General features: G+C 71.2%; 44 protein-coding genes and 1 riboswitch (2 of these 45 only partly in view). Of the genes, 20 read left to right on the top strand and 24 right to left on the bottom strand.

Annotated elements, in window-relative coordinates; translation table 11 throughout:
- The 3 genes in view from ACQPZF_RS14940 to ACQPZF_RS14950 are tightly spaced (each overlapping or abutting the next) and all read left to right on the top strand, a layout consistent with a single transcriptional unit that may run on beyond the window.
- Window positions 1-466 carry the 3' portion of a substrate-binding domain-containing protein gene (locus ACQPZF_RS14940; RefSeq protein WP_433272016.1) on the top strand. Its footprint begins 1,181 nt before the window's first position, so only the last 466 of its 1,647 coding nucleotides appear in the window; its start codon lies off the left edge, out of view; its stop codon occupies window positions 464-466.
- Window positions 466-2,958: a hypothetical protein gene (locus tag ACQPZF_RS14945; RefSeq protein ID WP_433272017.1), complete on the top strand. Its 2,493-nt coding sequence runs from the start codon at window positions 466-468 to the stop codon at window positions 2,956-2,958. Before ACQPZF_RS14940 ends, ACQPZF_RS14945 begins: the two co-directional genes overlap by 1 nt.
- A complete protein-coding gene (locus tag ACQPZF_RS14950) occupies window positions 2,955-3,800 on the top strand; it encodes a sortase domain-containing protein (RefSeq protein WP_433272018.1) in 846 nt (281 codons plus the stop codon). The genes ACQPZF_RS14945 and ACQPZF_RS14950 overlap by 4 nt, the downstream gene beginning before the upstream one ends.
- An 84-nt stretch (window positions 3,801-3,884) precedes the next feature.
- On the opposite strand, the gene ACQPZF_RS14955 is transcribed toward ACQPZF_RS14950, so the two are convergent.
- Entirely contained in the window at window positions 3,885-4,910 is a 1,026-nt protein-coding gene (locus ACQPZF_RS14955) for an esterase-like activity of phytase family protein (protein ID WP_433272019.1), read from the bottom strand.
- 88 nt (window positions 4,911-4,998) lie between these two features.
- Window positions 4,999-5,991, bottom strand: a complete 993-nt coding sequence (locus ACQPZF_RS14960; RefSeq protein ID WP_433272020.1) for a hypothetical protein — start codon at window positions 5,989-5,991, stop codon at window positions 4,999-5,001.
- Between the two features lie 230 nt (window positions 5,992-6,221).
- Here ACQPZF_RS14960 and ACQPZF_RS14965 point away from each other — a divergent pair, with 230 nt between their 5' ends.
- The gene (locus ACQPZF_RS14965; RefSeq protein ID WP_433274565.1) at window positions 6,222-7,019 is read left to right on the top strand and encodes a phosphate ABC transporter ATP-binding protein; all 798 of its coding nucleotides are present in this window, start codon (window positions 6,222-6,224) and stop codon (window positions 7,017-7,019) included.
- Window positions 7,020-7,028: 9 nt separating this feature from the next.
- Here ACQPZF_RS14965 and ACQPZF_RS14970 read toward each other — a convergent pair whose 3' ends face one another.
- From ACQPZF_RS14970 to ACQPZF_RS14990, 5 genes are all read right to left on the bottom strand, one after another.
- The gene (locus ACQPZF_RS14970; protein ID WP_433272021.1) at window positions 7,029-8,102 is read right to left on the bottom strand and encodes an epoxide hydrolase family protein; all 1,074 of its coding nucleotides are present in this window, start codon (window positions 8,100-8,102) and stop codon (window positions 7,029-7,031) included.
- A gap of 160 nt (window positions 8,103-8,262) precedes the next feature.
- Complete coding sequence (locus ACQPZF_RS14975; protein WP_433272022.1) at window positions 8,263-9,300, bottom strand: LuxR C-terminal-related transcriptional regulator; 1,038 nt, start codon at window positions 9,298-9,300, stop codon at window positions 8,263-8,265.
- Between the two features lie 96 nt (window positions 9,301-9,396).
- Entirely contained in the window at window positions 9,397-9,591 is a 195-nt protein-coding gene (locus ACQPZF_RS14980) for a hypothetical protein (protein ID WP_433272023.1), read from the bottom strand.
- Entirely contained in the window at window positions 9,570-10,760 is a 1,191-nt protein-coding gene (locus ACQPZF_RS14985; protein ID WP_433272024.1) for a hypothetical protein, read from the bottom strand. The genes ACQPZF_RS14980 and ACQPZF_RS14985 overlap by 22 nt, the downstream gene beginning before the upstream one ends.
- Window positions 10,757-12,268 carry an alkaline phosphatase D family protein gene (locus tag ACQPZF_RS14990; protein WP_433272025.1) on the bottom strand — a complete coding sequence of 504 codons (1,512 nt, stop codon included), beginning with the start codon at window positions 12,266-12,268 and terminating at the stop codon, window positions 10,757-10,759. The genes ACQPZF_RS14985 and ACQPZF_RS14990 overlap by 4 nt, the downstream gene beginning before the upstream one ends.
- A 247-nt stretch (window positions 12,269-12,515) precedes the next feature.
- Between ACQPZF_RS14990 and ACQPZF_RS14995 the strand changes: the two genes are divergently transcribed.
- Window positions 12,516-12,977, top strand: a complete 462-nt coding sequence (locus tag ACQPZF_RS14995) for a YybH family protein (protein WP_433272026.1) — start codon at window positions 12,516-12,518, stop codon at window positions 12,975-12,977.
- On the opposite strand, the gene ACQPZF_RS15000 is transcribed toward ACQPZF_RS14995, so the two are convergent.
- Window positions 12,896-13,522, bottom strand: a complete 627-nt coding sequence (locus tag ACQPZF_RS15000; RefSeq protein ID WP_433272027.1) for a hypothetical protein — start codon at window positions 13,520-13,522, stop codon at window positions 12,896-12,898. The genes ACQPZF_RS14995 and ACQPZF_RS15000 overlap by 82 nt on opposite strands.
- A gap of 124 nt (window positions 13,523-13,646) precedes the next feature.
- Here ACQPZF_RS15000 and ACQPZF_RS15005 point away from each other — a divergent pair, with 124 nt between their 5' ends.
- The 3 genes from ACQPZF_RS15005 (at window position 13,647) to ACQPZF_RS15015 (ending at window position 17,375) form a co-directional block, all read left to right on the top strand.
- Window positions 13,647-14,720 (top strand): sensor histidine kinase, encoded by a 1,074-nt coding sequence (locus ACQPZF_RS15005; protein ID WP_433272028.1) that lies wholly within the window; start codon window positions 13,647-13,649, stop codon window positions 14,718-14,720.
- Entirely contained in the window at window positions 14,717-15,355 is a 639-nt protein-coding gene (locus ACQPZF_RS15010) for a response regulator (RefSeq protein ID WP_433272029.1), read from the top strand. The genes ACQPZF_RS15005 and ACQPZF_RS15010 overlap by 4 nt, the downstream gene beginning before the upstream one ends.
- 190 nt (window positions 15,356-15,545) lie before the next feature.
- Entirely contained in the window at window positions 15,546-17,375 is a 1,830-nt protein-coding gene (locus ACQPZF_RS15015) for a DNA/RNA non-specific endonuclease (RefSeq protein ID WP_433272031.1), read from the top strand.
- 76 nt (window positions 17,376-17,451) lie between these two features.
- On the opposite strand, the gene metE is transcribed toward ACQPZF_RS15015, so the two are convergent.
- Complete coding sequence (gene metE, locus ACQPZF_RS15020; protein ID WP_433272032.1) at window positions 17,452-19,662, bottom strand: 5-methyltetrahydropteroyltriglutamate--homocysteine S-methyltransferase; 2,211 nt, start codon at window positions 19,660-19,662, stop codon at window positions 17,452-17,454.
- Window positions 19,663-19,781: 119 nt separating this feature from the next.
- Window positions 19,782-19,983, bottom strand: a riboswitch (cobalamin riboswitch).
- 34 nt (window positions 19,984-20,017) lie between these two features.
- The gene (locus ACQPZF_RS15025) at window positions 20,018-21,232 is read right to left on the bottom strand and encodes an FAD-dependent monooxygenase (RefSeq protein WP_433272033.1); all 1,215 of its coding nucleotides are present in this window, start codon (window positions 21,230-21,232) and stop codon (window positions 20,018-20,020) included.
- 87 nt (window positions 21,233-21,319) lie between these two features.
- Here ACQPZF_RS15025 and ACQPZF_RS15030 point away from each other — a divergent pair, with 87 nt between their 5' ends.
- Complete coding sequence (locus ACQPZF_RS15030) at window positions 21,320-21,859, top strand: TetR/AcrR family transcriptional regulator (RefSeq protein ID WP_433272034.1); 540 nt, start codon at window positions 21,320-21,322, stop codon at window positions 21,857-21,859.
- A 783-nt stretch (window positions 21,860-22,642) separates the two neighbouring features.
- On the opposite strand, the gene ACQPZF_RS15035 is transcribed toward ACQPZF_RS15030, so the two are convergent.
- Window positions 22,643-23,416, bottom strand: a complete 774-nt coding sequence (locus ACQPZF_RS15035; RefSeq protein WP_433272035.1) for a helix-turn-helix domain-containing protein — start codon at window positions 23,414-23,416, stop codon at window positions 22,643-22,645.
- A 250-nt stretch (window positions 23,417-23,666) separates the two neighbouring features.
- Between ACQPZF_RS15035 and ACQPZF_RS15040 the strand changes: the two genes are divergently transcribed.
- Window positions 23,667-24,842 carry a DUF418 domain-containing protein gene (locus tag ACQPZF_RS15040; protein ID WP_433272036.1) on the top strand — a complete coding sequence of 392 codons (1,176 nt, stop codon included), beginning with the start codon at window positions 23,667-23,669 and terminating at the stop codon, window positions 24,840-24,842.
- 517 nt (window positions 24,843-25,359) lie between these two features.
- On the opposite strand, the gene ACQPZF_RS15045 is transcribed toward ACQPZF_RS15040, so the two are convergent.
- From ACQPZF_RS15045 to ACQPZF_RS15060, 4 genes are read right to left on the bottom strand one after another with little or no spacing between them, the layout of a single operon-like run.
- On the bottom strand, window positions 25,360-26,247 hold the full coding sequence (locus ACQPZF_RS15045) for a carbohydrate ABC transporter permease (protein WP_433272037.1): 888 nt from the start codon (window positions 26,245-26,247) through the stop codon (window positions 25,360-25,362).
- Complete coding sequence (locus ACQPZF_RS15050) at window positions 26,244-27,587, bottom strand: ABC transporter permease subunit (protein WP_433272038.1); 1,344 nt, start codon at window positions 27,585-27,587, stop codon at window positions 26,244-26,246. The genes ACQPZF_RS15045 and ACQPZF_RS15050 overlap by 4 nt, the downstream gene beginning before the upstream one ends.
- Entirely contained in the window at window positions 27,584-28,885 is a 1,302-nt protein-coding gene (locus ACQPZF_RS15055; protein WP_433272039.1) for an ABC transporter substrate-binding protein, read from the bottom strand. The genes ACQPZF_RS15050 and ACQPZF_RS15055 overlap by 4 nt, the downstream gene beginning before the upstream one ends.
- Complete coding sequence (locus tag ACQPZF_RS15060) at window positions 28,882-30,090, bottom strand: ABC transporter ATP-binding protein (RefSeq protein WP_433272040.1); 1,209 nt, start codon at window positions 30,088-30,090, stop codon at window positions 28,882-28,884. Before ACQPZF_RS15060 ends, ACQPZF_RS15055 begins: the two co-directional genes overlap by 4 nt.
- Window positions 30,091-30,296: 206 nt before the next feature.
- On the opposite strand from ACQPZF_RS15060, the gene ACQPZF_RS15065 reads away from it, so the two are divergent.
- The 4 genes from ACQPZF_RS15065 to ACQPZF_RS15080 all read left to right on the top strand — a co-directional run bounded on the left by ACQPZF_RS15065 (window position 30,297) and on the right by ACQPZF_RS15080 (window position 35,163).
- Entirely contained in the window at window positions 30,297-30,986 is a 690-nt protein-coding gene (locus ACQPZF_RS15065; RefSeq protein WP_433272041.1) for a response regulator transcription factor, read from the top strand.
- Window positions 30,983-32,251 (top strand): sensor histidine kinase, encoded by a 1,269-nt coding sequence (locus tag ACQPZF_RS15070; protein ID WP_433272042.1) that lies wholly within the window; start codon window positions 30,983-30,985, stop codon window positions 32,249-32,251. Before ACQPZF_RS15065 ends, ACQPZF_RS15070 begins: the two co-directional genes overlap by 4 nt.
- 255 nt (window positions 32,252-32,506) lie before the next feature.
- Window positions 32,507-34,507, top strand: a complete 2,001-nt coding sequence (locus tag ACQPZF_RS15075; protein ID WP_433272043.1) for an MDR family MFS transporter — start codon at window positions 32,507-32,509, stop codon at window positions 34,505-34,507.
- A gap of 209 nt (window positions 34,508-34,716) precedes the next feature.
- Window positions 34,717-35,163 (top strand): GNAT family N-acetyltransferase, encoded by a 447-nt coding sequence (locus tag ACQPZF_RS15080; protein WP_433272044.1) that lies wholly within the window; start codon window positions 34,717-34,719, stop codon window positions 35,161-35,163.
- A gap of 86 nt (window positions 35,164-35,249) precedes the next feature.
- Here ACQPZF_RS15080 and ACQPZF_RS15085 read toward each other — a convergent pair whose 3' ends face one another.
- The 5 genes from ACQPZF_RS15085 to ACQPZF_RS15105 all read right to left on the bottom strand — a co-directional run bounded on the left by ACQPZF_RS15085 (window position 35,250) and on the right by ACQPZF_RS15105 (window position 41,466).
- Window positions 35,250-35,726, bottom strand: coding sequence for a DoxX family protein (locus tag ACQPZF_RS15085; RefSeq protein WP_433272045.1), 477 nt, complete (start codon window positions 35,724-35,726; stop codon window positions 35,250-35,252).
- A 1-nt stretch (window position 35,727) separates the two neighbouring features.
- Complete coding sequence (locus tag ACQPZF_RS15090; protein WP_433272046.1) at window positions 35,728-37,341, bottom strand: peroxidase family protein; 1,614 nt, start codon at window positions 37,339-37,341, stop codon at window positions 35,728-35,730.
- A gap of 222 nt (window positions 37,342-37,563) precedes the next feature.
- On the bottom strand, window positions 37,564-38,262 hold the full coding sequence (locus ACQPZF_RS15095; RefSeq protein WP_433272047.1) for a hypothetical protein: 699 nt from the start codon (window positions 38,260-38,262) through the stop codon (window positions 37,564-37,566).
- 82 nt (window positions 38,263-38,344) lie between these two features.
- Window positions 38,345-40,123, bottom strand: a complete 1,779-nt coding sequence (locus ACQPZF_RS15100; protein WP_433272048.1) for a prolyl oligopeptidase family serine peptidase — start codon at window positions 40,121-40,123, stop codon at window positions 38,345-38,347.
- Window positions 40,120-41,466 carry a M20/M25/M40 family metallo-hydrolase gene (locus tag ACQPZF_RS15105; protein WP_433272049.1) on the bottom strand — a complete coding sequence of 449 codons (1,347 nt, stop codon included), beginning with the start codon at window positions 41,464-41,466 and terminating at the stop codon, window positions 40,120-40,122. Before ACQPZF_RS15105 ends, ACQPZF_RS15100 begins: the two co-directional genes overlap by 4 nt.
- A gap of 105 nt (window positions 41,467-41,571) precedes the next feature.
- Here ACQPZF_RS15105 and ACQPZF_RS15110 point away from each other — a divergent pair, with 105 nt between their 5' ends.
- Together ACQPZF_RS15110 and ACQPZF_RS15115 are read left to right on the top strand one after the other, a co-directional pair.
- On the top strand, window positions 41,572-42,102 hold the full coding sequence (locus tag ACQPZF_RS15110; RefSeq protein WP_433272050.1) for an ArsR/SmtB family transcription factor: 531 nt from the start codon (window positions 41,572-41,574) through the stop codon (window positions 42,100-42,102).
- Window positions 42,103-42,208: 106 nt separating this feature from the next.
- Window positions 42,209-47,836 carry an NACHT domain-containing protein gene (locus ACQPZF_RS15115; RefSeq protein WP_433272051.1) on the top strand — a complete coding sequence of 1,876 codons (5,628 nt, stop codon included), beginning with the start codon at window positions 42,209-42,211 and terminating at the stop codon, window positions 47,834-47,836.
- Window positions 47,837-47,840: 4 nt separating this feature from the next.
- On the opposite strand, the gene ACQPZF_RS15120 is transcribed toward ACQPZF_RS15115, so the two are convergent.
- Window positions 47,841-48,389: a TetR/AcrR family transcriptional regulator gene (locus tag ACQPZF_RS15120; RefSeq protein WP_433272052.1), complete on the bottom strand. Its 549-nt coding sequence runs from the start codon at window positions 48,387-48,389 to the stop codon at window positions 47,841-47,843.
- Between the two features lie 110 nt (window positions 48,390-48,499).
- On the opposite strand from ACQPZF_RS15120, the gene ACQPZF_RS15125 reads away from it, so the two are divergent.
- The 4 genes from ACQPZF_RS15125 (at window position 48,500) to ACQPZF_RS15140 (ending at window position 53,599) form a co-directional block, all read left to right on the top strand.
- Window positions 48,500-49,426 (top strand): SDR family NAD(P)-dependent oxidoreductase, encoded by a 927-nt coding sequence (locus tag ACQPZF_RS15125; RefSeq protein ID WP_433272053.1) that lies wholly within the window; start codon window positions 48,500-48,502, stop codon window positions 49,424-49,426.
- 147 nt (window positions 49,427-49,573) lie between these two features.
- Window positions 49,574-50,596, top strand: coding sequence for a GDSL-type esterase/lipase family protein (locus tag ACQPZF_RS15130; protein WP_433272054.1), 1,023 nt, complete (start codon window positions 49,574-49,576; stop codon window positions 50,594-50,596).
- A gap of 131 nt (window positions 50,597-50,727) precedes the next feature.
- Window positions 50,728-50,886, top strand: coding sequence for a hypothetical protein (locus tag ACQPZF_RS15135; protein ID WP_433272055.1), 159 nt, complete (start codon window positions 50,728-50,730; stop codon window positions 50,884-50,886).
- Window positions 50,887-51,049: 163 nt separating this feature from the next.
- Window positions 51,050-53,599, top strand: coding sequence for a phosphocholine-specific phospholipase C (locus tag ACQPZF_RS15140; protein ID WP_433272056.1), 2,550 nt, complete (start codon window positions 51,050-51,052; stop codon window positions 53,597-53,599).
- A 662-nt stretch (window positions 53,600-54,261) separates the two neighbouring features.
- Here the strand turns inward: ACQPZF_RS15140 and ACQPZF_RS15145 are convergent.
- The 3 genes from ACQPZF_RS15145 to ACQPZF_RS15155 form a co-directional block, all read right to left on the bottom strand.
- On the bottom strand, window positions 54,262-54,840 hold the full coding sequence (locus ACQPZF_RS15145; protein WP_433272057.1) for a hypothetical protein: 579 nt from the start codon (window positions 54,838-54,840) through the stop codon (window positions 54,262-54,264).
- Between the two features lie 81 nt (window positions 54,841-54,921).
- Complete coding sequence (locus ACQPZF_RS15150; RefSeq protein ID WP_433272058.1) at window positions 54,922-57,273, bottom strand: immune inhibitor A domain-containing protein; 2,352 nt, start codon at window positions 57,271-57,273, stop codon at window positions 54,922-54,924.
- 126 nt (window positions 57,274-57,399) lie between these two features.
- Window positions 57,400-57,671, bottom strand: the final stretch of a protein-coding gene (locus ACQPZF_RS15155; protein WP_433272060.1) for a septum formation family protein. 346 nt of this gene lie beyond the right edge of the window; only the last 272 of its 618 coding nucleotides appear in the window; its start codon lies beyond the right edge, outside the window — the gene reads right to left on this strand; the stop codon is at window positions 57,400-57,402.

A 57,671-nucleotide genomic window follows, 5' to 3' on the forward strand; every position in this document is an offset into this window, starting at 1 on the left:
CACGCTGACCCCGAACCAGTGCCACAACCCCACGTTCGACCCGAACGACCCGGACAGCAACCTGCTGGCCAAGAACGCGCCGATGCCCGAGGACTGCGACAAGGTCGGCCAGGGTCCGTGCGGCGTCGGCGGCGGGTCGGACCAGTCCGGGCGGCAGGGGCAGAACGGCGACCAGAGCCGCGACGGCCAGAACGGTCAGCCGGGCTCGGTGGACAACGACGGCGACGGCATCCCGGACGTCATCGCGGGGGTCGACCCGGTGACCGGGCAGCCGTTGGGCGAAGGCCTGGCCGACAACGGCACGACGCCGGGCAGCGCGACCGAGCTGGCGGCCGTCCGGTCCGAGGGCATGGACACCGCGTTGGCCGTGCTCGCCGCGGTGGAACTGGTGCTGGTGCTGGTGGTGCCGACATTCGTGGCCCGTGCCGTGCGGCGCAGGCGGGCCCGTCAGGGGAGTGAGCTGTGATGCGCAGGACTGTCCTTTTGGGACTCGTGCTGACCCTGGTGTGGCTGTCCGCACCCTTCAGCGGGGCGGTCGTGGTCGCGCCCGGAGCGGACGCGCAGCCCGTGACGCTCACCCAGGACTTCGACGAGCACTACAACCCGGGCGGCTCCGCCCGCGGCAAAGTGACCGTGTCGCAGACTGCGGACCTGGTGCGGCAGCGGGTCAATGTGTCCTGGTCCGGGCTGCGTCCGACGCGCGGGTCCGGCGGCGACGCGAGCTACCCGGTGGCCATCATGCAGTGCTGGGGCGAGGCGGACCAGGTGACCCAGCAGCGCTGCTGGTCGGCCGGGCGCGCCATGGACCGCGCGTCGTTCAACGACGCGACGCCGTGGGATCCCGTCGTGTTCGGCGACTACGGCGACCCCGGCGCGAACCTCGACACCGTGATGTCGTTCACCGCGCGCGACGGAAAGCGGTACTCGTGGGAGCCCGTGCCGGTGGACGACGTGACCAAGGTGCCCTTGGCGTGGCCCGACGGTTCGGTGAAGGCGGGCCCGCCACCGGACCTGTCGCAGGACACGTTCAACTTCATCATCCCGCCGACGCTGGTCGGCGAGACCCGCGCGGACGGCAGCGGCTCGGTGGACATCGAGCTGCTGCCCGGCGCGCAGCTACCGAGCCTGGGCTGTTCGGACACCGACGCCTGCTCGCTGGTCGTGGTGCCCATCGGCGACCCGCACTGCCTGCCGGACGAGGAGCTCCTGCTGCCGGAGTGGGTCGAGGCGTGCCGGCCCCACGCGGACGTGTCGTCGTTCCGGTCCGCCGCGAGCTGGAAGACGCCGACCAACTGGGAGCGGCGGTTCGCCTTCCCGCTGTCGTTCCGCAAGACCCCGGAGGTCTGCGTCTCGGACGGCCGGCCCGAGACGGGGGTGACCGGCTCGCCGTACCTGTCGCAGCTCATGGCGAGCTGGCGGCCCAAATTCTGCCTGGACGGCGGCCTGTTCAAGCTCGGCTACACCAGCCTGGGCGAAGGCGAGGCACGCCGCCAGTTCCTCACCAACCTGACCGAGCGGCGCGCCGACGGCGTCAACGCGGTGCTCACCGCGCGGTCCCCGGACACCGACGCGCCCGCGCCCGTGGTGTACGCGCCGGTCGCCACGACCGGCTTCACGGTGGGCTTCCTGGTCGACTCGGCGGCCGGTGTCGAGCTGACGTCGCTCAACCTGACGCCGCGCCTGCTGCTGAAGATGCTCACCCAGTCCTACACCGCCGCCGCGCCGGGCATCGAGACGCACCCGGCCATCTCCAAGAATCCGGAGTGGTGGGGCAGCGATCCCGAGCTGCTGCGCGCCAACCCCGGCCTGGCTCTGCGGGCGGGCGGTATCGAGGCGGCCACCTACCCGATCTTCGTGCAGGGCGACCTGGACCTCACCTGGGCGCTGACCGCGTACATCGCGGCCGACCCGGCGGCGGTGGCGTGGCTGGGCGGCGCGCCGGACGAGTGGGGGATGACCGTCAACCCCAAGTACCGCGCGCAGACGTTGCCGTACGCGCAGTTCGAGCTGCGGGACGACTGGAAGGTGCCGGGCTCCGCGCCGGCCTACAAGGACCAGTTGTGGTTCAACCTGGTGGCGAACCAGGTGTCGTCGGTGGTGAGCGCGGCCGTCGCGCTGGTGCAGGCCCGGCCGACCGCGACCACCAACGAGAGCCAGGAGAACGGCAAGTTCGTCTACAAGCGGCCGGAACGGCAGAAGACCGGCAGCCGGGCGCTGCTCGCCATCACCGACCTGTCCGACACGGCGGTGTTCGGGCTGCGTTCGGCGGCGTTGCAGACGCCGACCGGTGACTTCGTCGCTCCCACCAGGGAGTCCATGGCCCACGGGCTGCGGGCGACGTCCATCGACCCCAAGACCGGCATCCTGGCCATCGACCAGTCCAAACTGGACGCCCGCGCCTACCCCGGCACGACGGTGGTGTACGCGGGCGTGCCGACGAGCGGGTTGCCCCGGTCGGAGGCGGACAACTACGCGACGTTGCTGGAGTACGCGGCCGGCGAGGGCCAGCAGTACGGCACGGCCGTCGGCAACCTGCCCGTCGGCTACCTCGCGCTCAGCGACCCGCTGCGCGAGCAGACCCGCAACGCGGCCCGCGCCGTGCGCGACCAGAAGGGCGAAGTGCCGCCACCGCCGCAGTCGGTCCTCCAGGACCCGGCCGGCGGTCTGCTGCCGCCGCCCGCCCTGCCCGTGCTCGGTAACAACCCGGCCGTGCCGCCGGGCGTGGCGAACACCCCGCCGGCCACCCCGCCCGCGTCCGTCGCGCCGAGCACGGCCCGGCCGGTGACCAGCGTGGCGACGCGGTCGGACGCGTCGTCGTTCGGGCGGTGGCTGCTGCCGTCGCTGCTCGGCCTCGGTCTGCTGGCGGGCATCCTGGCGCCCGTGGTGTCGGCGGCGGGCACCCCCGGCCACCCGGCGCGGCAGTGGCTGAGCAGGTTGTTCCGGCGGGGTGGCGCGTGAGGTCGCCGCTGGAGATCGTGCTGCTGCGCCGGGTCCTGTTGCTGCTCTCGTTGCTGCTGCTGGATTTCGCGGCCTTCCTGCTGGTGATCGGCCCGGTCCGGTACGAGCGGTCGCAGGACCTGCTGTACTCGCAGGCACGGCAGCAGTTGGCGGCGATCGAGATGCCTTACAGCGGCACGATCGAGCCCGGCAGCCCGGTGGCGGTCCTGGAGATCCCGGGCCTGAAGATGACCCAGGTGGTGGTCGAGGGCACCTCCGGGGCGCGGCTGCTGGAAGGGCCGGGGCACCAGCGGACGACCCCGCTGCCCGGTCAGGCCGGTGCGTCGGTGCTGATGGGACGTTCGGTGACGTTCGGCGGGCCGTTCGGGGACATCTCCGCGCTGCGCGAGGGCGACCAGATCACCGCGACCACCGGGCAGGGCCGCTTCACCTACCGGGTGGACCGGGTGCGCCGCGACGGCGACCCGGGCCCTCCGCCGCTGGAGCCGGGTCGCGGCCGGCTGGTGCTGGTGACCGCGGAGGGCGAGGACGTCCTCGGGCTGCCGTTCAGCGCCGACCGGTCGGTCTACGTGGACGCGTCCTTGCTGGACACCGCGGTCCCGGTCGGCGCGCGGCCCACTTCGCTGCTGCCGGAGGAGAAGGCGATGCGCCACGACCCCAGCGGCCTGGTGCCGCTGGTGCTGTGGCTCCAGGTGCTGCTGGCGGCGGTCGTGGCGGCGGTGTGGGCGGTGCTGCGGTGGGGGCGGTGGGAGACGTGGCTGGTCGGCGTGCCCGTGCTGCTGGCCTCGTCGTGGCAGGTGTTCGAGCACGCCGCCGTGGTGCTGATGCCGAACCTGTTGTAGGGCGGCGGTGCCGATGGCCGGAACCTTCTCTCGAACGGCCGAAGGGCCTCCCGATCGCTCGGGAGGCCCCTTGGCGGAACACCGTCAGCTCAGCCGCACCTTCACGGCGATGAGCTGGGTGCGCTTGTAGTACTTGAGCTTGTTGTCCGACACGAACACCAGCGTGCGCGCGCCGTCGGAAAGGGTCGGGCCCCAGGTCACGGCCTCCAGGTCGTCCACAGTGGACAGCCCGAGCCGCGTCAGGTCGAGCACGAGGCGCTTGGCCACCGGCTGGTAGGTCTGGCCGGCCAGCGACGGCAGGTCGGCGACGTTGGTCGCGCCCAGGGCGAAGTCGATCTCGTACAGCTTCGCCGAGTTCACGCCGGCCTGCTCCAGCACCAGGAACCGGCTGTCGGCGACGGCCAGGATCTCGCTGACCCCGTTGCCCGCCACGGCGTCCGGCAGGTAGGCGAACTGGACCAGCGGGTCGCCGCTCGCGCGGTCGTGCAGGGTCAGCCGGGTGGCGTCGCCGTCCTGCGCCAAGGGTCCGCGCAGGGCCGTCAGCACCTGGCCGTCCGAGGTGAGGGTGAGGCCGGACAGCGACTTGCCGCTCTGCGCGCCGACGCCGTCCACCGCCACCTTCTGTACGTCCGGCGTGGCGAACTGGCCCACGAACGCGCCGTTGCCCGCCGCCTCGCGCACCGACGGGTCGACCTTCCGCGTCCGGTCGCCCGCGTCCGCCCACAGCACGTGGCCGGTCGCGGCGTCGTAGCGCAGGGCCTGCGGGTCGACGCCCGCGAACCGCGTGCCGTCGGCCTTGCGCAGCTTGCCCACGCCGGTCAGCGCGGGCTTCGGGCACGCGCCGGACAGGGAGAACGTGCCGGTGTAGAAGCGGGCGTCGGCGCGGTCGCCGGACAGCAGCCGGAAGCCGCCGCTCGACTCGTCGTAGTCGACGCCGGTGATCCCGCCGACGGTGGTGCCCGCGTATCTGGTGGTGCCGGCCAGGTTGTGCTCGCCGATCAGGCTGAACTCGTAGCCGGGGACGGTGATCGGGGACGTCCCGGCCTGGGCGGCGGTGGGGAGGGCGACGGCGAGCGCCGTGGCGACGCCGAGGACTGCGATGGCACGCATGGAGTTTCCTTTCTCGGGGGATGCATCCGTCCGGGTGCGGGCGAGCCCGGCGACCCCGTGGGGGCCACCGGGCTCATCGGGTCGGGCGTCAGTTGCGGTCGACGCCGCAGTTGGTGGAGAGCCGGAAGCCCGCCGCCTTCACGGCGTTCTTGGAGTTGGCGTTGGTGCAGATGTAGCCGAGGCTGCCGAAGAAGGCCGAGAACTTCGACACGGTCTTGTCGGCCTTGCGGATCACGTTGAACAGCGGGCGGTCGTACGCCACGACGCCGCCGGTGGTGACGGCCTGGCCGTCGGCCGGGTTCACCCGGGCGGTGACGTTGGCGGGCAGGCCGACCGGGCGGACCGAGTCGTCCACCGTGTTGACCTTGATGGTGGTGATGCCCACGGCGCGGCCGACCGAGAACGGCGCGATCGCGTTCGGGTCACCGACCAGCGGGGCGGCGCTGTGCTCCTGCACCGGCGCGCCGGCGAAGGTGTCCTTGGCGCAGGTGCCCGGCGTGGTCACGCCGATGCTGGCGAGGAAGAACGCGCGCGTGCCGGAACCGGCCTGCGGCAGGTAGGCGGTGTAGGTGCAGTCCGCGCTGCCGGCCGCCGACTTGTAGATCTTGTTCAGCGCGTCCGTGGTGAGCGTGGTGGGGACGTTCGAGGTCGTGGCCGTCGCGTAGGTCACGGTGTCGCGGGCGAACTCGATGAAGGCGTAGTTGGCCTCCGAGCCGTCCGTCTTCGGGGTGCGCGACGAGCGGGCGAAGTCGATGTTGTGCGCCGCGCCGTCGGCGATCAGCGCGGAGATGCCCGCCGAGGAGCCGTTGGGGCGGGTGATCGTGGGCGCGCCGGCCTTCGGCGTGATGGTGCCGCCGCCGGTCGCGTGCCACGAGTAGACCTTGCTCGCGGGCGTCGGGGTCTTGGCGTTGTACAGGTCGCCCAGGGTCTGCACGACGTCCTGGGTGGTGTCCGAGCCGACACCGACGATGTCGCCGGTCGCGGGGGTGACGGTGGGATCGGCCTGCGCGGTGCCGGCGAGCATGGCGAACGCCGCCGCGCCGGCCACCAGCACGGCCGCCTTCTTCAGGGTGGAGCGCATCGGGAATCTCCTTGTCCCTCAACGATTTCTCGCCCCCCGATTGGGGCGAGGAGAACGTTGCCCCACGGTTAGCGGCGCGAACTACCACGCACCGGGGAAGGTTGCGCTCTCGCCCCTCACCCGGATGGTGAACGCGCGGCGAACCGGGTGGTCGGCCATGTCCGGTGAACGCCGCGTTCACCGGGGCGCCCGGTGCGCGCCCTACCCTCGCGCCCGTGCAGCAGACCGAAGTGGACCTCGTGCCGGTGGTGACCGGGGCGACCTTGGACGCGGTGGACGTGACGGCGTGGTTCGGACCGCGCAAAGTCCTCGACCGGGTCTCCCTCACCATGGACGCGGGCACGGTGACCGCCCTGATCGGCCCGTCGGGCTGTGGCAAGTCGACGTTCCTGCGCATCCTCAACCGGATGCACGAACTGGTGCCGTCCGCCGCGCTGGCCGGCGAGGTCCGGTTGGACGGCACGGACATCTACGAACCGGGCCGCCCCATCACCGAAACCCGCCGCCGCATCGGCATGGTCTTCCAGAAGCCCAACCCGTTCCCGGCGATGTCCATCGCGGACAACGTGACCGCCGGCCTGAAGCTCACCGGCACCTCGGCGTCGCGCACCGAACGCGAAGCCCTGGTGGAGGAGTGCCTGACCCGAGCCGGCCTGTGGAACGAGGTCCGCGACCGGCTGCGGCAACCGGGTGGCGCCCTGTCGGGCGGTCAGCAGCAACGGCTCTGCATCGCCCGGTCCCTGGCGGTGCGCCCGGACGTGCTGCTGATGGACGAACCCTGCTCGGCCTTGGACCCGACGTCGACGCGGCGGATCGAGGAGACCATCGCGGAGTTGCGCACCCTGGTGACGATCGTGATCGTCACCCACAACATGCAGCAGGCGGCACGGGTGTCGCAGCGTTGCGCGTTCTTCCTGGCGGAGAACGGGGAACCCGGCCACATCGTGGAACAAGGCGACACCGACGCGCTGTTCGACAACCCGGTGGACCCCCGCACCTCCGACTACGTGCACGGCCGCTTCGGGTAGACCTTCCGCTCACCCAAGCCCGGCGAAGAAGGCTCGAACGTCGTCCACCAGGAGGTCAGGCGTCTCCAGCGCGGGAAAGTGACCACCCCGGTCGAATTCCGTCCACCGTCGCACGTCGTACAGTCCCTCCACCACCCCGCGTACCGGCAGGATGATGTCGCGAGCGAACACCGCGACGCCCACCGGCACCGGACAAGGCGTGGGACCACCGGCGGTCTCGCGGGTGATGCGCAGCGCAGACCCGGCCGTGCCGGTGAGCCAGTACAGCGAAACGGTGGCCAGGAGCTTGTCGTCGTCGACCTCCGACGCCGGGTCCAGCCACTCCGTGAACTTGTCGCCCACCCAGGCCAACAACCCGACCGGCGAATCCGCGAGCCCGTACGCCACGGTCTGCGGCCGGGTCATGTGCATCACCTGGTAACCGGGCCGCTGCGCCAGGAACCGCTCGATCTTCCGCACCCGCTCCAGGTCCACATCGGACAGTCCCGAGGTGCTCGCCGGCGGCGGAGTGGGCAGGTAGTTCAAGTGCACCCCCACCACCTTGTCCGGTGCGACGGCGCCGAGCGCGCTGGAGATGCCGGACCCCCAGTCGCCGCCCTGCGCCCCGTACCGCTGGTACCCGAGCCGGTCCATCAGCTCGGCCCACGCCCGTGCCACGCGGTGCACGTCCCAGCCGCGTTCGCGGGTGGGGCCGGACGGACCGAAGCCCGGGATGGACGGGATCACCAGGTGGAAGTCGCGGGACAGCGGCTCGATCACGTCGAGGAAGTCCAGCACGGACGACGGCCAGCCGTGCGTGAGGACCAGCGGCAACGCATCCTCGCGGGGTGATCGGACGTGCAGGAAGTGCACCCGCTGGCCGTCGACCCCGGTGACGAACTGGGGCCACGCGTTGAGCGCCGCCTCCTGCGCCCGCCAGTCGAAGTCCCGCCACCGCTCCACCAGTTCCCGGGTGCGGTCCAGGGGAAGGCCGTAGTCATTCGCCGCGTGCGGCAGTTCGTCCGGCCAGCGGGTGCGGGCCAGGCGGTCGAGCAGGTCGTCCAGGTCGGCCTGCGGTACGTCCAGTGTGAAAGGCTCGATCATCGTCACTCCGTTGGTCTCACCAATGTTGGTAAGGCCAACGATACACAATCTTGTTGGTCGCGCCAACGATCAACCGCGTGGCGGCACGGACGCAGCGGTGGCAACCGGACGAGCCGACCCCTCGACAGCTCGTCCGACACCGGTCAACCGGCCGGACGGCTCACGAGTCGCCCGACACCTCGGGCAGCGGCGTCACGGCCTTGGTCGCACCCAGCGCCAAACCGAGCTGGAACCTGTTCTCCACACCGACCCGGTCCATCAGCGCGCGCATGGTGTAGGCGATGGTGCGCTGGCTGATGCCGAGCTGCTGCGCGGCCGACGAGTCGGTGTGTCCCTCGGCGAGCAGGCCGAGCACGGCCTGTTCCCTGGGTGTCAGCACGATCGGCGACACGCCGCGCCTCCGCGGGTCTTTGGCTGTGGACCACAGCGTTTCGAAGAGGGCGATGAACGCGCCCACCACGGCGGGCTCGTCGATCTCGAAGGCCCCCGCGTCGAGATCCAGCGGATCGGCGGGCAGCAGCGCCACCCGCCGGTCGAACACCATCAGCTTCAGCGGCACTTCCGCGCGTTCCCGGTAGTCCCAGCCCAGGGTCGCGAGTTCCCGGGCCGCCGCGCAGCCGATGTCGCCGTCCGACGGCGGCACGCCGCACGTGCGCACCGCCACGCCGCGGGCCAGCAGCCGGCGGTCCAGCGGCAGCGCGGCACGGGCCGTGTCGGGAGTGAAGGAGCGCTCCGGGTTGAGCGAAAGGTGCTCATGGCGTTCGACGGCGATGAGTTCGGCGATCCGCTGTCGGGTCGTGGCGCGGTCCGCGAGGTGGTTGGCCCGCAGCGTGCCCGACCGCCGACCGGTCGCCAGCGCCGCGCCGACCACCGCCTGGTGTCTTCGGGCGTACTCGCCCAAGTCCACCACGCTGGGCCGGCGCCGGCGCACCTCGGCCAGCACGTCGGCGGGCGGAGCGGGCGTCCACGCCTCGTCGGCCCGGCGTGGCGCGGTGACCGCCCGGACGGCCGTCAGCTCCTCCAGCGCGGCCCGCACGCGGCGCGGCGGCATCCCCAGGTCGGTCGCGAGCGCGGGGAGCGGGTGGGCGCCGAAGGTGGCCAGCGTCCGGTAGACCAGGTCGGCGTCGGGCGTCAGCCCCCAGCGCACCAGCACCGGAATCGCTGCGCCGCTGGGCAGTTCCGCGTACTTCGCCGACATGCCGTGGCTCCCCCCGTTGCTCGACACCCGACACTCAACCTCCCGGCCACGTCGCCGGGCAAGGTCCAGGAGTGCGTTGCACAAACCCGCAATCGGCTATCGGGAGTCGCGGACCCGCTCCGGGTCTTCCAGGTGATCGAGGAGTTCCGGCGCGCCTACCGGCAGCTCCCGGCGGGTCGCGGGCGGTCCGGACGGGGTCGGTGGGCCGTCGGGCAAGACGGTCGGCGTGTGGCGCGGCGCGTCCGACCCGAACGCGCCGCGCCCCACCGTCACCAGGAGCTGTTTTGCCACCCGGTGCCGAGATAGACCTGGTCGAACCCGTTGCCGTCGTTGTCGTCCGTGTAGGCGATGGTGATCAGGCCCCACGCGTCGACGCCGAGCGCGGGCTCGTCCTGCCGCCCGGTGACGGTCTGGTCGGTGGCCTGCCGGACCAGCCTGCCCTCGACCGAGCCGTCCGCGTTGAGGCCCTGCGTGTACACGTCGGACGCGACCACCGAGGAGACCACGACGCCGCGCTGGTCGTCGATGCCCACCTGCGGATCGACGCCCGGCACCAAGGTGTCCACAGTGGACTCGGGAACTCCGGCGGTGGTGAACGAGCGGACGGCGGTCTGCGACGTCCCGGTGTGGTCGGTTTCCCATGCCACCGCGAAGTCACCGGTGAAGTTCGCCGCCACCGACGGGCGTCGCTGCTGTCCGCCGCCGGCGGCGTTCACCACGCCCTGCGCCAGCTTGACCCCACCGGACGGGGTGAGGATCTTGCGGCCGATGTTGAACGACCCGTTCCCGTCGCCGTCCTCGTCCCACACCACCACGGCGTTGCCCGCCGCGCCCATCGCCACGTCCGGGCGCTGGTGGGTGCCGCCGGTTGCGTGCACCTGCGCCTCGTACGTCTTCGACGTCACCGAGGCGAAGCCCGACACGCGGACGGTCGCGTTGGTGGTGGACTGCTTGTCCTCCCAGGCCACCGCGAAACCGGCGGTGTCCGGGTCCGCGGCGACCGCCGGGAAGCTCTGCCGGCCGTCCGCCGAGGCGTTGGCGGTGGCCGAGCCCGCGATCGTGCCGTCGGTCCGCACGACCCGCACGGCGATGTTGTAGAAACCGTTGCCGTCAGGGTCTTCCGACCACACGACGACCGCGCTGCCGTCGTCGTGCAGCGACACGTCCGGCTGCACGTGCCGCCAGTTGCCGGTGCCGCCCGCCGACAGCTTCTTCTCGTACCGCGACACGCCGTCCTCGAACAGGCGGATCCACACGTCGCTGTGCACGGGGTCGGCCGGGGTCGCCGAGTCGCGGTCGTCTTCCCACACCACGGCCGTGTAACCGGTGCGCACCGCCGAAACGGCGGCGTTGTCCTGGTCGCCGGTGGCGGTGGAGTTCGCCGTCGTCCAGGTGGCGGCGGACGCCACGCCGGTCCACACCAGCATGAGCGCCGCGGTCAGCGCGATGACCCTCTTCATGGCGCCTGCAATCCGGGGTTGCCTGCCTGGACGACGTAGCTCCGCACGGTCTTGACCGGGTAGTCGCGCGTGGTCACCCGGTCCACGCAGCGGAAGTCGACCGCCATCCGGCTCGACGTGGTGACGGTGCGGACGTACCCGCGCAGGTTCTTGTAGAACTTCACGTGCGGGTTGAGCCTGGACAGGCCGTTGTCGGCCGCGTTGCCGTCACCGCCGGAGGTCACCGACGTGGTCACCAGTTCCGTGCCGACGATGCGGTCCTGGGTGTTGTAGTCGAGCATCAGGTTGCTCGCCCACGACCGGTGCACGTCCCCTGTCAGCACTACGGTGTTCCGCAGCCCCGCCGCGTCCCAGCCGCGCTGGAGGCGGTCGCGGTTCGCGCTGTAGCCGTCCCAGGAGTCCATCGACTTCGCGCCGTCCGCCGACGCCAGCTTCTGCGCGAAGAACACCTGCTGACCGAGGAAGTCCCAGGTGCCCAGCTTCTGCCGCATACCGTCCAGCAGCCAGTTCTCCTGGGCGGAGCCGGTGAGCGTGCGGGCCGGGTCGTCGGCCTCCGGGCACACCTTCGTGCCGTCGCCGCACGCCTGGTCGTCGCGGTACTGACGGGTGTCGAGCAGGTGGAACGTGGCCAGGCTGCCCCACCGGACCCGCCGGTAAAGCTGCATGTCCTCCGCCACGGGGACCTGCGCGGACCGCAGCGGCATGTGCTCGTAGTACGCCTTGTACGCCGCCGCGCGGCGGGCCCGGAAGTCGCCGGCGGGGGAGCCGTCGTTGCGGACCAGGTCGGCGTAGTTGTTCTCTACCTCATGGTCGTCCCATACGACCAGCCAGGGAGCGGCGGCGTGCGCGGCCTGGAGGTCCGGGTCCGTCTTGTACTGCGCGTGCCGGACCCGGTAGTCGGCCAGGCCCGAGATCTCCACGGCCGGCGCGTGTTTCCGCACGTTCGTGGTGGACGCCGCGCCCTCGTAGATGTAGTCGCCCAGGTGCAGGATGAGGTGCGGGTTCTCCTCGGCCATCCGCCGGTACGCGGTGAAGTACCCGGCCTCGTAGTGCGAGCACGAGGTGAACAGCATGGTCAGCGCCGGGGACGTGCCGGGGGTGGGCGCGGTCACCGCGCGGCCGACCTGCGAGAGGTACCCGAGCGCGCGGAACCGGTAGAAGTACTCCCGCCCGGCTTGCAGCCCGGTGACCTCGACGTGCACGCTGTGCGCCCAGCTCTGGGCGGCGGTGAAGCTGCCGGACTTGACGACCTGCGTGAACCGCCGGTCGTCGGCGACCTGCCACTCCACCGCGACGTTGGCCGCGGACATGCCGCCCAGGCCGTCGGCGTCGAGGGGGCTGGGCGCGAGCCGCGTCCAGATGACGAAGCCGTCCGGCGCGGGCTCACCGGAGGCCACGCCGAGCGTGAACGGGTAGGCGACGGCGTTTGCGGTGGTGGGGGCGAGGACCGTGACGCCGGCACTGGCGATGCCGCCGGCGATCAGGGTTCGCCGTGTCAGTGGTGACATGGGACGGAGTGCCTCCTTTTCGGGACAACGCGCGACCGTTGTCCCTCGCGGTGACGTAGGCCTGTCCGGACGTCGGGCCCCGCGTCGGCGGCTCGACGCCTTCCTGGATGCGTACACGCCGAAGGTGATCGGCGGCCATCCGCGACGTGTACACCCGGGGGTCGGGTCGGTGGCCGCGAGCGAAGTATTTCGCTTACCCCGCCGCGCCTTCCTGACTAGCCTCCGAGCCCATGGAGATGACGCGATAGTGGCCGCGGGCACCTTGCTCCGCGAGCTGAACCGTGATGTGTGGGAGCCGTTCCGCAGCGCCTACGGCAAGCTCGACGCGGCCGGGTTCATGGCGGTGCACAGCCCCGACCTGATCCGCGCCGGGGGGCCGACGAAGAAGGTCCAGGGCTATGCGGAGTACGCCGCCGAGATCCGGGACTGGTTCGCCCGGGTCTCCGCGAACGGCGACTCCCTGGACATCGGGTTCCGGTTCCTGGAACGCCTCGCCGCGGGCGACGCGGCCAGTGAACGCGGGGTCTACCGGATCGCCGCGATGCGCGCCGGCACGCCGAAGGTGTTCCACGGCCGGTTCCACGTGTTCTGCCGCAGGTCCGACGGCCGGTGGCGGATCGTCGTGGACTACGACGCCGACGACGGCGCGACCGAGGAGGCCTTCACTTCGGGCGTGGCGCTGGACGACGTGGCCGCGTTCGAGGGATAGCCGGCGGACTGACCGGCGGATCGGACCGCCAGCGCCAGCCAGATCAGCGAGCCGCCGACCAGCACGTGGATGCCGCTGGTCAGGGGCGTGTCGGGCAGGCGGGCGGCGATGGCGAGCAGGGGCAGGGCGATGGCATAGATCCACACCGGCACGCGCGGGTGCACCTTGGCGCGCAGCATGGCGGCGGCGAACAGCACCGTGCCGACGGCGAACACCAGCGCGGAGGCCAGCAGCATGACCCTGGTCGGCGCGGCGGGTGCGACGTCGAGCGGGAACAGCACGATGTTGAGCGCGTAGGCCGCCGCGCCGAACAGGCCCAGCCCGATCAGGTTGGCCGCGTAGGCGATCGAGGCGAACCGGTCGGCCCGGTGTAGCTGGGCGAGGTGGAGGGCGGTGACCAGGGGGAGGGCGAGGGTCGGTGACAGGCCGATCACCAGGCTGGTGGCCAGGGTCTCGCCGAGGAACGCCTCGGCGGCTCCGGTCACGACGATGAGGACTCCGGACAGGACGCCGAAGACGGCGCCGAAACGCAGCAGGAAGGTCATGGCCGGGACGCTAGGAGCGGGCTCCGGCCAACCGTGAGTGCCGACCGGCCTCGGCCGGCGTGCCGGTCGGCACGTGTCGTTCGGCATCTCGGCTCGGCGTCCCGGTCGGCAGTAGCCTGCGCGAGTGCGTCCGGTGCCGTGGTTGTCCCCGCTGCTCTACGCGGTCGTGCTGGTGGCGGGCTGTTACGCGGCCCTGGCCGGGCTCGGCGCGGTGCGGCCCGAGTTCGTGGCCGGGTTGGTCGCGTTGGTCCTGGTGGACGTGGTCGAGCGGCGGCGGTATCGCGACCGCACGCCGTTCACGCCCGCCGTGGCGCTGCTGGTGGTCCGGGCGGCGCTGGTGGTCGTGGTGGCCGCCGCCGACGGCTCCGGCATGTCGCGGGTGCTGTTCCTGCTGCTGCCGTTCGGCGCGTACTTCGTGTTCGGCCGGGTTGTCGCGATCGCGCTCGGCCTCGGGTGCGCCGCCCTGGTCGTGGTCACCTTCCAGGCCACGGTCCCGGGCTGGACGCGCCAGGTCGAGCAGGTGTCGGACCTGCTGATGTTCGCCGTGGGCCTGGTGCTCACCGTCGCGATGGCGGCGGTGGCGGTGGAGGAGCAGCGCGGGCGGGCGCGGTTGGCCGAGCTGTCCGCCGCCGCCGAGCGCAACCGGGTGGCGCGGGACATCCACGACGGGCTGGGCCACCACCTGACGGCGGTGTCCGTGTTGCTGGAGAAGGCGTCCGCGTTCCGCGACCGCGACCCGGCGGTCGCCGACCGGGCGCTGGACGACGCGCGCGAGTCGGCGCGGCGGGCGCTGGACGACGTTCGGCGGTCGGTGCGGACGTTGCGCGAGCCGTTCCGGCTGGCGTCGGCGTTGAGCGAGTTGACCCGCGGGCTGAAGGTGACGCTGGACTGCGCCGGCGACGAGAGCGGCTACGACCCGGCGGTGCTGCTGGCGGTCTACCGGGCGGCGCAGGAGGGCATCACCAACGCGCTGCGGCACGCGCGGGCGTCGGCCGTGTCCGTCGAAGTCCACTGTGGACAATCGAACGCCCGGCTGGTGGTGGCGGACGACGGCCGCGGGTTCGCCGGACCGGAGGGTTTCGGCCTGCGGGGCATGCGGGAGCGGGTCGCGCTGGTCGGGGGAGCGGTCGAGGTCCACAGCGAGCCCGACGCGGGCACCCGGTTGGTGGTCACGGTTCCCCGGTCGGCGGCGTCGTGACCGACGTGCGGGTGCTGGTGGTGGACGACCAGCAGCTCATCCGGGAGAGCATCGCGTCCCTGCTGGACATCCAGCCCGGCATCGCCGTCGTCGGCACGGCCGGTGACGGGCGGGAGGCGGTGGACCGGGCGGTCGAGCTGACGCCGGACGTGGTGCTGATGGACGTCCGGATGCCGGTGATGAACGGGATCGACGCGCTGACCGCGCTGCGGACGCGGGCCCCGGTGTGCCGGGTTGTCATGCTGACCACGTTCGACGACGAGGAGTACGTGGTGCAGGCGCTGCGCGGCGGCGCGAGCGGCTACCTGCTCAAGGACCGGCCGGCCCGCGAGCTGGCGGCGGCGGTGCGGCTGGCGCACGAGGGCATCACGCAGTTCGACCCGGCCGCGGCGGCACGGCTCGCGTCGGCCTTGGCGCGCGGCGTGGAAGCGCCGCCCAGTGACCATTCGCTTACGGAGCGCGAAGTCGAGGTGCTGCGGCTGGTCGCGGCCGGTGGCACGAACCGGGAAATCGCCCGCCGGCTGTACGTCAGCGAGGGCACGGTGAAGAACCACATCTCCCGCATCCTCGGCCGGCTCGGCCTGCGCGACCGGACGCAGGCCGCGATGTACGCGCGCGACCACGGCCTGCTCTAGCCACCGCCCGTTCAGCGGCGGGCCGCCCGTTGTTGATGTTTCCGTTGCCCCGCTTGGGAAAGCTTGATCACATCGGCGTTCGGTGGTCGGTGCTGGGCTGAACGGGTGAACACGCCGTCGTGCGGGTAACGACGCTTCACGGCCCGTCGACAGCAAGGCACCGACGTGCGCACACAGGGGGATGTTGGTAATGGCCAAGAAGAAGAACGACTCGCTGCTGGCGGCGCTCCGACGGTTCGTGCGCGCCAAGGGCGCCGAATACCTGCGTGACGACAACGTCTCGTCGATCGGCATCGGCTACAAGGTCGAGAACGGCAAGCCCACCGACGAGATCGCGATCCAGTTCACCGTCAAGCAGAAGGCGGCGCCCGAGGCGTTGGGTGCGCTGAACACCGCGCTGCTGCCGGAGACCATCACCGTGGACGGCGTCGCGGTGCCGACCGACGTGCTGGAGCGCGACTACAAGACCAATTTCCAGATCGTGCCGGAACGCGCCTCCGGTGAGCGCAAGGTCCGCCTCGACCCGGTCGCGCCCGGCGCCAGCATCGGGCACTCGTCGGTGCCCGCCGGCACCGTCGGCTGCATCGTCTACGACCGCGTCGACGGCACCCCGTACATCCTGTCGAACTGGCACGTCCTGCACGGCCCGGATGGCGCGCTCGGCGACGTCATCGTGCAACCGGGTCCGCACGACGACAACCGGGTCGACCGCAACCGGGTGGGCACGCTCGTCCGGTCGCACCTCGGCGCGGCGGGCGACTGCGCGATCGCGACCATCGAGGACCGGCGGTTCGTCTGCGAGATCCTGGAACTCGGCGTGACCGCGGAGAAGATCGGCGAGCCGGAACTGGGCGACAAGGTCGTCAAGAGCGGCCGGACGACCGGTGTGACGCACGGGATCGTGCGGCGCGTCGACGCCATCGTGAAGCTGGACTACGGCGGCTCGGTGGGCGCCCGGGAGATCGGCTGCTTCGAGATCGGCCCCGACCCGGCGCGCCCCGCGACCGGCGGCGAGATCAGCACGGGCGGCGACTCGGGATCCGTGTGGATGTTCAAGTCCGCCAACGGCAAGGTCGGCAAGACCATGGCGGGCCTGCACTTCGGCGGTGAGGCGGGCGGCAGCACCGACGAGCACGCGCTCGCGTGCCTGCCGCAGTCGGTGTTCGAGAAGCTCGGCGTCACCCTCCAGCCGCCGAAGCCGGAGGCCGTGGCCAAGAAGAAGGGCTTCGCCGCCGACTTCCTCGGCGTGCCGGTCGGCGTGCCGGTGCTCGGCGCGGCGGCCAAGGCGGACGCCGTGGTGCTCGGCGGGTCGGAAGTCGTGGACTACACGCACTTCTCGCTCGCGCAGTGCAAGTCCCGGCGGTTCGCGTTCTGGGTGGCGTGGAACATCGACGGCAAGACGCTGAAGACGGTGAACCGCAGCGGTATCCCGTTCGTGCTGGACTCGCGCATCCCGGCCGAGTTCCAGGTCGGCGACGAGCTGTACAAGGGCAACCGGCTCGACCGGGGCCACGTGGCGCGGCGCGCGGACCTGTTGTGGGGCAGCAAGAACGAGGCGGAACAGGCCAATGTGGACTCGTTCTTCTTCACCAACATCACGCCTCAACTGGATGACTTCAACCAGAGCATGCGCAACGGCCTGTGGGGCAGGCTGGAGGACGCCGTGCTGTCCGACGTGGACGTGGACAACCTGCGGGTGAGCGTCTACGGCGGCCCGGTGTTCCAGGCCGACGACCGGGTGTTCCGCGGGGTTCGGCTGCCGCGCGAGTACTGGAAGGTCATCGCGTTCGTGGAGCAGGGCGTGCTCAAGGCGCGGGCGTTCGTGCTGACCCAGAACCTGAACCAACTGGAGGCCTTGGAACTCGACGAGTTCCGGGTGTTCCAGGTGAAGGTGGCGGACGTGGAGGCGCGGTGCGGCTTCACGTTCCCGAAGTCGCTGCAAGCCGCCGACACGCTGACGGTGCCGGAGTCGCTGGACGAGCGGCAGCCGTTGGACGCCTTGGAGTCCATCCAGTGGTGACGCTTCCCGTGCGCCCCTCCGCCGCGGAGGGGCGCACGGGAAGTCGAGGCCCGGCGAGGCGCCGGCACTCGGCTCGCTACAACGAGGCCCGGACCCGTCCGGTCGCGGCCACCAGGTTGCGCAAGGCCGGCTCGACCTCCGCATACCCGCGGGTCTTGAGGCCGCAGTCCGGGTTCACCCACAGCCGCGACCCCGGCACCGCCCGCACGGCCGCGGTCAGCAGCGCCACCACCTCGTCGGTGTCCGGCACGCGCGGCGAGTGGATGTCGTACACGCCCGGACCCACGCCCCGGCCGAAGCCCGCCGACCGCAGGTCGTCCAGGATCTCCATCTTCGACCGCGCGGCCTCGATCGTGGTCACGTCCGCGTCCAGCCCGTCGATCGCGTCGATCACCTCGCCGAACTCCGAGTAGCACAGGTGCGTGTGGATCTGGGTGGCCGGCGACGCGCCCGCCGTGGCCAGCCGGAACGCCCCGACCGACCACTCCAGGTAGGCGGCGTGCCCGGACCTCCGCAGCGGCAGCAGCTCGCGCAGCGCGGGCTCGTCCACCTGCACGATCCGGACGCCGGCGGCCTCCAGGTCGCGGATCTCGTCGCGCAGCGCCAGCGCCACCTGGGCCGCGGTCTCCGCCAACGGCTGGTCGTCGCGCACGAACGACCACGCCAGGATGGTCACCGGCCCGGTGAGCATCCCCTTGACCGGGCGGTCGGTGAGGGACTGCGCGTAGACGCTCCACGGCACGGTGATCGGCGCGGGCCGCGACACGTCGCCGTGCAGGATCGGCGGGCGCACGCAGCGCGAGCCGTAGGACTGCACCCAGCCGTGCTCGGTGGTGGCGAACCCTTCCAGGTGCTCGGCGAAGTACTGCACCATGTCGTTGCGCTCGGGCTCGCCGTGCACCAGCACGTCCAGGCCGATGTCCTCCTGCAACGCGATGACCCGCCCGATCTCCGCCCGCATCCGCGCCACGTACCCGGCCTGGTCCAGCCGCCCCGCCCGCAGGTCGGCCCGCGCCGTGCGGATCGCGGACGTCTGCGGGAACGAGCCGATGGTCGTCGTGGCCAGCGGCGGCAGACCCAGTCGCGCCTGCTGCGCGGCGGCCCGTTCGGCGTAGGGCGCGCGCACCCCGTGTTCCGGCCGCAGCGACGCGATCCGCGCCCGCACGTGGTCGTCCCGGCGCGGTGTGGCGGCAGGCGCGCGGCCCGCGTCGGCCGAGCCGCGCAGCGCCTCCGCGATCCGCACGACCTCGCGCACCTTCTGCCGGGCGAACGCCAACCGGTCCCGCACCGCCGGTTCGAGGGCGGTCTCCGCGTCCAGGTCGTACGGCACGTGCAGCAGCGTGGACGACGTCGACACGGCCACCTCGCCGGCCGTGCCCAACAGGGTCGCCGCCTTCGCCACGGCCGACGGGACGTCGGTCCGCCAGACGTTGCGCCCGTCCACCACACCGGCCACGACGGTCTTGTCCCGCAACGAGTGCAGCGCCGGCACCGGACCCGCGACCAGGTCCAGCGCGATGGCCTCCACCGGGGACGACGCGAGCACGTCCAAGGCCGGCCCCAGATCGCCGTAGCAGCCGGTGACCAGCAGCTTCGGCCGGTCGGCGAGGACTCCCAGGCGTGCGTAGGCGCGGCGCAACGCGTCCAGGTCGCCCGGCGACCGGTCCGCGACGAACGCGGGCTCGTCCAACTGCACCCACTCGACGCCCTCGGCGGCCAGCGTCCACAGCAGTTCGGCGTAGCAGTCCAGCAGTCGGTCCAGCAGGTCGAGCCGACGGTCGCCCTTGGCCAGCAGGAGGAACGTCACCGGTCCGAGCAGCACCGGCCGCGTGGTCACGCCCAGTGCCCGTGCCTCGCGGTACTCGGCGAGCGGCTTGTCGCCGACGAGCCGGAATACCGTGTCCGGACCCAGCTCGGGCACCAGGTAGTGGTAGTTGGTGTCGAACCACTTGGTCAGCTCCAGCGGCGGAGCGTCGTCGTGGCCTCGCGCCATGGCGAAATAAGTGTCCACTTCGGACAGGCCGAGCGCGCGGAACCGCTGCGGCACTGCGTCGAACAACACGGCCGTGTCCAGGACGTGGTCATAGTACGAGAACGTGTTGCCGGGCACGGTGTCCAGCCCGGCGTCCCGCAGGTCCAACCAGGTCGCGGCGCGCAGTTCCGCGCCGATCGCGTGCAACGCGGGCGCGTCGACGCGACCCGACCAGTACTGCTCGACGGCGCGCTTCAGCTCCCTGCGCGGACCGATCCGGGGATAGCCGAGGACGGTGGCGCCGATGGTGGTCACAAGCTCTCTCCTCGCGAGCGTGCGGGAGGTCCGGGCCGGAGTCCGGGCACGCTTCGCGGACGGCACGGTGGCCGTGTCCGCCCAGCCCACCCGAGAGGCCTCGGACCACCGCGCACCGGGCGGTGCGCGGGCCGATGGCAGGTCTTCGGACTCGTGGGCGTCCTGCGCGTTCCTACCGGCCGTGGCTTCCCGGAGGCTTCCAGTGCTTGTGACTACGGCTTTCGTTCCCACTCACCGCTGCGGGGCAGTCCCGGACTCGCACCGGGTTCCCTCTTGCCCCGCCCCGTCGCGACGGGGCGGACCACCAGCCCCCCGAGCGTAGCGGATCGTGGGAACCGGGTTCACGATGCGGGAATCACCTGGACGGGTCGGGCGGCACGGCCACGGCACGGGTGGTCGAGGCGTAGTCTTTGGTCCGAACGGCCTCGTGCAGGCGGATGCCGTTGCGGTTGAGCTTGGCCAGCGCCCGGCCGAGCGGCATGGGCAGGTGGCTCACCAGCCTGGCCCCGTTGCGCAGCAGCCACACGTCCCGCGGGGTGCTGGGCACGATGCGCTTCGCGGCGGCCAGCGCGACCACCCGGCTGCGGCGGACGTAGTCGCCCATCTCCGCCTCGTACGCGGCGAAAGCACGCTCGTGGTCACCGTTGGCCGCCGCGAGTTCGCCCGCCAGGACGTACGCGCCGACGACGGCGAGGCTGGTGCTGCCGCCGACCGCCGGGCCGGGGCAGTGGCCCGCGTCGCCGACCAGTGTCACGCGGCCACGTGACCAGGTGTCCATGCGCAGTTGGGTGATCGAGTCGAAGTAGAACGTCCCGTCGTGGTCCAGCCAGCTCTCGGCCTCCGCCATCCCGGTGAACGCCGAGCGCAGCAACTCCTTCTGCCGCACCGCGTCCCGGTAGTGGTAGTCCAGTTTCCCGCTGTGGAACAGGAACACCGCCCGTGCGTCGGGCAGGTCGCGCGCGCTGTAGATGGCGGCGATCCGGCCGGGCTCGATGTACGCGGTGGTGTAGTCGGCGCGACCGAGACCGTCGGGCACCGACTGCACCGCCAGGTACGCCCCGATGAAATCCTCGCGCACGTCGCCGAACACCAGTCGCCGCACGTTGGAGTGCAGTCCGTCCGCCCCGATCACCACGTCGAACCGGCGGGGCGCGCCCCGCTCGAACGTCACCTCGCCGTCGGCCGAGACGGACGTGATCGAGTCGCCGAACACGTACTCCACGTCACCGCGCGTGGCGTCGTGGAAGACCTCGCTCAGGTCGTCCCGCATGATCTCGACGTGCCGGTCGGACACCGCGCTGTACACCCGGCGCAGGTCCACCTCGACCGGCCGCGCGCCGGGGCTGTGGATCGTCATCCGATCGGTGCCGGTCTTGCGGTCCAGCAGAGCAGGCAGCACGCCCATCCGTTCGGCGATGTCCATCGCGGGCCGGAACAGGTCGACAGCGTGACCGCCGGTCTTGCGCAGTGCCGGCGACCGTTCCACCACGGTCACCTCGAAGCCGTTCCGGGCAAGCCAGTAGGCCGTCACCGGTCCGGCGATGCTCGCGCCGGAGATCAGGATCTTCATGTCACTACCTCCTTACTTACCGGATGGTAAGTGCACGGGTCGGAGTCATGCAAGCCTTACCGACCGTTAAGTCGTTAAGCTGGGGGAATGTCCAAGGCCAAGTCCGACACCAAGGCCCGCGCGCAGGCCGTCGCGCGCGAGCTGTTCCTCAAGCAGGGGATCCGGAGCACCAGCCTGCAAGAGATCGCGGACCGCCTCGGCATCACCAAACCGGCGCTGTACTACCACTTCTCGTCCCGTGAGGACCTGGTGCGCAGCATCGTGCTGCCGCTGTTCGACGACGGCGACAGGTTCGTGACCGAAGCCGAGCGCACCGAGCCGGCGCCCCGCGCCCTGCTGGAGGGCTACTTCGACCTGCACCACCGGCACCGCGAGGTAGTGGCGCTGATCGTCTACGAACTGACCTCGCTGAGCGAACTGGGTCTCATCGACCGGCTGTTCGAGTGGAGGGAGCGGCTGGGCGCGCTGCTGGTAGGGCCGGACCCCTCACTCGCCGACGCGGCGAAGGCGACCGTCGCCTTGGGCGGTCTGGCCGACTGCGTGCTGATCTTCCCGAACGCACCGCACGAAGACCTGCGCGCCGCCGGCGTGGCTGCCGCCTGCGCGGCACTGGGCCTGTCGGCCTGACCCACCTCCGGGCCGAGCCCACCTTGCAGCCTCAAGCGAACAAGCTCTTGAATCTTTGCTTTACGCAGCTTGACGGCAGAAGAGGAACCACGACGCAAGGCGACCAGAACCTACGCAGGTCTGGGCTCAAGCCGGGGACAGCATGCAACGGGACCACATCATCGGAAGCCCTAAAGGCTGCCGGGGGACCGGTGTCAGCGCAACACGCCGCCCGCAAAGCAACCCGCCCAGCCGATCGACTCGCGTACCCAGGAGCAGAACGCGACTTGACACCCTGGGCGGGTTGCGCTGCGGGCGGCGCGTCCCGTTGAGACCGGTCCCCCGGCAACGCTTGGGGCTTCCGATGATGTGGTCGTTTTTCGTAGTGTTCCCGGCTGTGTCCAAGACCTGCGTAGGTGCTGGTCGCCTTGCGTCGTGGTCACTCTTCTGCCGTCAAGCTGCGTATGTCAGCGGCCAGTCGGAATTCCCCGTGGACGGCCACCCGCGGACGGCCAGTACGATTCCCCGCTGGCGGCCAGTTGCACTGTCAGTGAGCGCAGCAGGTTCGTTGGCCGCGGGACCGTGCTAGTCATGCCGCGAGGTTGATCGCGCCTCGAACGCCAGCACGGCGCGTTGAACGGCGCGGCGCGGTGGTACGGGGAGCCGTCAGTTGCCAAGGTCGTTGCGGCTCGGCGTCGTTGTAAGAACACGTTCTCGATAACGGTACCTGCGCGTCAGTCTCCTCCTGCAGCGAACTCCCGCTTCTGCCGAATGGCGTGTGTTCGCCCGATGTTCGGCGTCGCCTTATTGCGTGTTGATGTTTTGCTTGGTCGAGGGGTGCCTTGGCGGTGGTGGTGGTGGTGGTGAGTCGTCTTTGGGGTGGGTTTGCCACCAGCGCTGGACGGCTTGGTTGATTTCCTGGCCGGTGCGGTCGAGGAATTCGGCGGCACCGGCCAGTCGGGCGCCGGCCGGGGTGTCGGTGCCGAGGATCGTGGCGGTGCGGCGGGCGCCCTCGGCCAGGTTGGCGTTGCGTTGGGCGCTGGCCAGAAACGACCGGTACCACAGGTCGCCGCCCACGATGTACCGTTCCCGCCTGCCTGCGGTGTCGCGCTCGCGCCGGATGAGTTCCTGCGCTTCCAGGTAGCTGACGGCCTTGGAGACTGAGGCCGGGCTGACCTGTAGCCGCCGTGCCAGTTCGGCGGCGGTGAGGCTGCCGGTGTCGGTGGCGTACAGGCAGGCGAACACGCTGGCCATCATCGGGGGCAGGCCGGTCTGCCCCAGCATGGCGGTGAGTTCCGCGACGGCGTCGGCCACGGCCTCCGGGTCGCGCCCGTACGGGTCCGCGGCCGCCGGAGCCGACGGTGCGGAGGTGCCTCGCCGCCGGCGCGCTCGCCGGACGGAGGCTCGCTGCGCGTCCCCGGCCCGGTAGCCGGAGGGCCCGCCGTTGCGCGCCACCTCGCGGGTGATCGTCGACGTGGGCCGCCCCAGACTCCGGGCGATGTCGCTGTACCCGAGTCCCGCGGCCAAGCCCCCGGCGATGCGCTGCCGGTCCTGGGGGGTCAGCCTGCCTGGTGGCATCGGTGCTCAATCTCCTGCGACTCGCGGTGCCCAACCTGGACGACTGTATTCCTGGCGACATATTCATCGCAACAGCGCTGAAACCATGGTGTTGCGTTCATCGACAGTGTCAACGCAAGAACTGCACCGGTCTGAGCAGCTCATACGCGTCAACGACGAGGTTCTGCATGTTGACGACTCAGTAAACGCTACATAGCTTTCGCAGTAGCGTGAAGAACACGTCACCCTCCCGAACAGGACGACATCCGACATGACGACCGAACCTGTCCCCACCGGCTCCGGCCGTTCGCTGGCCCCGGACCTTGCGCGCGGCCTGATGCTGTTGCTCATCGCGCTGGCGCATGCGCCGGGGTTCCTGGGCTCCTGGCGGTCCGGGATGCCGTTACTCGACGACGTCGTACTGTTCGTCAAGTCGCTGATCGCCGACAACCAGGCCCGTGCCATGTTCGTGTTCCTGTTTGGCTACGGCCTGGGACAACTCGCCTACCGGCACCACGCCCGTGGCGGCGACTGGCCGGGCCTGCGTAGCCTGCTGCGGCGCCGCAGCCTCTGGCTCATCATCATCGGGTTCGCCCACACCGTCCTGCTCGTGCCCATCGACATCGTCGCTATCTATGGCCTGGCCCTGCTGCTGTTCACCCCGCTGGTGCGCGCCCGGGGCAAGACGCTCGGCTGGGTCGCCGCCCTGACCCTGGCGCCCGCGACACTGTTGCTGGCCTGGCAGAGCGTGACCGCGCAGCTCGGCGCGCAGGCCGGTACGCCGGTCACCTTCGCGCCGTTCATGGAGCCGACCTATGGCGCGCACCTGCTCGCCAACGTGACCAAGCCGGCGCAGGCGGTGATCGGCGTCGTCATGGTGCTGCCCGGAATGCTGCTGGGAATCTGGGCAGCCCGCCGCCGGTTCCTCGAACGCCCGGCCGAGCACCGGGTACTGCTCCGCCGCGCCGCGGTCGGCCTGCTCACCCTGGCACTGATCGGCAGGCTGCCCGCCGCCCTGCTGGCCGCCGGGGTGTGGACCAGCACCGACCTTGGTGTGCAGTGGATGGTCGCCATCGCGCATGATCTGACCGGATACGCCGGCGGCATCGGCCTGGCCGCCGCCGTCGGCCTGGCAAGCGCTCGGATCGGGGACAGGCACGGACGGCTCACCATCGCACTGGCCGCGCTGGGCCAACGGTCACTGACGTTCTACCTGTTCCAGTCCGTAGTCTGGCTGGCGCTGTTCTACCCGTTCACCCTGAACCTGCGCGACCACGTGAGTCCGGCCGGCAGCTACGGCATCGCTGTAGTGGTCTTCGCCCTCTCGGTGCTGCTCGCCGAATGGATGCGCCGCACCCGACAGCGCGGACCGATGGAGGTACTGCTGCGCCGGATGACCTACCCACGCCCCCTACCGGACCAGGCAACAGCCAAACGTGGCGCCTGACTCCGACGACCGGCGTGACAAGAGGCGCCCGAGGCGCACACCAGCGGCACCGAGCCAAGCACCACGCCAACGGCCTGCACGGGCAGCGGCTGGCTGTGTTCCTGCAAGGCGCTCCGCTGCCGAGACGTGATCACGGGTAGCCACTGCATGGACGGACCTCCGAACGTCCGCTTCTGCCGCTGAGCGGTTGTTCAGGAACGCGGCGGCGGCCCAACGAACCGCGTGATAACCCGTTCCACTTCTGCACTGGTGTCGGTGGTCCCACGACTGGCGACATGGTGGTCCCTCGGCCCTTGGCAAACGACAGATTGAACCCACTCCAGCCGACGGGCGGGCAGCCCTCCAAGGGCTAAGGCCACGTCTGTCGAGAGCCACGCTACGTAACCGGGCGCACGGCCAGATAACTCCCCGCTAACTGGCCGCCGGCGAAGAGTTCAAACTGGCCACCAACATGCGTAGAAAGCGAAAGCAAGAACGGCGCATCCTTCTTTGCCTTCTTTCGTGGTCGGGGTTGGGTTCACTTCGTCGATCCCGCCAGCACGCCCTGCACGAAGTAGCGCTGGAACACCAGGAACACCGCCAACGGCACGATCATCGACAGGAACGCGCCCGTCGACAGCAGGTCGATGTTGGTGCCGAACTGGCGCAGTTGTGCCCGCAGCGCCACCGTGATCGGCGCCGAGTCCTGGTCCGCGAACACCAGTGCCACCAGCAGGTCGTTCCACACCCACAGGAACTGGAAGATGGTCAGCGACGCTATCGCGGGCTTCGCGATCGGCAGCACCACCCGTCGGAAGATCACCCACTCGCGTGCGCCGTCCATCCGTGCCGCCTCCACCAGGTCGCGGGGGATGCCCACGAAGAAGTTGCGCAGCAGGAAGATCGCGAACGGCAGGCCGAACGCCACGTGGAACAGCACCACACCGGTGATCGTGCCGAACAGGCCCAGCGCGCCGAACAGCTTCGCCACCGGGATCAGCGCCACCTGGATCGGCATCACCAGCAGCCCCACCACGAGCGTCGTCAGCCATTCCCGACCGGGGAACTCGATCCACGCCAGCCCGTACGCCGCCAGCGCCGAGATCACCACCACCAGCACGGTGGCCGGCACGGCGATGTACACCGTGTTGAGGAACGACCGCAGCACCGTCGAATTCCCCACCAGGTCGGCATAGTTGGACAATGTCAGGGTGGTGGGCGCGGTGAAGATGGTCCACCACCCGGACGCCGTGTTCGACGCCTCGTCGCGCAACGAGGCGATCAGCAGCCCGAACACCGGCACCAGCCAGAACAGCGCCACCAGCGCCAAGCCGAGCTGGACCGCGCCGTTGCCCAGCCGCGACACCACGCGGGACAGCACGCCACGGCGGGGCGCGCCGGTCACCGACACCTCGACCACGGTCACGACCGCTCCCGTCGGAATCGCCTGATGTTGAACAGCATCGCCGGGGCCACCAGCAGGAACAGCACCACCGCCAGCGCACTGCCGATGCCCTGGTCGCCGCCCGTGCCGAAGGACACCTGCCACATCTGGAGGGCCAGCACGTTCGCCTCCTCCTGCACCGAGCCGGGCGCGATGACGAACACCAGCTCGAAGATCTTCAGCACGTTGATCACCAGGGTCACGAACACCACCAGCAGCACCGGCGACAGCAGCGGCACGGTCACCCGCCGGAACACCTGCCACTCGGTCGCGCCGTCCACCCGCGCCGCCTCCAGCGCGTCCCGGGGGATCGCCGCCAGGCCCGCCGCGATGAACGTGATGGCGAACCCGGTCATGATCCAGATCCAGGACGAGATGATCACCGGCGTGATCAGCGACGGCCCGAGCCAGGTCAGGCCCCGGAACGGCAGCGCGAAGTTCGCCGCCGCCAGCCGCACCGAGTACTCGCCCGACACCAGGTCGGGGAACGTGAACCGCCCGTCGTTGCCGGTGGTCGTCCGCCCCACCACCCGACCGTCCCGCACCGCTTCCACCGCGAGACCGGGCAGGCCGCGTTCGCCCCGGTCCAGTGCACCGGCCTGCCCGCCGACCGACACGTCGAGCCACACCACACCGCGCAGCTCCCGTGCGTCCGACGACGGCAGCGAAGCCGACGACGCGCCGGCCGGGATCTGCCCCGGCGGGAACCCGACCAGCGGCACGGTCACCGCCGTGCCCGGCGTGAACGTCCGGGAGCTGGTGAAGCCCTCCTCGGCGGGCGTGAACGGCGCCCCGTCACGAGGCCGCGCACCGGGGTACGGCGACGGGTCGGAGAACAGGTCGTGCACCCCGACCGCCACCGCGTTCACCACGCCCTGGTCCGGGTCTTCCTCGTACACCAGCCGGAAGATGATGCCGGACGCGAACAGCGAGATGGCCATCGGCATGAACAGCACCAGGCGGAACGCCGTCGCCCACCGGATGCGCTCGGTCAGCACCGCGAAGACCAGCCCGAGCCCGGTGACCACGGCCGGCGCGACCACCACCCAGATCACGTTGTTCTTGAACGCGGTCAGCGTGCGCGGATCGGTGAAGAGGTCGACGTAGTTCCCGACCCCGACGAAGGACGACCCGGACCGGTCGAAGAAGCTGCGCACCAGCGAGTACACCAGCGGGTAGAGCACCAGCGCGGCCAGCAGCACCAGCGCGGGCGCCAGGAACGGCACCGCCTGGCGCGGTGAGCGGCCCGGGGTCGGGTCGACGGCGAGGCGGCCCCGGCCGGTCCGGGGACCGGCCGGGGACTTCTCCGCGGTGACCGTCACTTCTGGTACGCCTTCGCCGCTTCGGACTCCAGTCGCTGCACGGCCCCGTCGACGTCCGCGGGGTTCGCCAGGAAGTCCTGCAACGCCTTCCACTCGCCCGCACCCTTGGTGCCGCCGAACGCGGCCGGCGCGAGGTCGGACATGTCGAACCGGACGTTGTCGCCCGCGTCCACCAACTGCTTGACCAGCTCGCGCGTCACGTCGTCGGGGTAGTCGGCGGCCGGGATGTCCTTGTTGGGCGACAGGAAACCGCCCAGCTTCGCCCACACCCGGCCGGCCTCCGGCGAGGCGAGGAACTTCATCAGCTCGGTGCTCGCCGCGTCATCCTTGAGCTGCACGGCCACGTCGCCGCCCGCCACGACCGCGTCCTCGCTGCCGCCGATGGACGGGAACTTGAAGAACTTCGCGTCCTCGCCGACCTTCGCCTTGGTGTTGGTGCTGATCACGGACGCCACGAAGTCCGCCTCGAACACCATCGCGGCCTTCGGCGGCTCGCCGAACACGTTGATCACCGACTTGGGGAACTCGGTCTGCAACGCGCCCGCGCCGCCGCCCTCGACCAGGCGCGGGTCGCCGAAGAGCTGGGCCAGCGTCTCCAGCGCCGTGCGCACCGACGGGTCGGTCCACGGGATCTCGTGCCTGGCCAGCTTGTCGTAGTTCTCGGGGCCGGCGGTGCGCAGGTAGACGTTCTCGAACCAGTCGGTCAGCGTCCAGCCGTCCGCGCCGCCCACCGACACCGCCGCCTGACCGGTGTCCACGATCGCGCGGCCCACTTCGAGGAAGTCCTCCCAGGTCTTCGGCGGCTCCGCGCCGACCTGCCCGAACGCCTTCTCGCTGTACCAGACGGTGGACTTGTTGGCGGCCTTGAAGTAGACGCCGTACAGCTTGCCCCCGAACGTGCCGAGCTTCTTCCACACGTCCGCGTTGTGGTCGCCGACCAGCTTCTCCACCTCGGGCGACAGCGGGATGAGCGACCCCGCCTGCTGCAACTGGTCGACCAGGCCCGGCTGCGCGACCAGCGCGACGCTCGGCGGCGTGCCGCCCTGCACCCTCGTCTGCAACACGGTGGGCAGCTCGTCGCCGGCCGGCGTGTAGCGCACCTCCGCCCCGGTCTTGTCCTTGAACGCGCCGAGCACCTGCTCGAACCGCAGTTGCTCGTCACCCGACCAGGTGCCGACCACCTCCACGGTCTGCCCGCTCAGCGCCTTGGTCCCCGGCTCGGCGGTCGTCCCGCCGGAGCACGCGGTCAGCGTCCCGATCGCCGCGACCAGTGCGGCGGTCACCTTCAAGCGGCTCATGCCAACTCTCCTGACGTCGTCCAAACGGACAACCCGGTGTCCGGGTCGAAGAAGTGCAGCCGGGACGTGTCCACCCACGCGGCCACCGGCTGGCCCTCGTAGATGTGCGTCCGGGGGGAGAAGCGGCCGACCAGCACGACGCCGCCGCCGCGGGGCAGGTCGGCGGTGCCGTCGTCCTCGGCCAGCGCCTTGGTGTCGTCGGTGACCACGGGCGCGGCGTCGACCGGGAAGTGCACCAGCACGTCCGAGCCCATCGCCTCCACCAGGTCGGCCACCGAGTGCAGGATCGCGCCCTCCTGGGCGTCGGCGAGCGCCGCGTCCTCCATGTCCTCGGGACGGATGCCGAGCACCACGTCCCGGCCCGCGTACCCGGCCAGCGCCGGGCGGGCGAGCAGCACGGACTCGGGCAGCAGCAACGCGTCCGCGCCGACGGTGACCCAGTGCCGGCCGTCGTCGTCGCGGTCCAGCCGGGCGGTCACCAGGTTCATGCCGGGCGAGCCGATGAAACCCGCGACGAACAGGTTCACCGGCCGGTCGTACAGCTCCTGCGGCGGGCCGACCTGCTGGAGGACGCCGCGCTTCATCACCGCGACCCGGTCGCCGAGGGTCATCGCCTCGGTCTGGTCGTGCGTCACGTACACCGTGGTGACGCCGAGATCCCGCTGAATACGGGCGATCTGGGCCCGCATCTGCACCCGCAGCTTCGCGTCCAGATTGGACAGTGGCTCGTCCATCAGGAACGCCTGCGGCGCACGCACGATCGCCCGCCCCATCGCCACCCGCTGGCGTTGCCCGCCGGACAGGTTCCGCGGCTTCCGCTCCAGGTGCTCGTGCAGCTCCAGCACCTCTGCCACCTCGCGCACCCGCCGGTCGATCTCCTTCTTCGGCAGCTTGCGCAAGGTGAGCCCGAACGCGATGTTGTCGTACACGTTCAGGTGCGGGTAGAGCGCATAGGACTGGAACACCATGGCCACGTCCCGGTCCCGCGAAGGCACGTCGTTGACCACCTGCTCGCCGATCCGGATGGACCCCTCGGTCACGCTCTCCAGGCCCGCGATCATCCGCAGCGCCGTGGTCTTGCCGCACCCGGACGGCCCGACCAGCACCAGGAACTCCCCGTCCCGGATCTCCAGGTTCAGGTCTTCGACCGCACGGGTGCCGTCGACGTACGATTTGCCGAGACCGCTGAGAACGACTTCCGCCACGCCCACTCCTCGTCGCGGTCGGGCCGGCTCTCCGACGGTGACCGCACAATGGCAATTCCCGCCGCGGTGTGATCCGCGGCACCCTGGATTCCGGTGGTTCGGACGATAGTGGCCGGTTCCCTAAGAGACCGTTAAGGGCCAGGCACGGTTGGGATAAGTCGGGAGAACCCGGCGACCCGGCGCCCGGAGGCCTTACCCTCCCAACCATGTCCAAGGTGCTGCTGGTCGAGGACGACCCGGTGGTCCAGGCGGCGCTGGTGCACGCGCTGACCGACCTCGGGCACGACGTGCGCGCGGTCGGCACGGCCGTCGCCGCGCTGCGCGAGGCGGGCACGCGGGAACCGGACCTGGTCATCCTCGACCTGGGCCTGCCCGACCTGGACGGCGTGGCGGCGCTGCGGATGCTGCGCGGCATCAGCGACGTGCCGGTCATCATCGCCACCGCGCGCGGCGGCGAGAGTTCGGTGGTCGGCTCGCTGAACGCGGGCGCGGACGACTACATCGTCAAGCCGTTCTCCGCCGAGCACCTGGCGGCGCGCATCAACGCGCTGCTCCGCCGCACCACCGGCTCGGCCCGCACGGACCACCCGGACCTGGTGACGGTCGGCGAACTGCGCGTGGACCTGGCCCAGCGCCAGGTGTTCCGCGCCGACCAGCCGGTGGCGCTCAGCCGCCGCGAGTTCGACCTGCTGGCCTACCTGGCGCAACGCCCGAACCGCGTGGTCCCGCGCCGCGAGCTGTTCCAGGCGGTGTGGGGCCAGCCGTACCTGGGCGACGACAAGACCATCGACGTCCACGTGTCGTGGCTGCGCAGCAAACTGGGTGAGACCGCCGCGAAGCCACGCCACCTGCACACCGTGCGGGGCGTGGGGTTCAAGCTGGTGGCGCCGGAATGAGAGGACTGCTCACCCGTGCCCTGGCGTGGTCGGCGGCGCTGGTGGGCGTGTTCCTGGTGGCGGGCGCGGGATGTCTGCTGGTGTGGTCGGCGGCGGACCGGGCGGCGTCGGACGACCGGCACGACGTGACGACGGTGGCGGCAGTGCTGGCCGTGACGACGGACCCGGACGCGGTGCGCGGGGCACTCGCCCGGACCGCCGCGGGCGCGGAGGGCCGACTCGCCGTCCACCTGCCGGACGGCACGACCATCGGCGTGGGGCGCGGAGCGGGCGACCTCACCTATATGTCCACTGTGGACGATTCGCGCGCGGCCGTCGAAGTATCGTCACCCGCACCCCTGTCGGCAGACCTGACGATTCAGTTGGCGGTACTCCTCCTGTTGGCACTGCTGGCTTTCGTCGCCGCCCTGCTGGTCGGCCGACGGGCGCTGAACCCGGTGCTGCGCGCGCTGAGGGCACTGGCCGACGCCGCGACGGACCTGGCGCACCGCGACGGGAACGTCCGCATCCGCGTCACGGGCCCACCCGAGCTGACCGCCCTGGCGAGCGCCATCAACGCCGCCGCCGACCGCACGGAACGCCTGCTGGCCAAGGAAAGGGAGATGATCGCCGACGTCTCACACCGCCTGCGAACCCCGTTGACGGCGCTGCGACTGGACGCGGACGCCATCGGCGGAGGCCCGGTGGCCGACCGCATCCGCAGCGCGGTGACCACCCTCGGCCACGACGTGGACCGGATCATCGAGTCCCTGCACCCGGTCCCCGCCTCGTCCGAGACCGGCGACTGCGACGTGGTCGAGGTGGTGAAGACCCGCATGGGCTTCTGGTCCGCGCACGCCGAGGACCAGGGCCGGCCGTGCGAGGTGGACCTGCCCTACGAGCCGACCCCGGTCCTGCTGTCGCCGGACGCCCTGGGCGCGGTGGTCGACGCACTGCTGGAGAACGTCTTCCACCACACCCCACCCCGCTCGGCGCTGACCGTCGCGGTCGTCAGGCACGCCGGCTGGATCACGTTGACCGTGGAAGACGGCGGTCCGGGCATAGCGGACCCGGAACGCGCCCTGCACCGAGGCTCGTCCGGCGGCGGCTCGACCGGCCTGGGCCTCGACATCGCCCGAGCCGCCGCGGAGGCCACCGGCGGCACCATCCACGTGGAACGGGGCCGCCTGGGCGGAGCCCGCATCCGGCTTCGCCTGGGCGAGGCGAACAGCCACCACGAGCCGGCCGTGCCCCGAGCCTGGCGTTTGTGGCGCGGACGGGCCTGACGAAAATTGCCCTCAGCGGAAACGCGGCCCGCCTCACGGAACGTCGCATCCAACCCGAACGAGGTATTCACGAACGTGGTCCGACGCCGGTAGTTCCGCGTGGAGCAGGTCCTGCTCCGTCACCTGTTCGGCATGGGCCCGGTCCGGTCCCGCCGGGCGAGTTCCGCCTCCCGCCTGCGCAGCTCGTCACGGCGGGCCGCCACACGGCGCGCGGAGCGGCTGGAGCGGCCCTATCGTCCATTCGGGAGGTTCCGCATGGTCGATCGGGTCGAGGTCAAGCCGGCCGCGCGCCGCGCCGTGATCGCCGTGATCATGCTCGGGATGCTGCTCGCCGCCCTGGACCAGACGATCGTCGCCACCGCGCTGCCGACCATCGTCAGCGATCTCGGCGGCGGCGGGCACCTGTCGTGGGTGGTCACCTCGTACCTGCTGGCCGAGACCATCATGACGGCGTTGATCGGCAAGTTCGGCGACCTCTACGGCCGCAAGCCCGCGTTCCTGGCCAGCGTCGCCCTGTTCATGGTGGGCTCGTTCCTGTGCGGCTGGGCCGACTCGATGACGTGGCTGATCCTCGCGCGGGCGGTCCAGGGCCTGGGCGCGGGCGGGCTCATGGTCACCGCGAGCGCCGTGATCGCCGACGTGGTGCCGCTGTCCGAGCGCGGCAAGTACCAGGGGCTCATCGGGGCGATGTTCGGCGTCTCGACCGTGGTCGGACCGCTGCTGGGCGGCCTGTTCGTGGACCACCTGAGCTGGCGCTGGGCGTTCTACGTGAACCTGCCGCTGGGCGTGGTCGTCCTGGTGGTGGGCGTGCTGGCGCTGCCCGGCATCCGGGCGGCGGGCAGACCGAAGATCGACTACCTCGGCATCCTGCTGATCGGCCTGGCCGCGACCGGCCTGACGCTGGTCACCAGTTGGGGCGGCGTCGAGTACGACTGGACGTCGCCGACCATCCTGCTGATGGCGGCGGGCTCCCTGGTCGCGCTGGCGCTCTTCGTGCGGGTGGAACAGCGGGCGGCGGAGCCGATGCTGCCCATGCGCCTGTTCCGCAGCCCCGTGTTCACCGTGTGCAGCGTGCTGAGCTTCGTGGTCGGGTTCGCGATGCTGGGCGGCGTCACGTTCCTCCCGACCTACCTGCAGTACGTGCACGGCGCGTCGGCCACCCGGTCCGGCCTGGAAATGCTGCCGCTGGTGATCGGTCTGCTGATCGCCTCCGTCACCGCCGGCAGCGTGATCGGCAAGACCGGCCGCTACCGGCTGCTCCCCATCGGGGGCAGCCTGCTCATGGTGGGCGGGCTGCTCCTGCTGTCGCGGCTGGACGAGCACACCGCGTTCTGGGAGGCGTCCGGCTACATGCTGGTGCTCGGCCTGGGCGTGGGCCTGTGCATGCCGGTGCCGATCGTGGTCGTCCAGAGCACCAGCAGCTACGAAGACCTGGGCGTGGCGACGTCGGGCGTGAGCTTCCTGCGCACGCTGGGCAGCTCCTTCGGCGTGGCGCTGTTCGGCACCATCTACGCGAGCAACCTGCCCGACAACCTGGCGAACGCCATCCCGCCGGGCGTGGACCCGCGCGCGGCGTCGAACGTGCAGGCCCTGCACGCGCTGCCGGACGAGCTGAAGGCGCCCATCATCGCCGCCTACGCCGACACCCTCCAAGGCGTCTTCCTGTCCGCCGCCCCGGTGGCCGCCGTCGCGTTCGTCGTGGCCCTGTTCCTGCGCGAAGTGCCGCTCCGGGACACCGCCCGCACCGCCGCGTCCGGCCACAACGGCGTGGGGGAGAGCTTCGCCGTGCCGCAGTCCACCGCCTCGGGCCAGGAACTGGAGAAGCTGGTGGCGCTGATCGTGCGCAAGGAGCACCGCGACCCGACCCCGCAGATCCTGGCCGCGTCCGGCCTGCCGCTGTCCCACGCCCAGGCGTGGCTGGTGGTGAAGGTGTTCCGGCAGAGCGCCCACCAGGGTCACGCCACCCTCGAACAGCTCGCGGACGAGACCAGGGTGCCGGCCGGCATGTTCGAACCAGTGGCCCGCCAGCTCATGGCCAAGGGCCTGCTGACGGAATCCGCCGACCGCTACCGCTTCACCCCGCACGGCACCGAGACCTTCGCCCTCCTGGTCGGCTCGTGGCGGAACTGGCTGCACGCCAAACTGGTCGACTGGGAGTGCGACGACCCCGAGTTCACCGAAGCCGTGGACCGGGTGGCCGAAGAGCTGGTCACCACCGGCCGCGCCTTGGCCGACCGCCAACCCGCCCGGGTCTGACGCGCCGCGCCGGCCGACCGCCAACCCGCTCGGGTCTGACGCCGTCGGCTGACTGCCGACCCGATGGGTTCCGACGCCGTCGGCCGACCGCTAACCCGATGGGGTCCGACGCCGCCGGCCGACCGCCAACCCGCCCGGAGCGGACGGTCGGTGGCACGGCCGCGTGGTCTCGGGCAGCATGGCGGTGATCCACTTCCCGAGGAGCCCGAGTGATCATCCGCTGCGCCACCGCCGCCGACGTGCCCGCCATAGTCGCCCTGCTCGCCGACGACGAGATCGGCGCGCACCGGGAGACGCCGGACGATCTGTCGCCCTACCTGCGGTCGTTCGCGGCGATCGACGCCAGTCCGCGCGAGTCGCTGGTCGTCGCCGAACGGGACGGGGAGGTGGTGGGCACGTTGCAGCTCACCGTCCTGCCCGGCCTGTCGCAGCGGGGCATGGTGCGGGCCCAGGTCGAAGGCGTTCGGGTCGCCGGCAAGCTGCGCGGGGAAGGGCTGGGCGAGGAGCTGGTCCGCTGGGCCGTGGCCGAGGCTCGGGTCCGGGGGTGCTCGATCGTGCAGCTCATGTCCGACCAGCGGCGGGCCGACGCGCACCGGTTCTACTCGCGGCTGGGGTTCCAGCCCACGCACCAGGGGTTCAAGCTGCGGCTCTCGTGACGGCGGGGCAATCACCCGCGAACGCCCGCGGAAACGCGCGAGGCGGCGGCGGGAGGTAGTTCCCCCGCCGCCGCCCCGTCGGCGAACTACTTGCGCACTGTCCGGCGGTGGCCGAGCAGCATCAACACGGCGCAGATGAGCACCACGTTCTTGAGCACGAACTCACCGTTCGCGGTCAGCAGCAACGGGTTGCCGTCCGACCACGAGAGCGCGGGCGCGTTGACGAACACCAGGAAGGTGCCCGCCAGATGTGCCCCCACCGCGACGAGCGTGACCCGCCGCGGCCGGCCGATCACCAGCGCGACCCCGAGCACGACCTCCACCCCGCCCAGGACCGGCATCAGCAGGCCCTGGGACAGGAACGGCAGCGTGGCGTGCACGAGGTCCGCCACCGGGGACTGGCCGATCGCCTTGAGCAGACCGAACCACACGAAGACCAGTCCGATCGAGACCCGCAACGCCGTCGGCGCGTGCTGCCGGAGCCGCTGTTCGAGCCGGTCCCACCACGGCGGCGGCGGTTCCGGTCTGAACTCCTGGACCTCGTAGTCCTGTGTCGTCGACATGTCAGTCGCCCAGCGGGTTGAGCAGGTCGGCCTTGCCCTCGAACGCGAACAGCAGCAGGTCGGTCATCCGGAACGTGTTGGCGTCCGGCCCGAACACCGGCCGCCACGAGGGCTCCCGCACGATGGACGTGCGCGAGGACTCCATCGCCCGGTGGAACACCTCCGCCACGATCCGGCCGCCGACCGGACCCAGCAGCCCGTTGCCGAACTCGGCTTCCCGGAGGATGTAGAACCACAGCGGGGTCGTCTCGACGACCGTCGCCCGCTGCTCCTCGGTCAGCGCGTCCAGGGTCACGCCCTGGTTGCCGGTCAGGATCTGCTCGGCCGTCAGCGGCTCCACGCCGAACAGCGCGGCGATCTGCTGGCCGCTGGCCAGCTTCACCATGTTCGCCCTGGTCAGGTTGCGGAACGCCAGGTTCCGGTGGATGTCCGCGACGGTCGTGCCGCGCCCGTCGAACGTCCCCGCCGGTAGCTGCGTGAGCGGGTTGACCAGCAGCGTGTCGATCCGCTTCGTCACGTTGCCGCCGCCCGTGCCGGGAGCGAGGTCCGGCCGTTCGGCTTCGGTGAAGTCGTACAGCCTGCGGAAGTCCGCGATCCAGTTGGTCGGCAGCGTGTCCACCGTGCCCGAGTTCGGGTCGTCCAGTTCCGGCAGACCCGAGCCCGGCTGGAAGTTGCCGCTGGTCCCGCTGAAGGTGAAGAGCTGCAACAGGGTGGCGATGCCGCCGGGGCCGTCGCTGTTGAACACCCGGTTCCACTGGTAGGCGGCCCGGATCATGCTGTGGCCCAGCCGGTAGGCCGCGACCGAGAACTCCAGCGGCATGGTCGCCGGCTGCAACGCGCCGGTGTAGCCGCGGCCGGGCGCCTCGAAGAAGCGGCGGCCGTTGGCGAACACGTCGTCCACGATCGCCGGGTCGACGATGCGCGGCAGGTGGTCGGTGCGCAGCATCCACTGGTAATGCCGCACCACCTGCTCACGGGCCGCCCGGAACAGCCGCTGGCCGGTCAGACCGGTCAGCGCCAGCTCGTCCACCACCCGGTTGTGGAACCGGATGAACGCGAGGTGGGTCTGGGCGACCGCCAGGTTCTCGTCGTTGCGGGCGTCCGGGATGAGCGGGCGCCTGCGGTCGGCGCCCGTCGTGCCGGAACCCGCGCGGGGCAGGTCGAACCCCTCCAGCTCGACGTTGACCCGGTCGTCCGGGAACGTCGTCGCGGACGTCTTGCCGATCTTCAGCTTGACCTTGTCGTCGGCGTAGAACACCCGGTCGGCCGGGTCGAGCGGGCCCCGGCCGTAGACCGAGTCCAGGTCGAGCGCGGGCGACCGGCCCTGCACCAGGTCGTCCAGGTTGACGTCCGCGCCGAGCTGGGCTTCGGTGCGATCCATGGTCAGGTCGTGGTCCACGAACTGACCGAGGTAGGTGAACCCGGCCGGCATGGCCGGGTCCGCGGAGTCCGGCTGCGGCACGTCCGCCGTCACCGCGGTGGCCAGGGCGATCCTGACCTCCTCGGACACCTGGACACCTTCCGGTCCCAGTCGGGAAAACCGGAACCTGCGCAGCTCTTCGACGGTCAGCGGACGCCGGGTCGTGGGCTCCCCGTTCCCATCGAACTCCAGCACCCCCTCACCTACGACGAAGAAGCTCTCCGTACCGTGATGCTTCAACTTGTCTCCCCCGTGGTTCGTCCGGAGATTCCGGACAGGTGAACACACCCCCTGCGCATTCCCCTCACGACAGATAAGTGTCGACCGCCGTTCGGTGGATACAGTTGATTCCGTTCGTGAACCGGATTCACTCTTCTGAACAAAACCCGACGACCGATCACATTCGGGTGATCACGATCAGCCAAGCGTGCTGATATAGGCGAGCGCGCCCACCACCGGCACGACAACCGCCGTGACCAGCGCCTGGCGGCGGGTCGGCCGGGGCCCGTCGGCCAGCAGTCGCACCCCGGCGGGCAGGAACGCCACGCACAGCCCGACGGTGCCGACGACCGACCACGGCTCGGCGCCCTTCAGCACGCCCAGCGGCAGCAGGCACATGGTTGCCAGCGCCACCGACCGGACCACGCCCAGCACGCCGCTGCGCCACGCCGCGAACGCCAGCACCAGCCACCCGACCATGATCGACAGCGACAGGTGGCTGTACAGGTGCAGGTCCTGGTACGACTCGCCGACCAGCCGCTCCGCGAACTCCGGTCCGTGCCGCCGCACCAACCCCTGCGCCGCGTGGTCCACCCCGGCGTGGAAAGTCCGCTCGAACAAACCCACCAGAACGAGGATTCCACTCCACAGCGCCCAAACCGGCCGGGTGCGGCCGATGTGGGAGACCACCGCGAGGACCGCGAACGCGAGCACCAGGTGCCCCGCCAGGAACGTCGCGTACGCGGCGGTCAGCAGACCCGGATGCCGGGCCATGGCGTCGAGCTGGTCGGGGTAGAAGAAGTCGAAGGGCGAGCGCAGCAACGTGCCCGTGAGCAACAGCAGCGGGCCGAGGACGAGTGCGACGCCGCCGATCCAGCGGCCGGGGAACGAGTGCATGCGGTACAAGGTGCCGACCGGAGCGCCCGGAGGGATCGACCCGTGGTCCGGCGTGCGGATCGGACCACGGGCCGATCCCTCGTCACAGGTGCGTGGTGAACCAGCCGACGATCAGGGCCACGGTGTCGGCCAGGCCCTCCCGGTCGATCTCGTGCCCGATGCCGGGGTGCAGTTCGAGCCGCGCCGGCTTGCCCAGCTCGCGCAGCCGCCGGTACATCTGTTCCGACTCCTCGGGGTTGACCCGGGTGTCGTTCTCGCCGTGCAGGAACAGCACGGGAGCCTGCACGCGGTGCGCGTTGCCCAGCGGGCTGCGCTCGACGAGCCGGGCCAGATCCTCGGGGTCGTCGGGGTCGCCGATCCACTCCTTGGTCCGCTTGCGCCACGTCGGCGGCACGTCCCGGATGTCGCTGAGCAGGTCGGACGTGCCGCACTCGCTGACCGCCGCCCGCCACAGGCCGGGCAGCCTGGTGGCACAGCACAACGCGGCGAAACCGCCGTACGACGCGCCGTGCACGCCGAGTCGCGTCCCGTCCGCCCAATCGACCTCGCCGAGCAGCGCGGCCGTGGCCGCGAGGTCTTCCAGATCGCCGCCGCCCCAATCGCCGTAGACCAGCCGCTGGTAGCGCAGGCCGTAGCCGGAGGAGCCCCGGAAGTTGGGCGCGATCACGCCGATCCCGTTGGCCAGCAACGATTGCACCAAGGGGTCGTACGCGGGGTGCGCCTGGCCCTCCGGTCCGCCGTGCACGGTCATGACGACCGGCACGGGCGCGGCGGCGCTCGCCGAACGCGGCCGGTAGAGCAGGCACGGCACGCGGAGGCCGTCGGAACTCGTCGCGTGCACGACGGTCGGCGCGACCAGGTCGGCCGGCAGGCCCGCGCCGAAGTCGGTCAGCCGCTCCGCCGTGCCCGCGTCGAGATCCGCCAGGTACAGCTCGGTCGCCGCGTCCCCGCGCGCGAGCTGCACGAGCAGCCGGCCGGCGCGGGTGAAGCGCAGGGCGTGGCCGTCGTAGCCGAACTCGCAGATCGCGAGACCGCGTGGCAGCCCGGTGACCTCGCGCGGCTCGCCGCCCACCTCGGACCAGAGCAGCGTGGTGTAGCCGTTCTCGTTGCGACCCCAGGCGATCCGGGCGCCGTCGGGGGACAGCGCCCCACCCTCCACATCGGACTCCGGAGTGTCGATCCAGGTGAGGTCGCCGTCCAGGGAGAGCGTCGCCAAGCCGAGGAAGTCACGGCCCTGGGTGGTGCACAGGTAGATCCCGGACGAGTCGGGCAGCCACGCGACCGGCTCGTACTTCGCCGGACCGGCGAACCGGGTCAGCCGCCGCACGGTGTCGCCGGCCAGGTCCACGACGAACAGCTCGTGGTCGCTGTTCTGGTGCAGCTTCAGGACGAGCAGCAGCCGGGAGTCGGGGGAGAAGCCCATCGGCAGGTAGCGGTCGTCGCCGCGCAGCACGATCCGCGACCCGTTCGCGTCCCGCACCAGCACGTCGAACACCTCGCGGTCACGGGCGTTGTTCGCGTACGCGAGCAGCGTGCCGTCCGCGTTGTAGGGCGTTCCGGTGCTGCCGTAAGGAACGCCGATCTCACAGCGCACCCCTTCCTCGGCGACCACCCATGCCACCTCGCCGGTCGCCGGGTCCAGCTCGCCGAGCCGGTGGTCCTCGCCGCCGTCCGGGTCGGTCAGCACCAGCAGCCGCCCGCCGTCCGGCCGCCACAGGCAGCGCCGCACCGACCCGGCGACCGGCACGTGGCGGCCGTCCACCCACGGCTGCGGCCGGCCGGTGAGGTCGCTCAGCCACCCGATCCGGCCGTCCGGACCGGGGTCCGCGCCGGACACCCACTCGAAGTCGGTCAGCGTCACCGTCCCACCTCCGCGATCGCCCGCTGCACCGTCGCCGCCGCGACGATGCCCCGGCGGAACCAGTCCAGCACGAGGTTCTCGTTGGGCGCGTGGTTACGCTCGTCCACGTTGGCGAACGGCACGCCGTAGCACGGCACGCCCAGCTCGTCGGTGAACGCCGCGATCGGCAGGCTGCCGCCCAGCGCGGGCAGCAGCAGCGGCTCCTCGCCGAGACCGGCCTCCGCGCCCCGCAGCACGGCGTCCGTCCAGCGCGTCTCGGGCAGCGTCCGGGACGGCGCCATCGCCCCGCCGGGCACGAACTCGACGTCCGGCGCGTGCCGGTCCAGGTGCGCGCGGATGGCGGCGAACACCTCGTCCACCCGCTGGCCGCCGACCAGCCGCATATCGCACTTCGCGACCGCCACGTTCGGCACGACGGTCCGGTGCTCGCCACCGTCTTCGCAGGTCAACGAGTTGATGCTGAACGTGGGCCCGGTCAGCCGCTGGTAGAACCCGAGCCCGCCCGGCGGCTCCATGCCGGACACGCCGATGCCCGCCAGCACCGCCGGCACGTCCACCGGCAGCTTGGCCAGCGCGTCCCGCTCGCCGGGGCTCAGCGGCACCACGTCGTCGGCGAACCCGTCGATCAGCACCCGCCCCTGCGGGTCGCGCATCGTGCCGAGCACGTGCACCAGCCGCCAGGCGGGGTTCGGCGCGATCCCGCCCCAGTTGCCCGAGTGCAGCACCTCGGACGCGCCCCTGACCCGCAGCTCGAACGTCACGATGCCGCGCACGCCGAGCACCACCGACGCCCGGCCGGACTCGTGCACCGGGCCGTCGCTCCACAGCACCAGGTCGGGCTTCGTCAGCCCCCGCACGGCTTTCACCAGGTTCGGACTGCCGATCTCCTCCTCGCCGTCCAGCAGCACGGTGACCCGGCACGGCAACCCGCCGGCGACCTCCCGGAGCGCCCGCAGCCCGAGCAACTGGGCCAGGTGCTGCCCCTTGTTGTCCCCGGTGCCGCGCCCGTAGATCCGGCCATCCCGGAAGTCCGGCTCGAACGGCGGTGTGACCCACTCGTCCAGCGGCCCGGCGGGCTGCACGTCGTAGTGGCCGTAGATCAGCACGTGCGGCGCGCCGGGCGGTCCGGGCGCGGTGCCGACCAGCGCCGGCCACCCGCCCGTCTCGACGACCTCGGGCGTCAGACCACTGCGCCGCAACAACTCCACCCCGTGCGCGGCGGCCTCGGCCATACCGTCACCGGTGCGGCTCACACTCGGCTGCGAGATCCACGCCGCGAGTTCGGCCAGCAACTCCGGCTCCCGCTCCCGCACCCAGCCGCCGACCTGTTCCGCCAACCCCATCGTCGCTCCCCGGGACACTCGGAGTGATTTCATATAGTGCAATCGATAGCAGTGAACCAAATCACCACCGTGCCCGGCAAGGCCCGGTCGGCTAGCCTCATCGACGTGTCCGCAGATCACACCGCGCGAACCGCCTCGGTGGAGGAGCTCAAGGCGCTGGCGCACCCGCTGCGCTGGCGCATCCTCCGCCTCTGCCTGGACCGCGCGTGGACCAACCAGGAACTGGCCGAGCGCCTGGAAGTGGCCCCGGCCACCGTCCTACGCCACATCCGGGCGTTGGTCAAAACCGATTTCCTCGCCCCCGAACCGGTGCGCACCGGCGCGAAGGGCGCCCTGGAACGCCCCTACCGGGCCACCGGCCGCACCTGGCGGCTGGGCCTGATCGACGTGGCCGGCGTCGGCCTGGTCCACCAGGTCGACCTGGCCATGCTCGCGGCACACCGGGCCGAGATCCTCGAAGCCGGCCCCGACTCCGGCCGTGACGTGTCCCGCGGCGTCCTGCGCCTGAACCCGGAGTCCCAGGCCGAGTTCAAGACCAGGCTGGCCGACCTGATCACCGAGTTCGTGCGCCGCGAAGACCCGGACGGCGAACCCCTGAGCTACCTCTGGTCCCTGGCCGCCCGCCCGGCCCGGTAGCTGCGCGGAATGCGGGTTCCGTTGCGATGCGGGCGTTCCGCGTGCGCGCCCGATCCGGCCGGGGTGGGAAGATCCCGTCGGCAGGCCGAGCAGGGGAGGGCAACGCGTGGGTGGCGTCGACGGTGACCTGGAAGACCCGACCGCGAGGTACGCGCGGACCCTGCGGCCACTGGTCGAGAGCTGGCCGGGCAGCCGGGAGGACTTCGCCAGGGCGGTCCTGATCCCCGAGTCCCACCTGTGGCTGATCCTCACCGGCAAGAGCCTGCCGACCCCGGACCAGGCGGCGGCGCTGGCCAGGCAGTTCCCGGACGCGCGCGAGCTGACCGCCCGCTACGCCGAGGCGAAGGGCCCGGACCGCGACGAGCTGCCACCCGTGCTGCTGGACCTGCTGGACACCATCACCCACGTGTGCCGGGACCTGCCGTACGTGCTGCCGTCCCGCCGGCACCTCTCGCTGTCGACGCTGTACGTGAAGCAGAGCGTGAATTCGGTCCCGGAGATCCGGTGGGCCAAGGAGGAGCTGCCGGAGGACCTGGGCTGGGTGGAGAGCACCCGGCTGGCCTCGACCCTGGCGCAGCCGTTCAACGATGTGTTCGAGCAGCACGACCACCTCGTCATCGAAGGCGCGGCGGGCCTGGGCAAGACGACCCTGGCCCGCCAACTCGTCAGCGACCGCGCCGGGGAAGTCCGCACCCCGACCAACGCCGAGACGTTGATCCCCCTGCTCGTGTCGGCCCGGGTACTGGCCAAGCACGTGGGCAAACCCTGGGGCGACGCCCTCCTCGCCGCGCTGAGCGAGGAGTACCAGGGCTTCTCCGACCACGAGCCGCCGGCGTCGTTGTTCAGCCGGAACCCCGAGGGCTACCGCTGGCTGGTCGTCGTGGACGCGCTGGACGAGGTCCCCGACAGCACCTCCCGGGACCAGTTGATCACCGCGATCGCCCGCCGCATGGCCAAACCCGGCGACCCGGCGAGGTTCCTCATCACCACCAGGCCGTTGGAGGTGGAGACCAACCGCCTCACCGGCGCGGGCTTCTACCAACTCCAGCCGTTCGACGAAGAAGCCCTCAAACGCTTCGCCCACAAGTGGTTCGACCCCGACGAGACCCCGGCGGGAGCCGTCGCGGCCGACCACTTCCTCACCCAGGTCCGCACCGCGGGCCTCACCGACATCCTGGAAGTCCCGCTGTTGGCCGCCATCGCGGCGAACGTCCACCAGTCCGCGCCGGAGAGCCCGCTGCCGGCCAGCCGCTACGGGCTCTACGTCAAGTACATCGAAAGCCTCGCCGCCGCCCGCGCGGACCCGAACTCGCCCGCACTGTCCACAGTGGCCGGTGACGCGGACCTGGCGGCACGGCTCGGCGACGAGCGCACACCACTGCTGGAACACCTGGCCCTGTCGTACATGGCGACCGAGACACCGCTGCTCGACGTGGCGCGCGAGTACCTCGCGACCCGGGGCCTGATCCCGGCCCGCCGACCACCGAAGTGGGACGACAGCCTCGCCGAGTGGCTGTGCCAGGACGGCCTGCTGACCCGCAGCGTCCTCCGGTTGCGCTTCCTGCACCAGACCTTCGCCGAACACCTGGCGGCCTCGGCCACCGCGAAGCGGCTCCCCGCCAGGTTCGACGCCACCGAACCGGTGTGGGACGACCTCATCCGCGGCATGTCGTTGGGCAACGACAACGACACCAGGGTCGTCCTGCACTACCTGCACCTCGGCGAGGACGGCGACGCCGTGCTGGAGGCGCTCCAAAACGGCACTGTCGCGCAGCGGGAACGCGCCGGTGACCTGATCACCCAAGGCGCGCCGGGCAAGGACGCCCGCGTGCGGGAGTACCTGTCCTACCTCGGCAACGCGGCCGTAGGCGCCGCCGCCTCCGGTGACGACGACTTCGCGACACGGCTGCGCGGACTCGGCGGCATCATCGGCAACCCGGTCGTCCGCGCATGGCTGCTGGCGCTCCTCCGCGACGAGCACGTCCTGGACCGGCTGAGGATCACTGCGGCGGACCTGCTGCGCGAGCACGCTCCCGAAGCGCGTGACGAGGTCGTTTCCGTTCTCGCGGCCTTCACCCACGAGTCGTGGCCCACCAGCCTGCGACAGGAAGCCGCCGAAGTGCTCGCGAGGTTCGGTCACGATGCCCGTGACATCGCCATCCAGGCGTTGCGGCGGATGGCCGGCGACGGTGCGAGCCGGGGGGAGGACCGGATCGGGGCCGCGACGCTGCTGGCCAAGCTCGGCGCGGGGGAACGCGACGTGGCCGCGGAAGTGCTCGCGGCGGTGGCGGTCGACCCGACGACGATGGCGTACGAGTGCTGCCGTGCGGCCGAGGAATTGGCGAAGCTGGGCGACGCGCACCGCGACCGCGCTGCCGCGCTGTTGCACGACATGGCGGTCAAACCGTCCTGGGGCATCTTCCAGCGACGGGAAGCGGCGACCGCTCTGGCCGAGCTGAGCCGCGCCCACCGGGACTCCGCCACCGCCGTCCTCACGAGCCTGCTCGACCGGCCGGACCTCGGCACGGACGACCGCATCCGGCTGGTCAGCGCCATCTCCGCGACCGGTCCGGAACAACCCGACTGGGCCGCGCGGGAGCTGACCCGGTTGGCCAACGACCCGTCCCTGGCGTGCGCGGAACGCATCTCCGCGGCGAGTGCCCTCGGCGCGCTCAAACCCGTGCACCGGGCCGCCGCGGCGGAGATCCTGGCGGACATCGAGCAGGACCCGCGGCTGGACCACGCCGAGCGGCACGAAGCCGCGAGAGCCATCGCCGGCCTGGGCCGGACGCACCGGCCCAAAGCGATCGAGCTGCTGAGCGCCGCCGCCGGCGACGTCACCGTCCGGCCCGTGCGGCGCTGCGACGCCATCGACGAACTGGTGGCGCTGGGCGCCGACGCCTATCGGGTGAGCGTGACCGCGCTCAGGTCGGTGATCGGCGATCCGACCACTTCCTGGCAGGTGTGGCTGAGAGCCGGCCGAACGCTGGCGAACATGGGCGTCGAGCACCACGGTGAGGTCCTCCGGCTCTGCGACTCGCACATCGGCGATCCGACGGCGGCGCCGACCGCGCAGGCGTACGCGGCGATGCTGGCCGCGAGCGTCGATCCGACCAGGCAGGCGCTGGCGATGGCCCTGCTGGCGCGGTTGGGCCGATCCCCCGCCGTGCCGGCCGGGGTCCGGTCGACGATCGCGCAGGCGATCGCCGAGACCGGCGACCGCGAACGGGCCGCGGCCGTGCTCGCCGACCTGTGCGCCGATCCGACCGTGCCGGTGGAACTGCGGACGGACGCCGCCATCGAGCTGTTCGACCTCGGCACGCGCCGTCGGGAAGTCGGCACGGCGACCCTGCACCACATCGCGACGGACCCGACCTCGAACACCGGCGACCGCTGGACGGCGATCGACGCGCTCGGGGACCGCGGCGGAGAGACGAGGCCACTGGCCGCTCGGGAAACCGTGCGGTTGTTGGCACTACCGCACGGGGACGACTTCTTCCGCGTGTACTACCTGGACCTGTCGGTGCTCTCGGACGCCGCGCGGCAGGACGTGGTGGAGGCGCTCTTCTGGCACCTCGAACACGTCGGCTCCGGGTACTACTGGCCGTCCGTGTTGCTCCGGGCCGTTTCCAGGGTGGGCGAAGACGCGCGCTCGCGAGCGATCCGCGCACTTCGGGTCACCTCGGCCGACAGCACGCTCCCCATCGCACAGCGGCTCAGCGCGCAGACGGCCCTGATCGAGGCCCGCCCCGAGGAGTGCGCCACCGAGCTGAGCGCGCTGCGCGCGATGGCCGCCGATCCAGCCACCCACCCGGTGGACCGGCTGAGGGCCTTCGAAGTGCTGGTGGAGACGGGTGAAGAGCGCGCCGCCGCGGCGTTCCGGCTGCCGGCACGAGAGGCCGCCGGCGTGCGGGAGCGGTTGGCCGCGACCACTCTCGGCCTTGCGGCGGGCGGCGACCACCGCGCCCGCGCCCGTGCGGAGTTGGTGGCGATCGCGGACGATCCGGCCGTGCACCCGGAATACCGGTTGGCGGCTCTCGCGAGGCTGGCCGACGTGGGTGGCCACCACGCCGGCCTGGTCGAGTCGTCGCGGGCACTGGCCCGCGTCGCGGCGCCGTGGCGGGTTCGGCTCAGGGCGTTCGACCACGTCATGTCACTCGCGCGGGACAACGCGCCGGAAGCGGTCGAACTGGTGCGCGTCACGGCGCTGGACCCGGCGACGCCACCGGCGGTGCGCATGGCGCTCGGCGACCTGCTGGCGGGTTGGCAGCGGGTGGGGCTGCCGCCGCTGCTGGACCTGCTCCGGCTGATCACCGGGGACGACCGCGCCGACCCCGCCTTCCGCATCGAAGCCGCCGAAGAGCTGGCGAGACTCGGCTTCGAAGCCCGCGGCCACGCCGTGACGGCCTTGCGGGAACTCGCCGGCGACGGCCGGGTGGACGGCTGGAATCGCTATTGGGCGGCCATGGCCCTGCTGGACGCCGGAGAACGCTCGGCCGGCCTGGCGGCACTCGGCAGAGTAGCGGCGGACGAGCCACCCGAGGCGGTCCCGTCGATGCCGGCGCGGGTCGGGCTGGTCCACGCGAACGAGGAGCAGGTGTGGGAAGCGTCCGCCGACCTTGCTCAGGTGGCGGCCGATCCGGCACTTCCCGGAACGGTGCGGCTGGAGGCGGTCGAAGCGCTGCTCCAGATCACGCCTCACGATCGGCGCACCACGACGGGCCTGCTGCGCGGTATGGCGGACGATCCCGTGCTGTCCGGGTGGGAGCGACGGCTCGCGGCACTGCGGCTGGCGGGCTTCGACTTCGCCGGACGCACGGACGCGGTCGTCGCCCTGGAGGCGTTCGCGCAGGACGAGGCGGGGACATCGTGGGAGCGGACCGACGCGGCGGCGTGGGTAGCCGAACTGGACCCGGAGCAGGCGGAGCCCATGCTCGACCTGGTCACGCGGCTCGCGGAGGACGAAGACGCCGCTCCGGCCGAACGCACCCATGCGGCGACCGTGCTGCTGAACGCTTCCCGGTTCCGGTTCGACGCGGCCAACGCGGTGCTCACCGAGTTGATGGCGGACCCCGGGATCGCCGTGGAGGAACGGCTCACCGCTGCCCAGGCGCTGGCCTGGCTCGGGCTCCGACACGGCGACGCGTCGGCCGGACTCCGCGCGATGACCGGCGGACACCGGCCGGCGCGGGAACGGGTCGGCGCGTGGTGGCTGCTCGCCAGCCTCGATCACGGTCACCGCAACGCCGCCGACGCGGCGTTCGAAGCGGTCGCCCGCGACACCACAGCGGAGGTCGGGGCGCGGTGGCGGGCGTGCGAATTCCTGCTCGCGAAGCCTGCGGAGGCGCATGACCACGCGGTCGACGTGTTGCGCGGCATCGGCTCGGACCCGTCCGTGGGGCAGGACGAGCGCGCCATCGCCGACGGCCTGCTGGCCCGGTACTTCCACGCGGACCGGGCACGCGCGGGGCAGGCGCTGGTGGACCGCGCGGCGGCGGGCGGCGAGCAGCGAATCGTGATCGCCCAAGTGCTCGACGGTCTGGACCCACGACATCGGGCCGCCGCGCGGCGGGTGCTGCTCGACGTCGTCACCGGCGTCGGTGATCCCGTGACACGTCTCCGCGCCGCGCGAGCCCTCACCGAGGTCGCCGGCAGGATCAACCGGGTGTCGGACCTGCGTCCTCCGCGCCGGATCGCCGAGGCGGCGAACACGGTCGACTGGATGGATCTGTGACGGCTCAGGCGCGGTAGCGCAGGCCGTCCATCAGGAGGTCCAGCATGCCGCCGGCGAGGCCGACTTTCCCCGCTGCCAGGGCGATCCCGCTCAACGTCCCGAGCACGTCCATCGGGTCGAGGTCGGCGCGGAGGGTGCCCTTCCCGGCGTCGAGCAGGGTCGTCATGGCCTCGATCAACAGATCGCGGCTCTGCGCGTAAGGGTTGCCGCCGGACGCGATGACGGCCTTCAGCGCGTCCGCCATGCCCTGTTTGGTGGCCATGTAGTCGACGAACCGGTCCATCCACGCCCTGGTCGCCTGGTCGGGGGGCAGCGAGCCCAACAGCTCCGGCACCGCGTCGCACAGCCGCGCCAGCTCGGTCCGGTACACGGCCTCGACCAACGCCTCGCGGGTCGGGAAGTGCCGGTACAGCGTGCCGATGCCGACGCCCGCCTCCTTGGCGATGGCCTCCAGCGTGACGTCGCCGTCGGTGAAGAACGCCTTGAGCGCCACCGCGATCAGCTTGTCGCGGTTGCGCTGGGCGTCGGCGCGCAAAGGGCGCGGGGCGGTCACGGCTGCTCCTCGGTGTGACGTAGGTCTCAGTGCTAAACGGAGGCTCCTCCGGTTACCTGGAGGCACTAGCGGAGGAACCTCCGCTTCAGTGTACGAGACAGGGGAGACCCATGGACGAGCACATCGACACGCCCTTCACCGCCGAGTCGACCGCCGCCGAAGTGGTGGCCGGCGTCGACCTCACCGGTCGCCGTGCGGTGGTCACCGGGGCCGCGTCGGGCATCGGCGTCGAGACCGCTCGGGCGTTGGCCGGGGCGGGCGCCGCAGTCACGTTGGCGGTGCGGGACGTCGACGCCGGCCGGTCGGCTGCCGCCGACATCACTGCCACCACCGGCAACAAGCAGGTGCACGTCGCACCGCTCGACCTGGCCGACCGGGCGTCCGTGGCGGCGTTCACGTCCGCCTGGGACGGGCCGCTGCACATCCTGGTCAACAACGCCGGTGTCATGGCCCCACCCGAGACGCGCACGCCGGAAGGCTGGGAACTCCAGTTCGCCACCAACCACCTCGGTCACTTCGCGCTCGCCAACGGGCTGCACCGGGCGCTCGCGGCTGAGGGCGCGCGGGTCGTCGCGGTCAGTTCCGCCTCCCACCTGATGGCCCCGGTGGTGTTCGAGGACATCCACTTCCGCGAGCGCGCCTACGACCGGTGGCTCGCGTACGGCCAGTCCAAGTCCGCGAACATCCTGTTCGCCGTGGAGGCTGCCGCGCGCTGGGCCGCCGATGGGATCACGGTCAACGCGTTGATGCCCGGCGTCATCATGACCAACCTCCAACGGCACGTTCCCCCGCGGGAGCTGGAAGAGCTGCTCGTCCAGGTCGGCACGACGATCCACTGGAAGACGGTCGAGCAGGGTGCGGCGACGTCGGTCCTGCTCGCCGCCTCTCCGCTGCTGGAGGGCGTCAGCGGCAGGTACTTCGAGGACTGCGGGGAGGCCGTGCCGTACCGGGAGGGCCTTCTGCACGGTGTCGCGGCCCATGCGCTCGACCCCGAGGCGGCGGCGCGGTTGTGGAAGGTCTCGGAGGAGGCGCGGTAGCAGCGCCGGAGCACGTCCGGCCGAGGGCTGCCGGCCGCCCCCGGCTGACGCACGGATAGCCGAATCGGCGCATTGTCGGCGTGTGTCGACAGCTCTACCGTGGGCTGGCGTCCATCGGCGGACGCCACGGCGGCTGGAGGTCTCGCGGTGACGTGGAGTCGGGTCGTGGGCGCGGTGGCGCTCGTCGGTGCGTCGCTCGTGGTGCTGCCGGTGTCCGCCGGCGCGGTGGACACCCGCGAGACGGCGGTGGTGTCGTTGGGCGACAGCGCCATGTCCGGTGAGGGCGCGGGCTCCTACGAGCCGGGCACCGAAGGCGAGAACGGCAACTGGTGCCACCGCTCCACCCGGTCGATGGTGCACCGGACGCAGCTCGCCCACCGGACGTTCAACCTGGCGTGCTCCGGCGCGGACTCCGCGAACGTGTCGCTGGCCGACACCGTCCACTACACCGAGGGCTCGCAGGCGCGGCGGCTGATCGACCTCGCCCGGCAGTACCGCGTGACCACCGTGCTCGTCCAGGTCGGCGCGAACGACGATCCGCAGTTCGCCGACACCATGGTCGACTGCGTGGCGGCGTGGGTGAACCCGTTCGGGCCGAGCTGCCGGTCGAAGCTGACGGCCGAGTGGCCGGCGCGCCTCGCCGCGATGGCGCCCAAGGTGGAGCAGGCGGTGCGGGACGCCCGGTCGGCGATGTCGCAGGCCGGCTACGTGCCCGCGGCGTACTCGCTGGTGCTCACCTCGTACGCGTCCCCGGTGACGGAGAAGATGGACAAGCTCCTGCACGGTCCCCAGGGATGCCCGTTGCGGCTGGCGGACGCGGGCTACGGCCGGACGGTCGCCGTGCCGCAACTGTCCGAGGCCCTGCGCGGCGTCGCGACCCGGACCGGCGCGAGATTCCTGGACCTCTCCCGTGCCACGGAGAGCCGCGAGGCGTGCAGCAAGGGCGGCAGCTCGACCGACGAGTGGCAGCGCAGGCTGACCGTCGACCCGTACGCGTTGGTCAACGGCGGGCTGGACGCCATCGGTCTCCACCTGGCCCAGCAGTCCTTCCACCCCAACGCCGCCGCGCACGCCCAACTGGGCCGTTGCGTGACCCAGTTCGTCAGCGGCGGCGCGGCCTCGGCCCGGTGCCTGGAAGGGGCCGACGGCAACCTCCACGCGGTCGCCTAGGTCCCGGCGGTCGTCCTCCCCATGCCCCTCCGGTCACCCGCACGGCCTGTACGGGCAGTGGTCGACAAGTCCAACCCTAAGGAACGCTCAAATCCTTAGACGGCTGTGACCTGCGTCCCTAGCCTTGCCACATGAGGCTGCTGCTATGGACCGCCCTGGTCTGCGCATGCGCGGTCCACGGCGGTGAAACGCTGGTCCTGTTGTCGGGCGCGCTGCTGCTCGGGTGCGCAGCCGACTACCCCTTCGTGCGGAGGCGCCGGATGCGGATCCAATCCCGACCGATGATCTGATCGCCGGTCCTTGGTCGCGTCGGGCCGCTCACCCGCCTGGAGCGCCAACCGATCACAAGTGATCAATCCTGACGAAAGTCAGAGTTCTCCGCGCGTGCGTTGACCCTGACGTGGCAAAACCGCTCTACTCCCGCCGGGTGCCGTCTACTCGAAGGTGGTCGCGGTGGATCGTCGGTCGTTCCTCGGAGCCGTGGGTGCTTCGGCGTTGTCCTCCCTCCTCCCGGTCAGCGTCCAGCGGGCGCTGGCGATGGCCGCCCCGACCGGCGGGCCGGAGGTGGTCGAGCACGTCGTGATCCTCATGCAGGAGAACAGGAGCTTCGACCACTACTACGGCTCGCTGCGCGGCGTGCGCGGCTTCAACGACCCCCACGCGCTGACGTTCCAGAGCGGGCGTTCGGTGTTCCACCAGCCGTCGGCGAAGACCGGCGACCTCAAGGTCGGCCACCCGGACGGCTACGTGCTGCCGTACGCGGTCGACGACCACCACATGGCCGGCACACCGCACGGCTGGTCGGACGGCCACGCGGCGTGGAACCAGGGCCGCTACGACGCGTGGGTGCCGCACAAGGGCACCAACACGATGTCCGGCTACCGGCGTGAGCACCTGCCGTTCTACTACGCGCTTTCCGAGGCGTTCACCATCTGCGACGCCTATTACTGCTCGGAAATGGGGCCCACGAACCCCAACCGCAACCACCTGTGGTCCGGGATGATCGGTTACGAGCCGGGGACCGCCGACCGGGCGACCGGCAATGCGGCCTACGGCAATCCCGACCACACCGGCTACACGTGGACGACCTATGCCGAACGACTCCAATCGGCGGGCGTGAGCTGGCGGGTGTACCAGGAGTGGGACAACTTCACCGACAACTCCCTGGAATACTTCAAGACCTTCGTCACGGTCGGCGAGAAGGCTTTGGCGCACACCGGTCACCGCAAGGTCGAGGCGTTCTACGACGCCCTGCGGGCCGCTTCGCCTTCCTCGCGGCAGACGATGCTGGACAACCTGGCCAAGGGCGTCGCCACCCTCACCCCGGCCGAACGCGCCCTGTACGACGCCGCGCTGCACCGGGAACCGACCGGCGGGCTGGCCGCCGCATTCCGGGCGGACGTCGAGAACGGGCGGCTGCCCAGGGTCTCCTGGCTGGTGCCGAACACCGCGCAGAGCGAGCACTCCAGCAACGGCCCGGCGAACGGCGCGGTGCTCACCCACCAGTTGCTGGACATCATCGCGTCCGACCCGGCGGTGTGGAACAAGACCGTGTTCCTGTTGAACTACGACGAGAACGACGGCTTCTTCGACCACATGCCCCCGCCCGCGCCGCCGGTCGTGGGCGACGGCAGCGACGGCCGCACCACCGTGCCCAACACCGACGAGATCGTCTCGGGCACACCCATCGGCCTCGGCGCGCGCGTGCCCATGCTGGTGATCTCGCCCTGGAGCCGGGGTGGCGCGGTCTGCTCGGAGGTGTTCGACCACACCTCGGTGCTCCGCTTCCTGGAACACCTCACCGGCATCGCCGAGCCGAACATCACCCCGTGGCGACGCGCCGTGTGCGGCGACCTGATGTCCACTTTGGACTTCGCCACGGCGGTGCCCGCGTTCCCCGCGCTGCCCGTCCCGGCGACGAGCGGCGGCCCGCGCGGCACGTTCCGCACACCGCCTGCCAGGCAGGCCTTCCCGACGCAGGAACCCGGCGTCCGCCCGACCCGCCCGCTCCCGTACGTGCTGGACGTGAAGGCCCGCGTCACCTCGTCCGCTCTGTGGCTCGATTTCGCCGATAGCGGCACCGCAGGCGCGCACTTCTCCGTATACGCCAACAAGTTCCGCACCGACGGGCCGTGGCGGTACACCGTGGAAGCCGGCAAGACCCTGTCCGACAGCTTCACCGCCGGCACGCCGACCGGCGCGTACGACCTGACCGCGTTCGGCCCCAACGGTTTCGTCCGCCGGTTCGCCGGAAACCGGGCCACCGCGACCGCGACCGGCGCGCCCAACCCCGAGGCGACCCTGCGGTACGCGCCGGCCGAGGGCCGCGTGTACGTGAAAATGACCAACAGCGGGCAGTCTGCGTGCACGGTCACCATCACCGCGAACAACCGCCCCGGCGGCCCGTGGACCTATCGGCTGGCCGCCGGCGAGTCCAAGGAGGACTCCTTCACCTTCGCGGGCGTGCACCACTGGTACGACCTCACGGCCACCAGCCGGGACGGCTTCCTGCGCCGGTTCGCCGGGCACCTGGAGACCGGCGCGCCCAGCGTGAGCGACCCGGTGATGGGCTCGGGCCCGCTGAGGTCCACCGTCGCGCACGCCAGTAGTCAGGAGACCTCCGGCGAGAACGGCGCCGCGGCCAACGCCGTGGACGGCGATCCGGGCACCTTCTGGCACACCAGGTGGACCGGTGCCCCCGCCCGGCCGCCGCACGAGCTGCGCCTCGACCTCGGCACGGCGAAAACCGTCACCGCGCTGACCTACCTGCCCCGCCAGGACGGCGTCGCGAACGGCCGCATCGGCCGCTACGAGATCGCTGTCAGCGCCGACGGCATCAGGTGGACCGGGGGAGTGAGCGGCACGTGGGCCGACGACACGACGCGCAAGACCGCCCGGCTGTGGCCGACCAGGGCCCGGTACGTCCGGCTGCGGGCGCTGTCCGAGGCGGGCCACCGCGGCCCCTGGGCGTCAGCGGCCGAGGTGACACCGCTCGGGTACTGACCTGCTCGGCCACGATCGCCGGTCCGGGCTCGGGCCAAGACAGGGCCGGGGAGCCCCGTGGACGGACTCCCCGGCCCTCGCGGGCGTCAGGCGGGACTGGGGGACCTCGCCTGACGCGGAGCCTGGGATCGGCGCCGACGTGACGGCCGGCGCAATGGCCGCGCCGTGGAGCCCATCGCGGGAATGGGCCGCGGTGCCGAATGCCGGTGAACGAAACCTGATATGGAAAGCGTGTGAATCCCCAGCCCTCGTCCCCCGGAGTCGAACCGCGTTCACCCCAAGACCGCGGTTCGTGCAGGACGGTATTCGGCTTCCCCGGATGCCCGGAAGGGGCTGAACGGGTGAAACCGCGATACGAACGGCACTCCCGCGGTGCGGGCGCTATACCGCATTGGGGTACGCGTCGCGCGAGACTTGACGTAATTGTTCCGACATATTGCGGCAACTTGGGAATATTCCACGTCAGGCGGATCGACCGGCCCCGGCCGGCGGTGTGATCCCGGTTTCCGTATCGGACCGGGAAAAGCTTCGGGGCAATGAATCGTCGACGTCGGGGCGTGTTCGGGTACGGTGGTTATTCGGCATCCGGCGGCCGGTCGAGTCGGCGGAATGCCTTTTCGACGGCGCGGTCGGATCGGTGTCCGGAATGCGGACAGGGGCGCTCAGGTCTTGGCGAGTGCGGCCACCAGTTGTTCCAGTGCGCGCAGGTGGGCGGCGCGGATGCCGGCGTACTCCGGTTCGGTCGCGTTCGTCATCGCCGTCGTGATGGTGATGTTCAGCGGTTCGGCGAGTTCCGGCAGGTTGACCAGCGTACGACCGCGGGTGTTGGCCACCCGCGCGTAGTGCCCGGCGACCGAGCGCTGCTCATGGGGCGGGTAGGAGCCCTTCAGATCGTCGAACGCGCTGGAGCCGTCCCCGGCGCGGTCGGCGAACACCGCGATCTCCACCGACTCGACGTGCTGCTGGTTGCGCCCGGTGGGCGGGAACGTCCACTTGCCGAACGCGCGCAGGACCCGCCGGTCGGTCGGCTCGGCGGTGCAGCGCGCGTCGTCCACCGGCAGGCCGTCGGCGCGCATCCACGCCGTCAGGTCGCCCGGGTTCTCGCACAGGCTGATGCGCAGCGGCTCGGTCGTCTTCGTGGTCGAGTCGGCGGTGCTCGCCGGCGCGCCCTGCTGCGCGCAGCCCACGAGCGAGACTCCGGCGACCAGGACGGCGGCTACCACGCCACGGGATCTCACCATGTCCCACTACATCGCCGGACGGACGCCGGACGTGACACTGAATGGATCACGTCCGGCGCCGATCGGCCTATCGCGTGCCTGCTACCTGGTGCGGAACAGCTTGACCTTCATCGACGTGCCGGACTGCGACAGCACCCGCAGACCGACTCCCACCGCGGGCAGCTTGACGCCCGTGGTCTTGGTCTCCGGGTACCAGAACTGCTTGGTGTCGTCGAACACCGGCTTCGCAGGCTGACCGCGCACATAGGACGCCTTGCCGTTGATGTGCAGGGTGAACGAGTCCGACTTCTGCAACCCGAACGGCGCGTCGTAGCCGCCGACCGTCGGCGCCCAAGGCCCGCCTTCGAGGTGGTAGATCGGCGCGGGGTTCGCGTCGATCGGCAGGATCAGGCCCTCACCGGGGTGCTCGCTGGTGTTGTTGTCCAGGTAGCTCGTGTCCCACAGCGACACCAGCAGGCCGTCCTGGTACGGGAAGTGCTCCACCCAGTCCGGCTTGTTCGGGAAGCTGTACCGGTAGGGGCCGGTGCGGTTGTACTTGCCGTACGACTCGTAGGTGCGGTTCGACGCGATGTAGAACTGGTCGAACGACTTGGTCTCGGTGCCGGCCGTGCTGCGGAAGCCCTTGAGCGTCCAGCTTGCGCCGGTCTCCGCGCCGTCTTCCAGCACCGGGACGCCGTCGGCGACCACGGAGAGGGCGTCGGCGAAGAACCCCTGCAGCGCCAGGCCCCCGTCCGTGCGGTAGGCGAAGCGCAGCTTGGTGTGCTGACCCGCGTAGGCGGTCAACGGCACCCGGATGTCCACCCACCGGGCCTGCGACGTGCCGCTGATCGCGGGCGCGTTGCCGGAGTCCCGGATGAACGGACGACCGTCCACCGTGCCGTCCAACTGGGTCCAGCTCCCGTCCGGGTTGGCCGCCTCCACGTAGAGGTAGTCGAAGTCCTCCTCGATGTCGAAGCGCGCCTTGAGGGTCAGCTCCGCGGTCGACTTCCCGGTCAGGTCCAGCGGCCGGGTCATCGAGTTGTCGAGGTCGTTGCCCTTGTCGCTCCACCACATCCTGGCGCCCGCGAACGGGTCGCCGTAGTCGAACGTCTTGGCCACGTCGGGCAGCACCACCACGAGTCCCTGCGCCTTGGCGCTGTTGTACTCGTGCGGCCCCAGTTCGAAGGTGCGCTCCTGACCCGAGACCGCGACCTCGTAGTCCAGCCAGCCCAGTTGCAGCTTGTCCCACGCGGACAGCTCGTTGGCCCGCGTGCCCGGGGCCTCGCCCGGCTCGCCGACCCGCGTCTGGCCCATCAGGGACCACCAGTTGACGCCGTTCGTGCCGCCGCCGCTGACGTCGTAGTGGTCGGGCAGGCCCAGGTCGTGGCCGTACTCGTGGGCGAACACGCTGACGCCGCCGTTCTCCGGCTGCATCGTGTAGTCGCCGACCCACAGGCCGGTGTCGCCGATCGGCGCGCCGCCCAGCTTGTTGCTGCCCGGACCGGTGCTGTAGTTCTTGAACGCGTAGCCCCGGTGACTCCAGATGGCGTCCTCGGCCTGCCACGGGTCGCCGTCGGCCTGGTCGCCGCCCGCGTGCACGACCTGGAAGTGGTCCAGGTAGCCGTCGGACTCGTTGAACTCGCCGTCGCCGTCGAAGTCGTAGCGGTCCCACTCGTCGAACGTCGCCAGCTCGGCCCGGATCTGCTCCGTGGTGCGGCCGGCGGCGTGCTGGTCGGCGACCCACTGGGCGACCGCGTCCCGGACCAGGTCGTAGCTGTTGTTGCACACGTTGCCCGCGCACGGGTAGCCGTTGGAGCGGCCGTAGCGGGCCTCGTTGTAGCGGACCTTGACCCAGTTGGTCACCGTGCCGGTGACGCTGTAGCGGCCGGAGGACTGCTTGTCGAAGTAGTTGGCGACCGAGTTCGCGCCCGGCGCGGTGGCGAAGTACAGGTCCTGGAAGTACTGGCGGCCGAAGTCCGGCTGCCAGATGGTGGTGTTGTCCACCGACCGGTCGGGCTGCGGGATCTGGTTGTGCGCCGGGCCGTCGAACCGCTTCGGGCCCGGGGTGTTCGGCGCGGTGTCCTGGTCGGGGTACTGCGGGTGGCGCTCGTCGCCGAACTCGGCGAGCACCACGAAGATCTTGTCGACCTTCTCCCGCTCCAGCTCGACGTACTGGTCCACCTTGGCCCGCTGACCGGCCTTGTCCTTGCGGCCGACCTTGACCACCGTGCTGGCGCCGCGCTTCTCGGCGGTCGCCTCGCCGGTCAGCACCTTGGCCAGCGCTTCCTGCCGCAACGCCCGCCGCTTGTCCTCCAACGGGTGCGGCAGCTCGTCGGTCTGCTGCCGAACGGGTTCCGCCGCCGCTTCGGGAGCCGCCACCGCGACCGCGGGCGTGGCCGTGATGCCCGCGGTGATCAGCGCGAACGCTGCCGCACCGACTAAAAGTCTTCGCACGAGTCCACCTCACTGATGGCTGTTGAAACGTTCGTGCGGGGACGTTACGTAGCGGTTCGCCCGCGCGGCACAGCCGGAAGTCGGGAGCGGAACGGACCAGTGGAGTACATCGGCCGGCGGGGTGCGTCAGCCGGTGGGGACGGACAGGTCCGCGTCGGGCCGGAGGACCGAGCCGGTCCACCTCGGTCGGTCGGTGTAGACGACGCAGGCGACGTTGCGGAAGCCACCGTTCCACGAAGCCCGGTCCGGCGCGAGGTGGCCGAGCCGGTCGGTCTCCTGGAGGGCCTGGGCGTCCACGTTGCGCTCGGCGATCTCCCGGCAGCGGACCTCGGCGTCGGCGGTGAACCCGGACGTGCCCGGCCAGTCGCCGGCCGGTGCGGTGAACGCGCCGATCGCCT

This window comes from Actinosynnema sp. CS-041913 (assembly GCF_050942485.1).
In the GTDB taxonomy this organism is placed as follows: Bacteria; Actinomycetota; Actinomycetes; order Mycobacteriales; family Pseudonocardiaceae; genus Actinosynnema.

Bases quoted from the DNA above. Each gene is read 5' to 3' on its own strand.
- ACQPZF_RS15070 (WP_433272042.1), top strand. From the start codon at position 30,983: ATGAGAGGACTGCTCACCCGTGCCCTGGCGTGGTCGGCGGCGCTGGTG.
- ACQPZF_RS15075 (WP_433272043.1), top strand. From the start codon at position 32,507: ATGGTCGATCGGGTCGAGGTCAAGCCGGCCGCGCGCCGCGCCGTGATC.
- ACQPZF_RS14975 (WP_433272022.1), bottom strand. From the start codon at position 9,300: ATGTCGGCGAAGTACGCGGAACTGCCCAGCGGCGCAGCGATTCCGGTG.
- ACQPZF_RS14990 (WP_433272025.1), bottom strand. From the start codon at position 12,268: ATGTCACCACTGACACGGCGAACCCTGATCGCCGGCGGCATCGCCAGT.
- ACQPZF_RS15105 (WP_433272049.1), bottom strand. From the start codon at position 41,466: ATGGGGTTGGCGGAACAGGTCGGCGGCTGGGTGCGGGAGCGGGAGCCG.
- ACQPZF_RS14960 (WP_433272020.1), bottom strand. From the start codon at position 5,991: ATGCGCTCCACCCTGAAGAAGGCGGCCGTGCTGGTGGCCGGCGCGGCG.
- ACQPZF_RS15000 (WP_433272027.1), bottom strand. From the start codon at position 13,522: ATGACCTTCCTGCTGCGTTTCGGCGCCGTCTTCGGCGTCCTGTCCGGA.
- ACQPZF_RS14945 (WP_433272017.1), top strand. From the start codon at position 466: ATGCGCAGGACTGTCCTTTTGGGACTCGTGCTGACCCTGGTGTGGCTG.
- ACQPZF_RS15040 (WP_433272036.1), top strand. From the start codon at position 23,667: ATGACGACCGAACCTGTCCCCACCGGCTCCGGCCGTTCGCTGGCCCCG.
- ACQPZF_RS15085 (WP_433272045.1), bottom strand. From the start codon at position 35,726: ATGTCGACGACACAGGACTACGAGGTCCAGGAGTTCAGACCGGAACCG.
- ACQPZF_RS15145 (WP_433272057.1), bottom strand. From the start codon at position 54,840: ATGGTGAGATCCCGTGGCGTGGTAGCCGCCGTCCTGGTCGCCGGAGTC.
- ACQPZF_RS15015 (WP_433272031.1), top strand. From the start codon at position 15,546: ATGGCCAAGAAGAAGAACGACTCGCTGCTGGCGGCGCTCCGACGGTTC.
- ACQPZF_RS15055 (WP_433272039.1), bottom strand. From the start codon at position 28,885: ATGAGCCGCTTGAAGGTGACCGCCGCACTGGTCGCGGCGATCGGGACG.
- ACQPZF_RS14970 (WP_433272021.1), bottom strand. From the start codon at position 8,102: ATGATCGAGCCTTTCACACTGGACGTACCGCAGGCCGACCTGGACGAC.
- ACQPZF_RS14985 (WP_433272024.1), bottom strand. From the start codon at position 10,760: ATGAAGAGGGTCATCGCGCTGACCGCGGCGCTCATGCTGGTGTGGACC.
- ACQPZF_RS15025 (WP_433272033.1), bottom strand. From the start codon at position 21,232: ATGAAGATCCTGATCTCCGGCGCGAGCATCGCCGGACCGGTGACGGCC.
- ACQPZF_RS15095 (WP_433272047.1), bottom strand. From the start codon at position 38,262: ATGCACTCGTTCCCCGGCCGCTGGATCGGCGGCGTCGCACTCGTCCTC.
- ACQPZF_RS15125 (WP_433272053.1), top strand. From the start codon at position 48,500: ATGGACGAGCACATCGACACGCCCTTCACCGCCGAGTCGACCGCCGCC.
- ACQPZF_RS15135 (WP_433272055.1), top strand. From the start codon at position 50,728: ATGAGGCTGCTGCTATGGACCGCCCTGGTCTGCGCATGCGCGGTCCAC.
- ACQPZF_RS14955 (WP_433272019.1), bottom strand. From the start codon at position 4,910: ATGCGTGCCATCGCAGTCCTCGGCGTCGCCACGGCGCTCGCCGTCGCC.
- ACQPZF_RS15065 (WP_433272041.1), top strand. From the start codon at position 30,297: ATGTCCAAGGTGCTGCTGGTCGAGGACGACCCGGTGGTCCAGGCGGCG.
- ACQPZF_RS15035 (WP_433272035.1), bottom strand. From the start codon at position 23,416: ATGCCACCAGGCAGGCTGACCCCCCAGGACCGGCAGCGCATCGCCGGG.
- ACQPZF_RS15030 (WP_433272034.1), top strand. From the start codon at position 21,320: ATGTCCAAGGCCAAGTCCGACACCAAGGCCCGCGCGCAGGCCGTCGCG.